The organism is Mesorhizobium sp. M8A.F.Ca.ET.202.01.1.1 (genome assembly GCF_004791595.1).
Classification (GTDB): domain Bacteria; phylum Pseudomonadota; class Alphaproteobacteria; order Rhizobiales; family Rhizobiaceae; genus Mesorhizobium.
The window spans coordinates 218,815-273,949 of record NZ_SRUN01000009.1 but is presented as its reverse complement, the minus strand read 5'-3'; the positions used below and the strand labels follow the sequence as shown (position 1 = coordinate 273,949).

General features: G+C 63.5%; 58 protein-coding genes and 1 riboswitch (1 of these 59 cut by a window edge). Of the genes, 30 read left to right on the top strand and 28 right to left on the bottom strand.

Annotated elements, in window-relative coordinates:
* Positions 1-6 precede the first annotated feature (6 nt).
* The 5 genes from EN845_RS20785 to EN845_RS20765 all read right to left on the bottom strand — a co-directional run bounded on the left by EN845_RS20785 (position 7) and on the right by EN845_RS20765 (position 3,964).
* Positions 7-240, bottom strand: coding sequence for a sulfurtransferase TusA family protein (locus EN845_RS20785; protein ID WP_167531493.1), 234 nt, complete (start codon positions 238-240; stop codon positions 7-9).
* A gap of 5 nt (positions 241-245) precedes the next feature.
* Positions 246-1,574 carry a murein L,D-transpeptidase family protein gene (locus tag EN845_RS20780; protein WP_127872193.1) on the bottom strand — a complete coding sequence of 443 codons (1,329 nt, stop codon included), beginning with the start codon at positions 1,572-1,574 and terminating at the stop codon, positions 246-248.
* Between the two features lie 237 nt (positions 1,575-1,811).
* The gene (locus EN845_RS20775) at positions 1,812-2,762 is read right to left on the bottom strand and encodes an acetyl-CoA carboxylase carboxyltransferase subunit alpha (RefSeq protein ID WP_127872194.1); all 951 of its coding nucleotides are present in this window, start codon (positions 2,760-2,762) and stop codon (positions 1,812-1,814) included.
* A 98-nt stretch (positions 2,763-2,860) separates the two neighbouring features.
* The gene (locus EN845_RS20770) at positions 2,861-3,778 is read right to left on the bottom strand and encodes a site-specific tyrosine recombinase XerD (RefSeq protein ID WP_127872195.1); all 918 of its coding nucleotides are present in this window, start codon (positions 3,776-3,778) and stop codon (positions 2,861-2,863) included.
* Between the two features lie 33 nt (positions 3,779-3,811).
* Positions 3,812-3,964 carry a histidine kinase gene (locus EN845_RS20765; protein WP_127280197.1) on the bottom strand — a complete coding sequence of 51 codons (153 nt, stop codon included), beginning with the start codon at positions 3,962-3,964 and terminating at the stop codon, positions 3,812-3,814.
* 211 nt (positions 3,965-4,175) lie between these two features.
* On the opposite strand from EN845_RS20765, the gene EN845_RS20760 reads away from it, so the two are divergent.
* From EN845_RS20760 to EN845_RS20750, 3 genes are read left to right on the top strand one after another with little or no spacing between them, the layout of a single operon-like run.
* Complete coding sequence (locus EN845_RS20760) at positions 4,176-4,787, top strand: shikimate kinase (RefSeq protein WP_127872196.1); 612 nt, start codon at positions 4,176-4,178, stop codon at positions 4,785-4,787.
* Complete coding sequence (gene aroB, locus EN845_RS20755; protein ID WP_127872197.1) at positions 4,784-5,920, top strand: 3-dehydroquinate synthase; 1,137 nt, start codon at positions 4,784-4,786, stop codon at positions 5,918-5,920. Before EN845_RS20760 ends, aroB begins: the two co-directional genes overlap by 4 nt.
* Position 5,921: 1 nt before the next feature.
* Complete coding sequence (locus EN845_RS20750; RefSeq protein ID WP_127872198.1) at positions 5,922-6,812, top strand: HlyC/CorC family transporter; 891 nt, start codon at positions 5,922-5,924, stop codon at positions 6,810-6,812.
* A gap of 95 nt (positions 6,813-6,907) precedes the next feature.
* On the opposite strand, the gene EN845_RS20745 is transcribed toward EN845_RS20750, so the two are convergent.
* Genes EN845_RS20745 through EN845_RS20735 form a run of 3 tightly spaced genes read right to left on the bottom strand, consistent with a single transcriptional unit; the run spans position 6,908 to position 11,740 of the window.
* A complete protein-coding gene (locus EN845_RS20745; protein WP_127872199.1) occupies positions 6,908-8,449 on the bottom strand; it encodes a SpoVR family protein in 1,542 nt (513 codons plus the stop codon).
* A gap of 8 nt (positions 8,450-8,457) precedes the next feature.
* On the bottom strand, positions 8,458-9,771 hold the full coding sequence (locus EN845_RS20740; RefSeq protein ID WP_127872200.1) for a YeaH/YhbH family protein: 1,314 nt from the start codon (positions 9,769-9,771) through the stop codon (positions 8,458-8,460).
* Positions 9,772-9,790: 19 nt separating this feature from the next.
* Positions 9,791-11,740: a PrkA family serine protein kinase gene (locus tag EN845_RS20735; RefSeq protein WP_127872201.1), complete on the bottom strand. Its 1,950-nt coding sequence runs from the start codon at positions 11,738-11,740 to the stop codon at positions 9,791-9,793.
* A gap of 321 nt (positions 11,741-12,061) precedes the next feature.
* Here EN845_RS20735 and EN845_RS20730 point away from each other — a divergent pair, with 321 nt between their 5' ends.
* Positions 12,062-12,862: an alpha/beta hydrolase gene (locus tag EN845_RS20730; protein WP_127872202.1), complete on the top strand. Its 801-nt coding sequence runs from the start codon at positions 12,062-12,064 to the stop codon at positions 12,860-12,862.
* Between the two features lie 117 nt (positions 12,863-12,979).
* Positions 12,980-14,533, top strand: a complete 1,554-nt coding sequence (locus tag EN845_RS20725) for an acetolactate synthase large subunit (RefSeq protein WP_127872203.1) — start codon at positions 12,980-12,982, stop codon at positions 14,531-14,533.
* A 7-nt stretch (positions 14,534-14,540) separates the two neighbouring features.
* On the opposite strand, the gene EN845_RS20720 is transcribed toward EN845_RS20725, so the two are convergent.
* Positions 14,541-14,843, bottom strand: a complete 303-nt coding sequence (locus EN845_RS20720; protein WP_127276016.1) for a BolA family protein — start codon at positions 14,841-14,843, stop codon at positions 14,541-14,543.
* A gap of 177 nt (positions 14,844-15,020) precedes the next feature.
* Here EN845_RS20720 and EN845_RS20715 point away from each other — a divergent pair, with 177 nt between their 5' ends.
* The 6 genes from EN845_RS20715 (at position 15,021) to EN845_RS20690 (ending at position 20,674) form a co-directional block, all read left to right on the top strand.
* Positions 15,021-15,650, top strand: a complete 630-nt coding sequence (locus EN845_RS20715) for a J domain-containing protein (RefSeq protein ID WP_127276015.1) — start codon at positions 15,021-15,023, stop codon at positions 15,648-15,650.
* 123 nt (positions 15,651-15,773) lie between these two features.
* Positions 15,774-16,760, top strand: a complete 987-nt coding sequence (cobS, locus tag EN845_RS20710) for a cobaltochelatase subunit CobS (protein WP_127872204.1) — start codon at positions 15,774-15,776, stop codon at positions 16,758-16,760.
* An 11-nt stretch (positions 16,761-16,771) separates the two neighbouring features.
* Complete coding sequence (gene cobT / locus EN845_RS20705; RefSeq protein WP_127872205.1) at positions 16,772-18,670, top strand: cobaltochelatase subunit CobT; 1,899 nt, start codon at positions 16,772-16,774, stop codon at positions 18,668-18,670.
* Positions 18,667-19,695 carry an esterase-like activity of phytase family protein gene (locus tag EN845_RS20700; RefSeq protein WP_127872206.1) on the top strand — a complete coding sequence of 343 codons (1,029 nt, stop codon included), beginning with the start codon at positions 18,667-18,669 and terminating at the stop codon, positions 19,693-19,695. Before cobT ends, EN845_RS20700 begins: the two co-directional genes overlap by 4 nt.
* 113 nt (positions 19,696-19,808) lie before the next feature.
* Positions 19,809-20,192: a metalloregulator ArsR/SmtB family transcription factor gene (locus EN845_RS20695; protein ID WP_127872354.1), complete on the top strand. Its 384-nt coding sequence runs from the start codon at positions 19,809-19,811 to the stop codon at positions 20,190-20,192.
* Positions 20,189-20,674, top strand: a complete 486-nt coding sequence (locus tag EN845_RS20690) for an SRPBCC family protein (protein WP_127872207.1) — start codon at positions 20,189-20,191, stop codon at positions 20,672-20,674. Before EN845_RS20695 ends, EN845_RS20690 begins: the two co-directional genes overlap by 4 nt.
* A 25-nt stretch (positions 20,675-20,699) precedes the next feature.
* Here the strand turns inward: EN845_RS20690 and EN845_RS20685 are convergent, their stop codons facing one another.
* From EN845_RS20685 to rpmB, 3 genes are all read right to left on the bottom strand, one after another.
* Positions 20,700-21,380, bottom strand: coding sequence for a hypothetical protein (locus tag EN845_RS20685; protein ID WP_127872208.1), 681 nt, complete (start codon positions 21,378-21,380; stop codon positions 20,700-20,702).
* Between the two features lie 3 nt (positions 21,381-21,383).
* Positions 21,384-22,067 (bottom strand): queuosine precursor transporter, encoded by a 684-nt coding sequence (locus EN845_RS20680; protein ID WP_127872209.1) that lies wholly within the window; start codon positions 22,065-22,067, stop codon positions 21,384-21,386.
* Positions 22,068-22,247: 180 nt separating this feature from the next.
* On the bottom strand, positions 22,248-22,544 hold the full coding sequence (gene rpmB, locus EN845_RS20675) for a 50S ribosomal protein L28 (protein ID WP_010911765.1): 297 nt from the start codon (positions 22,542-22,544) through the stop codon (positions 22,248-22,250).
* A gap of 259 nt (positions 22,545-22,803) precedes the next feature.
* Here rpmB and EN845_RS20670 point away from each other — a divergent pair, with 259 nt between their 5' ends.
* Genes EN845_RS20670 through EN845_RS20660 form a run of 3 tightly spaced genes read left to right on the top strand, consistent with a single transcriptional unit; the run spans position 22,804 to position 25,264 of the window.
* Entirely contained in the window at positions 22,804-23,592 is a 789-nt protein-coding gene (locus EN845_RS20670; protein WP_127276009.1) for a DUF3108 domain-containing protein, read from the top strand.
* Between the two features lie 44 nt (positions 23,593-23,636).
* A complete protein-coding gene (locus tag EN845_RS20665; protein ID WP_127872210.1) occupies positions 23,637-24,593 on the top strand; it encodes an EamA family transporter in 957 nt (318 codons plus the stop codon).
* Positions 24,590-25,264: a lysoplasmalogenase gene (locus EN845_RS20660; protein WP_127872211.1), complete on the top strand. Its 675-nt coding sequence runs from the start codon at positions 24,590-24,592 to the stop codon at positions 25,262-25,264. Before EN845_RS20665 ends, EN845_RS20660 begins: the two co-directional genes overlap by 4 nt.
* Here the strand turns inward: EN845_RS20660 and EN845_RS20655 are convergent.
* Entirely contained in the window at positions 25,261-25,680 is a 420-nt protein-coding gene (locus EN845_RS20655) for a cupin domain-containing protein (RefSeq protein WP_127872212.1), read from the bottom strand. The genes EN845_RS20660 and EN845_RS20655 overlap by 4 nt on opposite strands.
* A gap of 22 nt (positions 25,681-25,702) precedes the next feature.
* Positions 25,703-26,470: a hydroxyacylglutathione hydrolase gene (gene gloB, locus EN845_RS20650; RefSeq protein WP_127872213.1), complete on the bottom strand. Its 768-nt coding sequence runs from the start codon at positions 26,468-26,470 to the stop codon at positions 25,703-25,705.
* 262 nt (positions 26,471-26,732) lie between these two features.
* On the opposite strand from gloB, the gene EN845_RS20645 reads away from it, so the two are divergent.
* The 3 genes from EN845_RS20645 (at position 26,733) to EN845_RS20635 (ending at position 30,377) form a co-directional block, all read left to right on the top strand.
* Positions 26,733-27,521 carry a methyltransferase domain-containing protein gene (locus EN845_RS20645; RefSeq protein WP_127280784.1) on the top strand — a complete coding sequence of 263 codons (789 nt, stop codon included), beginning with the start codon at positions 26,733-26,735 and terminating at the stop codon, positions 27,519-27,521.
* 135 nt (positions 27,522-27,656) lie between these two features.
* Positions 27,657-29,474: an ABC transporter ATP-binding protein/permease gene (locus EN845_RS20640; RefSeq protein ID WP_127872214.1), complete on the top strand. Its 1,818-nt coding sequence runs from the start codon at positions 27,657-27,659 to the stop codon at positions 29,472-29,474.
* A 99-nt stretch (positions 29,475-29,573) separates the two neighbouring features.
* Positions 29,574-30,377 carry a DUF1194 domain-containing protein gene (locus EN845_RS20635; RefSeq protein ID WP_127872215.1) on the top strand — a complete coding sequence of 268 codons (804 nt, stop codon included), beginning with the start codon at positions 29,574-29,576 and terminating at the stop codon, positions 30,375-30,377.
* 64 nt (positions 30,378-30,441) lie between these two features.
* Here the strand turns inward: EN845_RS20635 and EN845_RS20630 are convergent, their stop codons facing one another.
* The 3 genes from EN845_RS20630 to EN845_RS20620 form a co-directional block, all read right to left on the bottom strand.
* A complete protein-coding gene (locus EN845_RS20630; protein WP_127872216.1) occupies positions 30,442-31,365 on the bottom strand; it encodes a glycosyltransferase family A protein in 924 nt (307 codons plus the stop codon).
* Positions 31,366-31,683: 318 nt separating this feature from the next.
* Entirely contained in the window at positions 31,684-32,298 is a 615-nt protein-coding gene (gene metW, locus EN845_RS20625; RefSeq protein WP_027143503.1) for a methionine biosynthesis protein MetW, read from the bottom strand.
* 121 nt (positions 32,299-32,419) lie between these two features.
* Entirely contained in the window at positions 32,420-33,589 is a 1,170-nt protein-coding gene (locus EN845_RS20620) for a homoserine O-acetyltransferase (protein WP_127872217.1), read from the bottom strand.
* Positions 33,590-33,710: 121 nt separating this feature from the next.
* A riboswitch (SAM riboswitch) is annotated at positions 33,711-33,788 on the bottom strand.
* Between the two features lie 137 nt (positions 33,789-33,925).
* Here EN845_RS20620 and hisC point away from each other — a divergent pair.
* Together hisC and EN845_RS20610 are read left to right on the top strand one after the other, a co-directional pair.
* Positions 33,926-35,035 carry a histidinol-phosphate transaminase gene (gene hisC / locus EN845_RS20615; RefSeq protein WP_127278632.1) on the top strand — a complete coding sequence of 370 codons (1,110 nt, stop codon included), beginning with the start codon at positions 33,926-33,928 and terminating at the stop codon, positions 35,033-35,035.
* Positions 35,036-35,057: 22 nt separating this feature from the next.
* The gene (locus EN845_RS20610) at positions 35,058-35,993 is read left to right on the top strand and encodes a prephenate/arogenate dehydrogenase family protein (protein ID WP_189343785.1); all 936 of its coding nucleotides are present in this window, start codon (positions 35,058-35,060) and stop codon (positions 35,991-35,993) included.
* Here EN845_RS20610 and EN845_RS20605 read toward each other — a convergent pair.
* Positions 35,990-36,919 carry a sugar kinase gene (locus EN845_RS20605; RefSeq protein WP_127278634.1) on the bottom strand — a complete coding sequence of 310 codons (930 nt, stop codon included), beginning with the start codon at positions 36,917-36,919 and terminating at the stop codon, positions 35,990-35,992. The genes EN845_RS20610 and EN845_RS20605 overlap by 4 nt on opposite strands.
* Positions 36,920-36,924: 5 nt before the next feature.
* Entirely contained in the window at positions 36,925-37,923 is a 999-nt protein-coding gene (locus tag EN845_RS20600; protein ID WP_127278635.1) for a DUF2125 domain-containing protein, read from the bottom strand.
* A 151-nt stretch (positions 37,924-38,074) separates the two neighbouring features.
* On the opposite strand from EN845_RS20600, the gene EN845_RS20595 reads away from it, so the two are divergent.
* From EN845_RS20595 to EN845_RS20585, 3 genes are all read left to right on the top strand, one after another.
* Positions 38,075-38,596 carry a gamma-glutamylcyclotransferase gene (locus EN845_RS20595; protein WP_127278636.1) on the top strand — a complete coding sequence of 174 codons (522 nt, stop codon included), beginning with the start codon at positions 38,075-38,077 and terminating at the stop codon, positions 38,594-38,596.
* A gap of 123 nt (positions 38,597-38,719) precedes the next feature.
* Positions 38,720-39,667 carry an aldo/keto reductase gene (locus EN845_RS20590; RefSeq protein WP_127872218.1) on the top strand — a complete coding sequence of 316 codons (948 nt, stop codon included), beginning with the start codon at positions 38,720-38,722 and terminating at the stop codon, positions 39,665-39,667.
* A 92-nt stretch (positions 39,668-39,759) separates the two neighbouring features.
* Positions 39,760-40,386, top strand: coding sequence for a LysE family translocator (locus EN845_RS20585; RefSeq protein WP_127280818.1), 627 nt, complete (start codon positions 39,760-39,762; stop codon positions 40,384-40,386).
* A 3-nt stretch (positions 40,387-40,389) separates the two neighbouring features.
* On the opposite strand, the gene EN845_RS20580 is transcribed toward EN845_RS20585, so the two are convergent.
* Positions 40,390-41,193, bottom strand: a complete 804-nt coding sequence (locus tag EN845_RS20580) for a 1-acyl-sn-glycerol-3-phosphate acyltransferase (RefSeq protein ID WP_127280817.1) — start codon at positions 41,191-41,193, stop codon at positions 40,390-40,392.
* 77 nt (positions 41,194-41,270) lie between these two features.
* Positions 41,271-42,176, bottom strand: coding sequence for a LysR family transcriptional regulator (locus EN845_RS20575; RefSeq protein WP_127872219.1), 906 nt, complete (start codon positions 42,174-42,176; stop codon positions 41,271-41,273).
* Between the two features lie 101 nt (positions 42,177-42,277).
* Here EN845_RS20575 and EN845_RS20570 point away from each other — a divergent pair, with 101 nt between their 5' ends.
* From EN845_RS20570 to EN845_RS20560, 3 genes are read left to right on the top strand one after another with little or no spacing between them, the layout of a single operon-like run.
* Positions 42,278-42,829, top strand: coding sequence for a peroxidase-related enzyme (locus EN845_RS20570; protein WP_127279428.1), 552 nt, complete (start codon positions 42,278-42,280; stop codon positions 42,827-42,829).
* Positions 42,830-42,888: 59 nt separating this feature from the next.
* Positions 42,889-43,359, top strand: coding sequence for a DUF1348 family protein (locus tag EN845_RS20565; RefSeq protein ID WP_127279429.1), 471 nt, complete (start codon positions 42,889-42,891; stop codon positions 43,357-43,359).
* A gap of 20 nt (positions 43,360-43,379) precedes the next feature.
* A complete protein-coding gene (locus EN845_RS20560) occupies positions 43,380-44,012 on the top strand; it encodes a pyridoxamine 5'-phosphate oxidase family protein (RefSeq protein WP_127872221.1) in 633 nt (210 codons plus the stop codon).
* A gap of 7 nt (positions 44,013-44,019) precedes the next feature.
* Here EN845_RS20560 and EN845_RS20555 read toward each other — a convergent pair whose 3' ends face one another.
* The 3 genes from EN845_RS20555 to ftsE all read right to left on the bottom strand — a co-directional run bounded on the left by EN845_RS20555 (position 44,020) and on the right by ftsE (position 46,493).
* Complete coding sequence (locus EN845_RS20555; RefSeq protein WP_127872222.1) at positions 44,020-44,745, bottom strand: YdcF family protein; 726 nt, start codon at positions 44,743-44,745, stop codon at positions 44,020-44,022.
* Between the two features lie 109 nt (positions 44,746-44,854).
* Positions 44,855-45,841, bottom strand: a complete 987-nt coding sequence (locus EN845_RS20550) for an ABC transporter permease (protein ID WP_127279432.1) — start codon at positions 45,839-45,841, stop codon at positions 44,855-44,857.
* Complete coding sequence (ftsE, locus tag EN845_RS20545; protein WP_010911739.1) at positions 45,834-46,493, bottom strand: cell division ATP-binding protein FtsE; 660 nt, start codon at positions 46,491-46,493, stop codon at positions 45,834-45,836. The genes EN845_RS20550 and ftsE overlap by 8 nt, the downstream gene beginning before the upstream one ends.
* Positions 46,494-46,683: 190 nt before the next feature.
* On the opposite strand from ftsE, the gene EN845_RS20540 reads away from it, so the two are divergent.
* The 3 genes from EN845_RS20540 to EN845_RS20530 all read left to right on the top strand — a co-directional run bounded on the left by EN845_RS20540 (position 46,684) and on the right by EN845_RS20530 (position 48,341).
* Entirely contained in the window at positions 46,684-47,328 is a 645-nt protein-coding gene (locus tag EN845_RS20540) for a hypothetical protein (RefSeq protein WP_127872223.1), read from the top strand.
* A gap of 22 nt (positions 47,329-47,350) precedes the next feature.
* Positions 47,351-47,893 (top strand): hypoxanthine phosphoribosyltransferase, encoded by a 543-nt coding sequence (gene hpt / locus EN845_RS20535; protein ID WP_127279434.1) that lies wholly within the window; start codon positions 47,351-47,353, stop codon positions 47,891-47,893.
* A gap of 76 nt (positions 47,894-47,969) precedes the next feature.
* On the top strand, positions 47,970-48,341 hold the full coding sequence (locus tag EN845_RS20530; RefSeq protein ID WP_167531492.1) for a response regulator: 372 nt from the start codon (positions 47,970-47,972) through the stop codon (positions 48,339-48,341).
* On the opposite strand, the gene EN845_RS20525 is transcribed toward EN845_RS20530, so the two are convergent.
* Complete coding sequence (locus tag EN845_RS20525; RefSeq protein WP_127872224.1) at positions 48,342-49,289, bottom strand: DMT family transporter; 948 nt, start codon at positions 49,287-49,289, stop codon at positions 48,342-48,344.
* Between the two features lie 222 nt (positions 49,290-49,511).
* Between EN845_RS20525 and EN845_RS20520 the strand changes: the two genes are divergently transcribed.
* A complete protein-coding gene (locus EN845_RS20520) occupies positions 49,512-50,387 on the top strand; it encodes a LysR substrate-binding domain-containing protein (protein ID WP_127280878.1) in 876 nt (291 codons plus the stop codon).
* 25 nt (positions 50,388-50,412) lie between these two features.
* Here the strand turns inward: EN845_RS20520 and EN845_RS20515 are convergent, their stop codons facing one another.
* Together EN845_RS20515 and EN845_RS20510 are read right to left on the bottom strand one after the other, a co-directional pair.
* Positions 50,413-53,007: a TIGR02302 family protein gene (locus EN845_RS20515; protein WP_127872225.1), complete on the bottom strand. Its 2,595-nt coding sequence runs from the start codon at positions 53,005-53,007 to the stop codon at positions 50,413-50,415.
* A 213-nt stretch (positions 53,008-53,220) separates the two neighbouring features.
* The gene (locus EN845_RS20510) at positions 53,221-54,162 is read right to left on the bottom strand and encodes a threonine/serine dehydratase (protein ID WP_127872226.1); all 942 of its coding nucleotides are present in this window, start codon (positions 54,160-54,162) and stop codon (positions 53,221-53,223) included.
* A gap of 51 nt (positions 54,163-54,213) precedes the next feature.
* Between EN845_RS20510 and EN845_RS20505 the strand changes: the two genes are divergently transcribed.
* Positions 54,214-54,516, top strand: coding sequence for a metalloregulator ArsR/SmtB family transcription factor (locus EN845_RS20505; protein WP_127279851.1), 303 nt, complete (start codon positions 54,214-54,216; stop codon positions 54,514-54,516).
* 20 nt (positions 54,517-54,536) lie between these two features.
* On the opposite strand, the gene lysA is transcribed toward EN845_RS20505, so the two are convergent.
* A protein-coding gene (gene lysA, locus EN845_RS20500; RefSeq protein WP_127872227.1) for a diaminopimelate decarboxylase crosses the window boundary here: on the bottom strand, positions 54,537-55,135 show its 3' portion. 670 nt of this gene lie beyond the right edge of the window; only the last 599 of its 1,269 coding nucleotides appear in the window; the start codon falls outside the window, past its right edge; the stop codon is at positions 54,537-54,539.

Genomic DNA, 55,135 nt, shown 5'->3' with positions numbered 1-55,135 from the left:
TTTCGATTATTGCTCGCCGCGCTCGACCAGAAAGCGATGGCCGCCTGAAACCGACGCTGTTTCAATCAGCTGGTGGCCGGCATCCGAGCAGAAGGCGGGGATGTCGATGACGGCCAGCGGGTCGGTGGTTTCCAGCCAGAGCCGGCTGCCCGGCTGCATGCCGGCCAGCCGCTTCTTCGCCTTCAGAACGGGCAGAGGGCAATTCAGCCCCTTCAGATCATAGACGGTGTCGCTGGCCACGGCGATCAGCCGCCGAACATGCCGAGCAGCTTGTTCTTCAGCTTCGTCACCCGGCTCTCGTCCGCGCTGGCGGCCTGCGTTTCGGCCGGCTGGGCTTCCGTCGGAGCAGCAATGGTCGCAGTGGCGACGGGAGCTTCCTTGGCGGCCTTGGCCGCATCCTTTGCAGCCACGGCTTGCGCCTTGGCGGCTTCCTTTTCTGCCAACGCCTGCGCCTTGGCGGCTTCCTTGGCCTGTTTGGCGGCCTCGATGGCTGCCAGCCTCTGCTCCTCGGCCTTCTTCTTGGCCGCTTTTTCCGCGTCGAGCGCCGCCATCTTGCGGCCGGCGGGCGAATCGATGCGGCCCATGCGCGCCGTCTCGGTCACCGAACCGTCGGTGTTGAGCGATGGCGGCTCGATCGGCACGCGTTCGCCGCGCGCCCGGCGCTTCGACCAGTCGGAGACGATGCTGGCTTCCTTGATGCCGGCAATGGTTGGCTTCGGCGGCGGCACGCTAGCCTTGAGCGCGCCGTTGAACGCTGCATCGTAAGTGCTCTGATAGGCGTTGTAGGCGCTCTTCAAGGAATCCGGCTGCGTGGTCGCCGGGCAGGCGCCGGTCGGATCGAAGGTCTGGCCGTCGGCGGCAACCTGGTTGAAGACGTAGCGCTTCTCGCAGACGTCGACCTTCGGCGGCACCTTGGTGACTTCGAAATTGTCGTAGCCGACCTTCAGCATCTTCCAGAACTCATAGTTCGGGTCGTTGCGGTAGCGCGCCATGTTGGCCGCGGTCATGCGGAACGGAAAAGCCTGGATCTGGAACTCGGTCTGGCCACCCTGAAAGGCGTCGCGGCCGAAGGCATAGATCTGCTCGATCTGTGCGTCGGTCATCGAATAGCAGCCCGACGACGAGCAGGCGCCATGCACCATCAGGTTCTGGCCGGTGCGGCCATTGGCGCGGTCATAGGCGTTGGGGAAGCCGATGTTGAAGGACAGATGGTAGTTCGAGCGCGGGTTCATCTGCGATGGCCGAACCGTATAGAAACCTTCCGGCGCCTGGCGGTCGCCCTCGGTGTATTTCGGCCCGAGCTTGCCCGACCATTTGCAGATATCGTAGCTCGCCACCATGTCGTAGCGGCCATTGGTCTTGGCCTTCCAGATTTCGAGCTTGCCTTCTTCCTTGAAGATACGGGCCATCACCGAGGAGGTACGGATCATGCCCTTGGCCTTCATGTCGGCCAGGATCTTGTCGGGCAGCGGCTTGTTGGCTTCCGGGGCAAAATCCTTCATCGACGAATCATTGCAGCCGGCAACGACTATCGAGGCAATGAGGACTCCGGTGCGGGCAAACTTGGCAAACATGGATACGGCTATGTCTTTTTCCTCGGTCCATGGCCTCAAAGCGGCTGGACCCGTATGCTGAACACCGACGGACCGTAAGCCCGTTAACCTTGAAAATTCCTTACCGCAAGCTTCGACAAACCCCTCACGGCAATTTCATTGAACCGAATCCGGCGGCATTTTTGTGGCGAAAGCGCTCATTGCCGCCACATTGCCGTGGGCACGGGGCTTCGATGGTCCCATTGTGCCGTCAGACGGTCAGAGGCTGCGGCCCATCGCCAGGTATTTCTCGCGGCGCTGTTCACGGAAATCGGTGTTGGCGCCGGCGAATTCCTTCATCGTCTTGGCGATGAGGTCGCCGGTCGCGGCTATCACCGTTTCGGGCGCGCGCTGGGCGCCGCCCATCGGCTCGGGGATGATGGCGTCGATGATCTTCAGTTCGAGAAGATCCTGCGCGGTGATCTTCATGTTGGTCGCCGCGTCCTTGGAGCGCGTCGTGTCGCGCCACAGGATGGAGGCGGCACCCTCGGGCGAAATCACCGAATAGATGGCGTGTTCGAGCATGTAGACGCGGTTGGCGGTGGCGATCGCGATGGCGCCGCCCGAACCGCCTTCGCCGATGACGACCGAGATCGACGGCACTTTCAGGCCAAGGCAGGCCGAGGTCGAGCGGGCGATGGCTTCGGCCTGGCCGCGCTCCTCGGCGCCGACACCGGGATAGGCGCCGGCCGTGTCGACCAGCGTCAGCAGTGGAATCTTGAAGCGGTCGGCAAGTTCCATCAGCCGCACCGCCTTGCGATACCCTTCAGGACGCACCGAGCCGAAATTGTGCTTCAGCCGGCTCGCCGTGTCCGAGCCCTTTTCCTGGCCGAGGATGGCGACAGGTTCGCCGCGGAAACGGGCAAAGCCGCCGACGATCGCCTGGTCCTCGCCGAAATTGCGGTCGCCGGCGAGCGGCGTGAAGTCGCTGAACAGACCCTTGATGTAGTCGACGCAGTGCGGCCTGTCGGAATGGCGCGCCACCTGAACCTTCTGCCATGGCGTCAGTGCCTTGTAGAGTTCGCGCAGCGCGTCGCGCGAACGCTTCTCGAGCCTGGTGATCTCGTCGGCGACATCGACCGCCTCGCCGTTCTCGGCAAGCTTCTTGAGCTCGAGGATCTTGAGCTCAAGATCCTGCACCGGCTTTTCGAAATCGAGGTAATTGTACATGCTTGAGCGGACCGATGCGTCGGAAGGCAAGGACTGCGGAACCGTTGAAACCAAGGCTCCGGGCGGTGAAATGTCGTCCTCACATAGCGATATGAGGCCTAGTCGGCAAGCGGATGATGATCGTTGACCAGCCGCACCAGCCGCTCCTCAAGCACGTGGGTGTAAATCTGTGTCGTCGATATGTCGGCGTGGCCAAGCAGTTGCTGCACGGCCCTGAGATCGGCGCCGTTCTGCAGGAGATGGCTGGCGAAAGCATGGCGCAGCACATGCGGCGATATTTTCGCCGAGGCGATGCCGGCCCTTGCTGCCAGCCCTTTCAGGTCACGGGCAAAGACCTGGCGCGAGAGATAGCCGCTGTCCGATGCCGCCGGAAACAGGAACGGGCTGTCGCCGAAGGCAGGCACCTTGGCCCGGGCGTCAAGCCAGCTCCGCATCGCCGAGCGCGCCTTGGCCGACAGCGGCACCATGCGTTCCTTGTCGCCCTTGCCGCGCACCATGAAGAAACGGTCGTCGCGCTGCGCCACCGTCACCGGCAGGCCGACCAGTTCGGAAACGCGCAGACCCGTGGCGTAGAGCACTTCGACCAGCGCATGCAGGCGCAAGGCCGCCAACCTGTCGGCATGACCGAGCCCGGCATCGCCGGCTTCGTGCGCGGCGCGGTCGATCAGCCGGCCGGTTTCGGCCTCGCTCATCGTCTTGGGCAGTGGCCGACCCTTCTTAGGGCTGTCCAGCGTGCCGGTCGGGTCGTCGGCGCGCAGGCCTTCGGCATAAAGGAACTTGAAGAACTGGCGGATTGCCGACAGTTTGCGCGCCTGCGACGTCGGCGCGAAGCCGCGCCCGGCGATGTCGTCGAGATAGGCGCGGATGTCGGCGGCACCTGCGCGGGCAAGTCCGCCGTCGATCCCGTCGGAAGCATCCTCCAGATCGCGGCGATAGGAGGAAAGCGTGTTCTCGGCCGCTCCCCGCTCGGCGCTCATCATTTCCAGGAAGGCCTCGATACGGGCGGCGCTGTTCATTTCCTTGAGGCGGTTCCGAGACAGTTTTGCTGTTCAGTTTTTCTTGGGATTGAGCTTTTCGGGCGGAATACGCACGCTCATTTCCGCTCTTTTCGGCTCGACGAACATCACCAGCGCGAACATCGTACCATAGGCAATGCCGGCCAGAATCGCGAGGGTCACGACAAAGCGAAACAGTGTCGGCATCAATTCTCGCCCGTCTTTTTGTTCTGCGTTTCCAAACCCTGTGCCCTTATGGGACGCCAATCCGACCAATTCAAGGAGGAAGCGGGGGCGTGTTGGCAACTTCTGATGCGAGCGTCCCTCTGTCCATATCGAGCCCACGGCACTCGGCACGCTTGACGCAAACCGGCTTTTCATGTCGATACGCCGGCAAAGAGGGCCCAAGAAACAGCTGATGAACGCGCTACAGGCAAATCCTCCAGGCGAGACCCATGCCGCGCTGCTTGGCAGGCTGGGCGGCCGGTCCATTGTCTTTGTCGGCCTGATGGGCGCCGGCAAGACGGCGATCGGCCGCAAGGTGTCGACGATGCTTTCGCTGCCCTTCATCGACAGCGACCAGGAGATCGAGAGCGTGTCGCGGATGACCGTTCCGGAGCTGTTCGAGCGCTATGGCGAAACCGAGTTCAGGGCCCTGGAGCAGCGTGTCATCCTGCGCGTGCTTGAAAACGGCCCTCAGGTTCTGTCGACCGGCGGCGGCGCCTTCATGAACGCGCAGACGCGCGAGGCCATCGCCGCCCACGGCGTCTCGGTGTGGCTGAAGGCCGAGCTCGACCTTTTGATGGACCGCGTTTCCAAGAAGCAGAACCGGCCACTTTTGAAAAGCGCCGATCCGCGCGCCGTGCTGGAGCGGCTGATGGAGGAACGCTATCCGGTCTATGCCACCTCCGACGTCACCGTGCCGACCCGCGACGACCGCAAGGAGATCATCGCCGCCGAGGTGCTTGAGGCGCTGTGCCGGCATTTCGGCATCGATACGATAGAAGCGACGGGCGAGGTCGAATCATGAGCGCGGATCAGCCTGTCATCGTCGAAGTCGGTCTCGGTGACCGGGCCTACGACATATTGATCGGCGCCGGCCTGCTGTCGCGCGCCGGTGCTGAGATTTCGCGCCGGCTGCCGGGCACACGCGCCGCCGTCGTAACCGACGAGAACGTCGCCGCGGCGCATCTCGATACGCTGAAGGCCGGGCTCGAGAAGGGTGGCATCCAGCCCACCGTCATCACGATGCCGCCCGGCGAGAAGACCAAGAGCTTTGCCCATCTCGAAGAGGTGGTCGATGGCGTCCTGGCCGCCAGGCTGGAGCGCGGCGACGTCGTCATCGCGCTTGGCGGCGGCGTCATCGGCGATCTCACCGGTTTTGCCGCAGGCATCGTGCGGCGCGGCATGAATTTCGTCCAGGTTCCGACCTCGCTGCTGGCGCAGGTCGATTCCTCGGTCGGCGGCAAGACCGGCATCAACAGCCCGCGCGGCAAGAACCTCGTCGGCGTCTTCCTCCAGCCCAGGCTGGTGCTGGCCGACACCGAAGTGCTCGACACGCTGCCGATCCGGGAATTTCGCGCCGGCTATGCCGAGCTCGCCAAATACGGGCTGATCGACCGGCCGGAATTCTTCGCCTGGCTGGAAGCGAACTGGGAAAAGGTGTTCGCCGGCGGACCGGAGCGGGCCGAGGCCATTGCCGAGGCCTGCCGCGCCAAGGCCGACGTCGTTGCCCGCGACGAGTTCGAAACGGGCGACCGCGCCCTGCTCAATCTCGGCCACACCTTCGGACACGCGCTCGAAGCCGCCACGCAGTATGACGGCGCTCGGCTTGTCCATGGCGAGGGGGTCGCCATCGGCATGGCGCTGGCGCACCGGTTCTCGTCGCGGCTCAATCTCGCCAGCCCCGACGATGCGGCCCGCGTCGAGGCGCATCTGCGTGCCGTCGGGCTGCCGTGGCGGATGGCCGATATCCCGGGCCATTTGCCCGATGCGGATACCCTGCTTTCATTCATCACGCAGGACAAGAAGGTGTCGCGCGGCGCGCTGACCTTCATTCTGACGCGCGGCATCGGCCAGGCCTTCATCGCCAAGGATGTACCGGCCTCGGAAGTGCTGTCGTTCCTCAGGGAAAGCCATCCAGCCAGCCGGAAAGCCGGCTGAGATGGACAATGGCTGGATCGTCGTCGCCGTCCTTGCCATCATCGTCCTGCTGGTCGTTGCCGTGCGCAAGCGTCTCCTCGCAATGTTCGGCTATGAACTGTCGCGCATCGAGCCGCAGCGCTCGAGCCAGGACGAATTGCGCGGCGCGGTCGACGATTTCCGCCGTGACGGGCAGGTGGTGCGCGAGGACCGCGACCGCATCGGCGGCCTGTTCGACCTCGAAGAGCTCGAAGTTTCCGACGTCATGGTCCACCGCACGAATATGCGCTCGGTCAACGCCGACAATGCGCCGGAGGCAGTGGTGCGCGAGATCCTGCAGAGCCCGCACACCCGCATGCCGCTCTGGAAAGGCTCGCTCGACAACATCGTCGGCGTGCTGCACGCCAAGGATCTGCTGCGCGCGCTGAACGAAGTCGGCAACGATTTCTCGCAAATCGACGTGATGAAGATCGCCTCAAAACCCTGGTTCGTGCCCGACACCACGACCTTGCAGGAACAGCTCAACGCCTTCCTGCGCCGCAAGGCGCATTTCGCCGTCGTCGTCGACGAATATGGCGAGGTCGAGGGGCTGGTGACGCTGGAGGACATCATCGAGGAGATCGTCGGCGAGATCGCTGACGAGCACGATGTCGACATCCAGGGCGTCAAGCAGGAGGCAGACGGCTCCATCGTGGTCGATGGCACGGTGCCGATCCGCGACCTCAACCGGGCGCTCGACTGGAACCTGCCCGACGAGGAGGCGACCACCCTTGCCGGCCTCGTCATCCACGAGGCGCAATCGATCCCCGAGGAGAAGCAGGCTTTTACGTTCCACGGCAAGCGCTTCGTCGTGATGAAGCGCGACAAGAACCGCATTGCCAGGGTCAGGATCCGGCCGGCCGGCGACGCCTGAAGCCTGTCTTTATGCTAGTTGCCCCAAGGCCGCTGCGCACTTTTTGATCGATATGCGCCGGGCCTGAGCCACGGCATCGGTGCAACAACCAAGCCTCATTCCGCGATCTGGCTCGTCGACCGTTCATTGACCGTCAGGCCCGTCTCAGCGTCGACGGCGGCCAGGCTGACCTCATAGCCCCAAAGCCTCCGGATGTGACGAAGCGTGGCGTCGCGGCTGGTGTCCTCAAGAAGGATGCCCTGTTTCACCTTGTGCTGCAGTCGCAAATGCCGATCGCCGAGCAGATCGACATCCACCACCTGGATGTCCGGTCGGTTCGCGCCGACGTCGTAGTTGTGAGCGAGCGCGGCGCGTATCTTTTCATAGCCGCGCTCGTTGTGGATCGAGGCGACCTCACAATGTGGCTGGTCGGCAGCGTCGCCGAGCACAAAAAACCGCCATTTCCGGATCAAGGCCGGGCTGAGGTACTGGCGGATAAAGGACTCGTCGCGGTGGTCTGCCCAGGCGTCGAGGAGGACCTCGCGCCAGTTGCCGTGGCCGGCGATGTCGGGAAACCAGTCTCGATCCTCGGCCGTCGGCTTGGTCGAAATGCGCCTGATGTCCTGCATCATGTCGAGGCCGAGAGCGTATGGATTGATGCCCGAAAAACGCGGATCATCGAACGCCGGCTGGAAGACCACGTTGGAATGATTGCGCAGGATTTCGAGCATGGCGCCCTCGCTGATCCGGCCGCGGTCGAACAGCGTGTTCATCACGGTGTAGTGCACGAAGGTGGCGCAGCCCTCGTTCATCACCTGTGTTTGCCGTTGCGGATAAAAATATTGCGCTATGACGCGAACGATCCTGATGATCTCGCGCTGCCAGGGCTCCAGGACCAGACTGTTCTTTTCCAGGAAATAAAGGAGGTTTTCTTCGGGCAGGTTGAGCGACTTCTTCCACTCCGGGTCCTGGACCTTGACGTCGGCCCTTTGCTGCGAAGGCGGCAGCGTGCGCCACAAATCATTGTAGGAGCGCTCTTCGTATTCGAGACGCTCGCGAAGCCCTTCGCGCAGTCGTTCCGACGACAGCTTCGGCGGCCGCTGATAGCGGAATACACCCTGTTCCATCAGCGCGTGGGCGGAATCGAGAACGGCCTCGACGGCAGCGAGGCCGTGCCGCTCCTCGCAACGGACAATGTAGCTCTTGGCGAAGTCCAGGTAGCCGAGGATCGCTCCAGCGTCCGTCCACTGCTTGAACAGATGGTTATTCTTGAAGAAATGGTTGTGCCCGAGCGCGGCGTGAGCCGTCACCAAGGCCTGCAGGGCCATGGTGTTCTCCTCCATCAGATAGACGATGCAGGGATTGGAATTGATGACCAGTTCATAGGCAAGTCCGCGCCCGCCTTTGCGATAGAGCAGATCCTGGTGGAGGAAGTGTTTGCCGAAAGACCAATGTCGGTACATCAGCGGCATACCGACTGACGAGTAGGCGTCGAGCATCTGCTGGGAGGAGATGATCTCCATCTGCACGGGATAGATATCGAGATGGAGCTCTTCGACAGCGATCGCCTCGATCGCATCATAGACCCGCGACAATTTCGTAAAATCCCAGTCGGATCCGGAAAAAAGCAGTTCGGAATTAGCGGCTTGTGTGGTCATCAGCTCCCTCACGCTCTCTTGAGGAGAGTCGGCTGTCTGCCGAAGAGCTGGCGAAAGACCGGGTAGATATCGGCGGGCGTGGCGATGCGGCTCATCTGGAAGTTCGGCCATTTCAGGTCGATCGCGCTATAGGCACGCCATAGCGATGTCCCGTTCTCGGTCGTGCCGAATATATGGGCTTCGCGCTCGTCGATGATCTCGACATAGGCAAAATACTGGCACAGCCGCATGAGCTTGCCGTCGAGCAGGGCTATGCAGCGCTCGGAATCGGTGATGGAATTGTCTCCGTCCGAGGCCTGGGCGGCATAGATGTTCCACTGGCTGGCCGGATATCGCTGCCCGATGATGCGATGCATTTCCTCGAGCGCGGTGGAAACGACGGTACCGCCGCTTTGGGTGCAATTGAAGAATGTCTCCTCGTCAACCTCCTGCGCCTCGTGGGTATGGCGAATGAAGACGATTTCGATCCGGTCATAACGCCGTTTCAAAAACAGGTGCAGCAGCACGAAGAAGCGCTTGGCCAAATCCTTTTCGCGCTCACCCATGGACCCGGACACATCCATCAGACAGAACATGACGGCATTGGCGTTCGGCACGGGCTGGGGATCGAAGCGGTTGAATCGAATGTCGACAGGATCGACATAGGCAATTCGCCTGCGCCGCCGCTCCAACCGGTCCAGCTCCTCGCGCAAAGCGGCAATGCGCTGGCGCGTTGCCGCGCTGGATTGCACCAACTCGAGCATGGCGATCTCCTCGAGGATCGCGTCCAACTCGCCCTGCTTGGGGCGCCTCAGCGCAATACGCCGGCCATGACTGTTACGCATCGTGCGCCCAACATTGATGTTGGTCGGTGAGCCGGTAGCGGCGAAGCCGGCCCGGCGCGGCTTGAAGGCAAGGATTTCCTTGAGGTTGAGCTTGACCATATCCGGGAGTTCGAGATCCTCGAAAAAAAGATCGAGCACCTCTTCGCGTGACAGCACAAAACGAAAGTCGTCTTCAGACACGGTGTCTCCCGGGGACGACGCCCCGGCGCCGCCGCGCTGGCCGGGCTTGGGGATCAGATCTCCAGGAGAGAAATGCCTGTTGCCCGGCAGGATGTACTGGCGCCTGCCGCTGTTCCTGGCGTTGTTGAAGGTCGGCTCGCCCGTGCCTCTGTCGGGCATGGGCACTGCGTGCTCGGCATCCACGTCGGCGATCCTGCCGATGCGGATCTGATCGCGTAGGCTTCGCTTGAGTTCTTCCCGAGCGCGCCTGAGGAACCGCTGGCGATTGCCCAGGCTCTTGTCCTTCGGATTCAGGCGGCGGTCGATGAAAATAGGCATGGAACCATTCGGGCCTCTCTTAACCCGCCTTGTTCACCCGCATGTACCAGTCGACAAGCCGGCGCACCTGCCGCTCGGTGTAGCCGCGTTCCACCATGCGCTGCACGAATTCATTGTGCCGCTTTTCCGTGACGCTGTCCTGCTTGGAGCCGAAACTGATCACCGGCAAGAGGTCTTCGACCTGGCCGAACATCCGCTTCTCGATGACCTCGCGAAGTTTCTCATAACCTGTCCAGGACGGGTTGCGGCCGTGGTTTCGCGCCCGGGCACGCAGCGTGAATTTGACCACTTCATTGCGGAAGTCCTTGGGATTGGCGATGCCGGCCGGTTTCTCGACCTGCGACAATTCCTTGTCCAATACCTCGCGATTGAGAATCTGGCCCGTGTCGGGATCCTTGTAGTCCTGGTCCTCAATCCAGGCATCGGCATAGGCGATGTAGCGGTCGAAGAGGTTCTGGCCATATTCGCTGTATGATTCCAGATAGGCTTTCTGAATCTCGTGGCCGATGAACTCGGCATAGCGCGTTGCCAGTTCCGACTTGATGAAGTCGAGATAGGCGCCTTCCGTTTCCTTTGGAAACTGCTCGCGCTTGATCGCCTCTTCCAGGATGTACATCAGGTGCACGGGATCGGCAGCCACCTCCTTGGTGTCGTAGTTGAATGTCTGGGACAAGATCTTGAAGGCGAAGCGTGTGCTTACGCCGGTCATGCCTTCGTCGACGCCGGCGGCATCGCGATATTCCTGGACCGACTTCGCCTTGGGATCGACTTCCTTGAGGTTCTCACCGTCATAGGCGCGCATCTTGGTGTAGAGCGGCGAATTGTCGTGCTCGGCAAGGCGGGTCGAGACCGTGAATCGGCTGAGAATGTCCATCACTTCAGGTGCGCAGGGGCTTGCGGCCAGGTCGCTCTCGCGCAGCAGCTTTTCATAGATCTGCCGCTCTTCGGTGATCCGCAGGCAATACGGTACCTTGACCACGAGGATGCGGTCGAGAAAGGCCTCGTTGTTCTTGTTGTTTTTGAACTGTTGCCATTCCGATTCGTTGGAATGGGCAATGATGATGCCCTGGTATGGAAAGGCGCCGAAATTCTCGGTACCGTTGTAGCTGCCTTCCTGGGTCGCCGTCAGCAACGGGTGCAGGACCTTGATGGGCGCCTTGAACATCTCGACGAATTCGAGCAGGCCCTGCGTGGTCCGGTTCAGTCCGCCGCTGTAGGAATAGGCGTCCGGGTCGGACTGACTGAAATTTTCCAGCTGTCTGATGTCGACCTTGCCGACCAGGGCCGAGACATCCTGATTGTTTTCGTCGCCAGGCTCTGTCTTGGCAATGCCGATCTGGCGCAGCCGGGAAGGCATCAACTTGACCACGCTGAATTTGGAAATATCGCCGGACAGTTCGTCGAGTCGCTTGGCCGCCCATGGTGAGATGAGCCCATTCAGCCGGCGTCGGGCTATGCCGTATTTATCCTCCAGCAGGTCGCCCATGCGATCGGGGTGGAAAAGGCCAAGTGGCGATTCGAAAACCGGGCTGATCTGGTTGCCGACCTTCAGCGTGTAAATCGGGCGCTGTTCCATCAATTTCTTCAGCCGTTCGGCCAGGGAGGATTTGCCGCCGCCGACAGGGCCAAGGAGGTAGAGGATTTGCTTGCGCTCCTCGAGTCCCTGGGAGGCATAGCGAAAATACCCGGCGATACGCTCGATCGTTTCCTCCATGCCGTAGAAGTCGGAGAAGGAGGGATAGATCTTAAGGGTGCGGTTCGAAAAAATGCGGCCGAGCCGTTCGTCCTTGCTGGTGTCGACCAGGTCGGGTTCGCCGATCGCCTCGACCATCCGTTCAGGCGCCGAGGCATACATTGATTTGTCCTCTCGGCAGGCAAGGAGATACTGCTGGAGGCTGGTTTCTTCCTGGGCGGCGTTGGCATAAATCTCCGAAAAAAGGTCGAAGACGTCGGACTGATTGTCGCGCATAGTGCTTTGCCCTCAGAGCCGTGCTGGCTACCTAATGGCTCATCACATATTCAACTGCCGGAACGCATGGTGGTTCCCTTTATTAGGAGCGCGCGTGCATTTGGCATTGAAACCCGAGACGCCAGCCATCTGGCCGAAATGCTTACCCAATACTTAGGTGGTGATGGCCAGACGAGGTCGTCAAGGGGCAGATATTGATTTCGTGATCTGCACGGTATTGAAGCGCGTTGATGCGGCCTGAGGCGGCGAGAGTTGCGACCCGGTTCTGGACGCGCGTAGCGCCCGCGAGCACTGTTGGACCTGCACAGCCGGGAGACTACGATGATCGATCGACGAAACCTCATCCTGACCTCCCTGGCGGCGATGCTGCCCTTGGAAGCATGGACCGTGCCGCGCCAGCCCGCGCCAGAAACGTTTGACTACGGACCGGCTCGACTCGACCTTTATGCACCGGAGGACGCAAGCGGGCTGCCGGTGGTGTTTTTCGTTCATGGCGGCGCCTGGCGGCTCGGCAAACGCAGCCAGGTGGGCGCCAAGCCGGCCTTCCTGCTTGCCAACCGCTTCTGCTTCGTCTCCATCGACTACCGTATGCTGCCGCAGGCCGATGTCGCCACCCAGGCGGGCGACGTCGAGAAGGCCTATGCCTATGTCAGGGCCAACATCGCCCGGCATGGTGGCGACCCCAACCGCATCGTCGGCATGGGCCATTCGGCCGGCTGCCACCTGATTGCTCTGACCGGCATGCGCGGTGGATTGCCCGGCGTCGCCGGGCTGCTTCTCGATGATACCCGGGCCTATGATCTCGCCGCGCTCGCCGAAAATGGCGGCATGGTGCGGGCCTATGCGCGCGTGTTTTCCGATGCTTCGCAATGGGCGGCGCTTTCGCCGGCGAGCTATGTGGACGGCCGCAAGCATCCGCCGACCTTCATCGCCTATTCTCGTGCCGACGGTCGCGGCGAGCAGTCCACGACCTTTGCCGAGCGCCTGCGCGCCACAGGCACCGAGGTGACGCTGTTCGATGGCAGCGCGTATACGCATATGTCGATCAACCGCGATTTCGGCAGGGATGGCGATGCGCTGACCGCCGCCGCGCTGACGTTCCTGAAATCGGTGGTCGGTTGACTCAGCCGATTGTCGCTCGCCCATTCCGTCGCTGGATCATGCCAAAAGCGTCGGCGGAATATTGCGGCGCGGACATGCGCGGGTGCAATTGCTCCTCGTTAACGGGAGAAAATTTGCATGAATGGCGCCGATGTCCTGTGCGACGTGCTGCTGGCCAATGATGTGACGGTGTGCTTCGCCAACCCCGGCACATCCGAAATGCATTTCGTCGCCGCGCTCGACCGCAAGCCGCGGATGCGTTGTGTGCTTGGCCTGTTCGAGGGCGTGGTGACCGGTGCGGCCGACGGCTATGCGCGCATGACCGATCGCCCCGCAGCGACGCTGCTTCACACAGGGCCGGGGCTGGCCAACGGTCTTGCCAACATGCACAACGCAAGGCGCGCCAGGAGTTCGATGATCAACATCGTCGGCGACCATGCCTCATACCATCTGCCGCTCGACGCGCCCCTGACCAGCGATATCGAAGGCCTGGCGGCGCCGATGTCCAACTGGGTGCGCCGCATCGAAGGGCCTGCCGATGTCCAGCCGGCCACGGAGGCGGCCTTTCGCGCCTCGCTGACGCCGCCGGGGGTCACGACGCTGATCCTGCCGGCGGACGCGGCCTGGGGGGAGGCTGACGCGGTTTCGCCCGGCAAGGTTGTCCTTTCACCGCCGCCGGTGCTTGACGTGGATGCGGTGCGTCAGGTTGCCGCGGCGATCCGCTCCGCGCCCGGCCGTGTTGGCATGATCGTTCGCGGGCGGGCGGCGCGCGCCGATGCGCTCGAGATCGCCGGCCAGATTTCGGCGGCCTGCGATGTCAGGCTGTTCAGCGAGGTCCTGATCGCCAGGATGCAGCGCGGGCGCGGACGTGTCGCGCCGACGCGCATCCCCTATCCGGTCGACGCGGCGACGGCAGCGCTCAGGGATATCGATGTCCTGGTGCTGGTCGGCGGAAAGGAGCCGGTCGCCTTCTTTGCCTATCCGGGAAAGCCGGGACGGCTTGTCCGTGACGACTGCCAGGTGCTGACGCTCGCCGGCCACGGCCAGGACCTGCATGCGGCGCTGGAAGCGCTTCGCGGTGAACTTGGCGTCAAGCTGTCGCAACGGACGGTGGTTGCCAGCGCCTTTCCCGACGAGGCGACGCCGAACGGCCCGCTGACGGAAGACGCCATCGCACTGTCTGTCGCGAGAAAGCTGCCGGCCGACGCGATCGTCTGCGACGAGGCCGTCACCTCGGCGCGGCGCTTCTTCGCGCTGTCGGCCTTTGCCGCGCCGCACGATTACATGATGGGCACGGGCGGGTCGATCGGCGGCGGCATCCCGCTGGCGACGGGTGCGGCGATCGCCTGTCCCGGCCGCAAGGTGATCAATCTCGAGGCCGACGGCAGCGGCATGTACACGGTGCAGGGCCTGTGGACGCAGGCGCGGGAACGTCTCGACGTGGTGACGATTGTCTTTTCCAACCGTACCTACGCGATCCTGCATGGCGAGATGAAGAATGTCGGCGTGAATGCGATCGGCGAGAATGCGCGGCGCATGCTCGATCTCGATCATCCGGCGCTGGACTGGGTTTCGCTGGCCAAAGGCATGGGCGTGGAGGCTGCGCGTGCGGATACCTGCGAGCGGTTCGACGCGCTGCTCGCCGCTGCCTTGTCTCGCCCGGGGCCGTTTCTGATCGAAGCGGTAATCTGACCGGTTCTTACCAGCGCGTCTGTTCGCCCGGCGCCGCCGGCTCGATCGCCAGCGCGTGCACGCCGGCCTTCAACTCGTCGGCCAGCAGTTCGTTGACGGCGCGGTGACGGTCGATGCGGCTCATGCCGGCGAAATTCGGCGAGACGATGCGGACACGGAAATGCGTCTCGCCGGTGCCGTCGAACTCGGCGTGGTGGCCGGATTCCACGTGATGATGGCCGGCGTGCAGATGGCTTTCGTTGAGGATGACCAGCCGGTCCGGCGAAAATGCCTTGTTGAGCTTGTCTTCCATGGTCGCCTGTATGGACATCGTTTTCTCCCTTCACCACATATGGTTGGCGCTGCCGTGAAAACCGGAAATCGGTCTCACCAGGCCGCTGGCGCGCAACAAAATCAGTCATTCGCCTGCTTTAAGCCGCGATTCAGCGGTTAGGGCGATGATCGCGAAAATGTCAATTCTTGTTTCGCATCTGCGAACGCCCCATAAATGGGTGAGATGAAGCCGTATCCCAAATATTTCGAGAAGATTCGCGTTCGCCCCGACAAGGACGCGGAGGTGAAGTCGCACGCGCCGATCTGCCAGTGGGATGGCTGCAAGGAGGCGGGCACGCATCGCGCGCCGGTCGGGCGCATGAAGGAGGGCGAGTATTTCCGGTTCTGCTTCGACCACGTGCGCGAGTACAACAAGGGCTTCAACTACTTCTCCGGCGTGCCGGACACCGAGGTCGCGCGCTTCCAGAAGGAAGCCATGACCGGCCACCGGCCGACCTGGAAGATGGGCGTCAACGGCGCCTCGACACGCTCCTCGCCCGATATGGCGCAGATGCGCTCCGGCCGCGCCGGCTACTACAACCGCATGCGCGACCCGTTCGACCTGTTCAAGGGGCCGAAGGATCCGCGCGAGGCGCGGGAGCGCAAGGCCAAGCCGCTTGAGGCCAAGGCGCTGGAAACGCTTGGCCTTGATACAAAGGCGACTGGCAAGGACATCAAGGCGCGCTATAAGGAACTGGTGAAGCGTCACCATCCGGATGCGAATGGCGGCGACAGAGGTTCGGAAGACCGGTTCCGCGATGTGCTTCAGGCCTATCGCGTGCTCAAACAGGCGGGCCTGTGCTGAGCGACCCTACGGTTCGTGTCGTTTTCCAACTTTCATAAGGTTGGAAAAGGCTTTAAGACCGCCCCCGAACAAAATCGATTGCCGGCGAAACGCGACGTTTCGCTTGTGGAGACGTTGAGAGATATGAACAAGGTCGATCGCGATATCGCCAACCTGCCCGACACGACGGTGTCGGTGAAGGAGAAATTCGGCTTCGAGTCCAAGATGGTGGTGCCGGCCTATTCGGTGACATCAGAGCATGTGCCCGACATTGATCCCGACTATCTGTTCGACAAGGCGACGACCTTGGCGATCCTCGCCGGCTTTGCCTACAACCGCCGCGTCATGGTGTCGGGCTATCACGGCACCGGCAAGTCGACCCATATCGAACAGGTTGCCGCCCGCCTCAGCTGGCCTTGCGTGCGCGTCAACCTCGACAGCCATGTCAGCCGTATCGACCTCGTCGGCAAGGACGCGATCGTGGTCAAGGACGGCTTGCAGATCACCGAATTCCGCGACGGCATCCTGCCCTGGGCCTATCAGCACAATGTGGCGCTGTGCTTCGACGAATACGATGCCGGCCGTCCCGACGTGATGTTCGTCATCCAGCGCGTGCTGGAATCGTCCGGCCGCCTGACGCTGCTCGACCAGAGCCGGGTTATCCGCCCGCATCCGGCGTTCCGGCTGTTCTCGACCGCCAACACGGTCGGTCTGGGCGACACCACCGGCCTCTATCACGGCACCCAGCAGATCAACCAGGCGCAGATGGACCGCTGGTCGATCGTCACCACGCTGAACTATCTGCCGCATGACAATGAAGTGAACATCGTGCTGGCCAAGGCCAAGCACTATCGCGACACCAAGGGCAAGGACATCGTCAACAAGATGGTGCGCGTCGCCGACATGACGCGCTCGGCCTTTATCAATGGCGACCTGTCGACGGTGATGAGCCCGCGTACCGTCATCACCTGGGCCGAGAATGCCGAGATCTTCGGCGATGTCGGCATGGCGTTCCGGCTGACCTTCCTCAACAAGTGCGACGAGCTGGAACGCTCGGTGGTTGCCGAGTTCTACCAGCGCGCCTTCGGCCAGGATCTGCCCGAGAGCGCAGCCAACGTGGTGCTGGGCTAAGCAGAGCGTCGATGGCGGGTCCGGGCGACAATACGCGCAACAAGTCGAAGACGGGGTCTGAAGCCGATAGCTTCAAGCGCGCCGTCACCGTCTGCATGCGCGCCATCGCCGGCGATAAGGAGATGGAAGTCGGCTTCGCCAAGGACAGGCCGGCGCTGGCCGGTAGCCGCGCGCGGCTGCCTGAACTGCCCAAGAAGGCATCGAAGACCGACATCGCGATCACCCGCGGGCTCGGCGATTCCATGGCGCTGAAGCGCGCCTGCCACGACGTGCGCATCCACAGCAAGCTGGCGCCCGAAGGCAAGGCAGCCCGCGCCATCTACGACGCGGTCGAACAGGCCCGCGTCGAGGCGATCGGCAGCCGCGCCATGCAAGGCGTCGCCGACAATATCGGCTCGATGCTGGAGGACAAGTACGCCAAGGCCAACCTCGTCGACGTCAAGGACAAGGCCGACGCGCCCATCGAGGAGGCGCTGGCGCTGATGGTGCGCGAAAAGCTGACCGGCCGGCCGGTGCCGAAGAGCGGCGAGCGGCTGGTCGAACTCTGGCGCCCGTGGGTCGAGGAGAAGGCAAAGGCGGACCTCGACGGCCTGTCGGAGAAACTCGAGGACCAGCAGGCCTTCGCCCGCGTCGTGCGCGAGATGCTCGCCTCCATGGAAATGGCCGAGGAACTCGGCGACGACCAGGAGACCGAAGACTCCGAGGACAATGACGACAACCAGCCGCAAGGCGAGGAACAGAGCGAGGAGGGCGGCGAAGACGATTCCGGCTCCGAGCAGTCGCAATCCGAGGACGCCGAGGCATCGGCGGACGACGAGCAGTCGGCCGAGACCGAAGCCTCCGACGCGACGGCCGACGATCTGTCGGATGACGACGATGCCGACGCCGAAACCCCCGGCGAGGCGCGCCGCAACGACAATCCCTTCACCAATCTGCCGAAGGAAATCGACTACAAGGTCTACACGTCAGCATTCGACGAGACGGTCGGCGCCGAGGAGCTCTGCGAAGAGGAAGAGCTCGACCGGCTGCGCGCCTTCCTCGACAAGCAGCTCGCCAACCTGTCGGGCGTCGTCGGACGGCTCGCCAACCGGCTGCAGCGCCGCCTGATGGCGCAGCAGAACCGGTCCTGGGATTTCGACCTGGAAGAGGGCTATCTCGATCCGGCGCGGCTGGTGCGCGTGGTTATCGATCCGATGCAGCCGCTGTCGTTCAAGCAGGAACGCGATACCAAATTCCGTGACACGGTGGTGACGCTGGTGCTCGACAATTCCGGTTCGATGCGCGGCCGGCCGATCACGGTCGCCGCCACCTGCGCCGACATTCTGGCGCGCACGCTGGAGCGCTGCGGCGTGTCGGTCGAGATCCTCGGCTTCACCACGCGGGCCTGGAAGGGTGGGCAGGCGCGCGAGAAATGGCTGAAGGACGGCAAGCCGCCGAACCCCGGTCGGCTCAACGACCTGCGCCATATCATCTACAAGTCGGCCGACCACCCGTGGCGGCGGGCGCGGCGCAATCTCGGCCTGATGATGCGCGAAGGCCTGCTCAAGGAAAACATCGACGGCGAGGCGCTCTTGTGGGCGCACAACCGGCTGATTGCCCGGCCCGAACAGCGCAAGATCCTGATGATGATCTCGGACGGCGCGCCCGTCGACGATTCGACGCTGTCGGTCAATCCCGGCAATTATCTCGAACGCCATCTGCGCGCCGTCATCGAACTGATCGAGACGCGTTCGCCGGTGGAGTTGCTGGCCATCGGCATCGGCCATGACGTCACGCGCTATTACCGGCGCGCCGTCACCATCGTCGATGCCGAGGAACTGGCCGGCGCCATGACCGAGCAACTGGCTTCGCTGTTTGCCGAGGAAAGCGCGAAGGATACGCGTCGCGGCGGCATGCGGCGCGCCGGATGATCTTTTTCCGAGGCGGGTTTCGGCACACGCTTTTCGCCGCCTTCGCCTTGCTTGCCGGCATGGCTTCGGCGCCAGCCGGTTCGGCCGACCCGGCTCCGGTTGAGCCTGTCGCGGTCTCGGCCCGCCCGATCACCGAATTCCATATTGGCCGTACCGACAAGCAGTTTGGCCAGCTCGAATTCGTCGGCGGGCTGGAAACGACCTCGCCATCACGTGATTTCGGGGCGCTGTCGGCCTTCCGGTTTCTGAAAGCCGGCAGTGATTTCATCGGCGTGGCCGACACCGGTTACTGGTTCTTCGGCTCGGTGGCCCGCGACGCTGACAGGCGGCCCGTTGGCATCCAGAATTTTCGCATGCAGCAGATGGTCGACCAGAACGGCCAGCCGATCGACGAAAAATGGGAAGTCGACGCCGAGGGCCTTGCGGTCAAGGACGGCATCGCCACCGTTGGTTTCGAGCGCAACCATCGCGTCGCCCAGTTCAAGATTGACCAAGACAATATGAAGGGGTCGTTCCGGCAGTTGGATTTCCTGGTGCCGGCGCGGGAGCTGCGGCAGAATCGCGGCTTCGAGACCGTCACCCATGCCAATGCCAACGGCCAGCATCAGGGCGGCCTGGTCGTGGTCTCGGAGAAGAGCCTCGACAAGGCCGGCAATATCTACGCCGCCATCATCGAAGGCCCGCACAAGGGCGTCTTCACCGTCAAGCGCAACGACGATTTCGACATCACCGATGGCGCCTTCCTGCCGGATGGCGATCTTTTGCTGCTGGAGCGCAGTTTCACCATGGCGGGCGGCCTCAAGATGCGGCTGCGGCGCATTTATGGAGAGAGCGTCGAGAAGGGCGCCGTCGCCGATGGGCCGGTGCTGCTGCAGGCCGACATGGGCTACCAGATCGACAATATGGAAGGTCTCGACGTCTGGACCCGCGATGACGGCGCGCTGATGGTGTCGCTGATCTCCGACGATAACCACTCGATCCTGCAGCGCAATCTCTACCTGGAATTCATCCTGCACCAGGATTGACTGGCACTCTGCCTGCTTGAAGTAGGGTCGACTGTCCGTCACTCGATCTACGCTGATCAAAACACTTTAGCACAGACTTGACTATTCGTGCGATCGGCGCAATACTCAAGTCCATGCTTAACCATTCCGAGATCGACAGCATCCTTCGCGCTCTCGTCGAACCCACCCGCCGGCAGATCCTGGAACGGTTGAGCAGCGGACCGGCCACCGTCAGCCAGCTGGCGGAGCCGTTCGGCATGACCTTCGCCGCCGTGCTGCAGCATCTCCAGGCGCTGGAGGCCTGCGGGCTGATCCGCAGTGAAAAGATTGGGCGGGTGCGCACCTGCCGGATCGAACCGGGCGGGCTCGCCCCGCTCGCCGACTGGATTGCCGAACGCCGCATACCGGCGGAACGCCATCTCGACCGTCTTGGCCAGATTCTGGCCGAGCCAGAGCCATCCCCAAAAGGCCAATCCTCCGAGAAAAGTCAGGATCAGGAAAAGGACAAACAGCAATGAACCAGATAGCCCCCGTCAAGGACGAGCATTCCGTCATCCATTCCACCTTCACCATCGAGCGCACCTATCCGCAATCGCCGTCGCGGGTCTTCCATGCCTTCGCCGACAAGGCGACGGTGCGGCGCTGGCGCATCGAAGGCGATGGTTTTGCCGTTGCCGAGTTCAGCTTCGACTTTCGTGTCGGCGGCGGCGAGGTGTCGAGGTTCAGCTATGGCGGCGGTCCGGAGGTCAGGCTCGACGCGCAATTCCAGGACATCGTCGCCGACCAGCGCATCGTGTTTTCCTACAGAATGGCGGTCGGATCGCAGCCCATGTCGGCATCCCTCACCACCGTGGGGCTGACGCCGTTGAGCGACGGCACAAGGCTGACCTATACCGAGCAGGGCGTCTTTTTTGATGGTGTCGATTCCGCCCAGGGGCGGGAAGAGGGGACCCGTGGCCTGCTGGAGGCCCTTGGCGCGGAACTTCAGAAGTCAAAGTAAGCGCGGACGCCGCTGGCGGCCTCGGTCAGGACCGTGAGCCGTTGGTGGCGATCCAGATGACATGGCGCGCGCCGCGCTTGCCGTTGGCGCGCGTGTTGACCTCCTCAAAGGCGAAGCCGGCCTGTTTCAGCCGCCGCGTGAAGCCGGCATCCGGGCCTTGCGACCACACCGCCAGCACGCCGCCCGGCTTGAGGGCGCTACGCGCGTCGCCGAGCCCTGCCAGGCTGTAGAGAGCGTCATTGCCCTTGTGGACGATGCCTTCGGGGCCATTGTCGAGGTCGAGCAGGATTGCGTCCCAGGCTGCGGGCTCGGACCGTATCAACTTGCCGACATCGGCCTCGCGGATGGTGACGCGGGAATCGCCGAGCGAGCCGGCGAAAATCTCGGCCATCGGGCCGCGCGCCCAGGCGACGACGGCCGGCACCAGTTCCGCGACAACGATTTCGGCATTTCTGCCCAGTTCGGCGAGAGCAGCGCGCAGCGTAAAACCCATGCCAAGTCCGCCGATCAGCACCCTCGGCTGCCGATGGCCCGCGATCCTCTGGCAGGATAGTTTCGCCAGCGCCTCCTCGGATCCGCTGAGGCGGCTGTTCATCAACTCGTTGGTGCCGAGCATGATCGAGAATTCGGAACCGCGCCGTTTCAGCCGCAGTTCCTGTTGGCCATCAGGCGTTTTCGCGGAGTCCAGCTGGATCCAGGGAATCACGGCTTAGGCCGCGGCAACGGCCGGCTGGCTCCAGCGGGCGGCGAGCAGCCGGTAAGGGATCAGTGCCACGACAGCGATGATCAGTTTCACGCTGAGGTCGCCGAGCGCCCAGGACACCCAACGTATGGCCTCGACATGAAACACGCCCATCAACGGGGCGCTCTCCAGCGCGAAGCTGTCGCTTGGGCCGGCGAAGGCAAAGGCGGCCGAAAAGGCCACGCCGAAGAACACGACGGTGTCGAACACCGATCCGACCAGCGTGCCGACGATCGGCGCCCGCCACCAGCTCTGCCGGCGCAGCCGGTTGAACACGGAGACGTCGAGCAATTGCGCGGTCAGGAAGGCAGCGCCCGAAGCGGCCGCGATACGCACCAGCCGGTCGGCCGACGTCTCGAATTCGATGAAGCCGTGGCGAAACAGGAAGGGTGGGATCAGGATCGAGCACACTACCGCCGTCATGAAGCCGACAAAGACGATGCGGCGCGCCACGGCAGGTCCGTAGCGCCGGTTGGCAAGGTCGGTGACCAGGAAGGAGAAGGGGTAGGTGAACGCGCCCCAGGTCAAAACGTCGGCGAGCGACAGGCCGCCAATCTGGCCCTGCATGGGAAACTGCACGAGGATGTTCGATGCCACGACGACAAGCGCCATGGCGGCCACGAAAGGCAGGTATCGCGAAAAAGAAGACATTTTTTTATCCTGGGTAATGGAACCAGCGGAGCATCATGCCGATCGGGCGGTGCCCGCTTCGCAGTTGGGCATCGGATTGTCGAGCCTTGCGGATCTATCCGATGCTCAGTGGCCAACAAAAGATTGGCCAGAGGCCAACAAGAGGTTGGCCGGGGCGGTCGTCCCCCGCCTTATCTGATGTTACGCAGCGACCTGCTCGGCGAGCTTCTTGGCGATCTGCTTCTTCAGCAGGCGCGCGCGCTGCGACAGTTCCTTGACGTCGGCCTTGGCCAGGAAAGCGTCGAGACCGCCACGATGTTCGACCGAACGCAGCGCGTTGGCTGAGATGCGCAGGCGCACGTTCTGGTTCAGCGCTTCCGAAATCAGCGTCACATTGACGAGGTTCGGCAGGAAGCGACGCTTGGTCTTGTTGTTGGCGTGGCTCACATTGTTGCCGGTCTGGACTGCTTTGGCAGTGAGTTCGCAGGTGCGGGACATGGGTTCTAACCTTCAGTTCTTTCGTGACCTGCCAAACCTTTGTGCCCACGCCGGGTGGCGCGCGGTTCTGGTCAGGCGGCCTTATGGAAAAAGTTGGCGTTCCATAGTTGCATTTCACCGGGGCGTCAAGCTCCGGCTTCGCCACGGAACCGCCCGGCATTTCATATTAAGGCCGGATTTCCCCCTATAAGCGGTCTCATAGGGACATGCCAGACCGGAGTCGCCCGCCTCCGGCCCAAAATCAAGGATCCGATCCGCCATGCCTCGTTTGTCTCACGCGCTCGTCACCGCGCTTGCCATCGCCTTGCCGTCCGCCGCGTCGGCTGCGTCCCCGCAATCCTTCAAGGGCGAATACACGGTGTCGTTCCTGGGGCTCTCGATCGCGAGATCGACTTTCTCCAGCAGCTATCAGAGTGGCGTTTATGCGATCAATGGCACCGTCTCCGCAGCGGGTCTGGCCAAGCTGTTCGACGACACGCGTGGCACAATCTCGTCCAAGGGTACGATCTCCGGGCAGAAAATGGTGCCGCAGGCATTCCGTGCCGATTACACTTCCGGCAAGAAGGCATCCTCGATCGACATTCGCTTTGCCAATGGCAACGTGGCGTCGACGCAGGTCATCCCCGCGCCGGGCAAGCGCGACCCCAAGGCCTGGGTACCGCTCGGTGCCGGCGATCTGGCATCGGTACTCGATCCGATGGCCGCCACCGTCATCCATGCCGACAGCCCCGACCAGGTCTGCGGCCGCAAGGTCAAGTTCTATGATGGTGAGATGCGCGCCGACCTGACGCTGACCTACGCCTCGAAAGGAACGATCTCGGTGCCGGGCTACAAGGGCGACACAGTCACCTGCCAGATGGGTTTCGAGCCGGTGGCAGGCTACCGCAAGGGCCGCAAGGCGCTCAATTATCTCAAGAGCAAGAGCCGCATGATGGTGACGTTTGCACCGCTTGGCCAAACCGGCGTATATGCGCCGATCCACGCTACGGTCGGAACGCAGATCGGCACCTTGACCATCAGCGCCGGACGTTTCGAAGCGGTACAATAAGGCAGGCCACCGGGGACAGAATGGGGCGCGCCACTGGAGACAAAATGGGGCGCGCAACACTGATCGGCTTTTCGGCGGTCGCCATGTGGGCGTTGCTGGCGTTGCTGACGGACGCATCCGGCAAGGTGCCGCCATTCCTGTTGTCGGCGATCACCTTCTCGATCGGCACCGGTGTCGGGCTAGTCGCACGGCTGTTCATGCCGGCTGCCGACAGGGGCCAGAAAATCCCACCCCAGGTGTGGGTGATCGGCATTGCCGGCCTGTTCGGCTACCACTTCTTCTACTTCACCGCGCTGCGCAACGCGCCGGCGGTGGAGGCGAGCCTGATTGCTTATCTCTGGCCACTGCTGATCGTGCTCGGCTCGGCGCTGATGCCGGGCGAAAAACTGGCGTGGCACCATGTCGTCGGCGCGCTGCTCGGCCTTGCCGGCACCGTGCTGATCGTCACCAAGGGTGGCGGCCTGGCCTTCGATGCTCGCTATACCTTCGGCTATGCCATGGCCGCCGTCTGCGCCTTGCTATGGTCGTCCTATTCACTGCTGTCGCGACGTTTCCCGTCGGTGCCGACCAGCATCGTCACCTGGTTCTGCGCGGCAACCGCCGTGCTGTCGCTCGCCTGCCACCTGGCGCTCGAGGAAACAGTGCTGCCGGTCGGCGCCGGCCAGTGGCTGGCCGTGCTCGGCCTTGGCCTGATGCCGGTGGGCGCGGCCTTCTATGCCTGGGACATCGGCGTCAAGCGCGGCAACATCCAGGTGTTGGGTGCGGTAAGCTACGCGGCGCCGCTTTTGTCGACGCTGGTGCTGATCGCGGCTGGCGTCGCCGAGCCTTCGTTGCGCATTCTGGCCGCCTGCGTGCTCATCACCGGCGGCGCGGCGCTGGCGGCAAAGTCGCTGTTTCTGCGCATGTCCATTGCTATCGAGAGCGGAGCCGGGGCATCCGAAGACGGAGCCAGGGTATCCGAAGGTGGAGCCCGGGCATCCGAAGACGGAGCCAGGGCGTGACGATGCCGTTTGCCGGCGGCATCGACGCCAACGCCAATGCAACGCTGATCTTTTCGATGGTGGCGGCGGTGATCTATGCCTTCACATCAGGCATGCCGCCGACGCTGGCCCGCTCGGCGGGAAAGACGCTCTCTGTGGCCATGCTCGCCGCACTCGCCGCAATGCAGGGCGGCCCGCTGCTGCTGGTTGCCGCCCTTGCGCTGAGCGCGATCGGCGACGCCTTCCTGTCGCGCGACGGGGAAAGGGCATTTCTCGGCGGGCTGGCGAGCTTTCTCGTCGCCCACATCGTCTATGTCGCGCTGTTCCTGCGTAGCGGTGGCGGATTGGAGCTGCTTTCCGCCGAATCCTGGCGAGGCGCGATTGCACTGGCCATGGCGGTGTTCGCGATCGTGATGCTGGCAGCGCTCTGGCGCCGTGTCGGCCCCGGCCTGCGTATCCCGATCGCCGTCTATGTCCTTGCGATCCTGGCGATGGGCATGTCGGCGCTGACGACAAACAGTATCTGGGTGATCGGCGGCGCCGTGCTGTTCATGGCATCGGACGGGCTGCTTGCCACGGAGAAATTCCTGGTACCCGCCATCTCGCCGCATCGCGCCTGGATGCGCCTCGCCGTCTGGGTGCTGTACTACGCCGCCCAGCTCGCCATTACCCTGGGTTTCCTGCTGGGTTAGGGCTGCCAGCCCGGCTCGGCCAGTTCGAAGGCGGCGAAATCGAAACCCGGCGCGACGGTACAGCCGACCAGCGTCCACTCGCCCAGGCTGCGCGCCGATTGCCACCAGCCTGCCGGCACGACGATTTGCGGCCGTTCGCCCGCCGCGAGGTCGATGCCGAGAACCTGCTCGATAACGGCGCCGCCTTCTTCCCACATCGACAATGCCAACGGGGCGCCGGCATGGAAATGCCAGACCTCTGCGGCATCCTTGACCCGATGCCAGGCTGAAAGCTGGTGCCGTTCCAGCAGGAAATAGATTGCGGTCGAATGGCCGCGCGCACCGCCGGCTTCGTCGCGAAAGGTTTCCGCATACCAGCCGCCTTCCGGATGCGGCTTCAGTGCGAGCGTTGCTATGATTTGCGCGGAACTGGTCATTGGCAGGAAGCTCGCATGGCGCTCAGAAATTGTCCTTGCGCTTGCGGATCTCGGCGAAGACCTCGGCATCCCCGGCCCTTTCCATGCCCAGATGCTTGCGGATTGCCGGATCGTGCCAGCGCAGGAAGGGATTGGTCGACAGTTCCTCGCCGATCGTCGTCGGCAGTGTCGGCTTGTTGTCGACCCGCAGCGCCTCGATCCGCGCGGCGCGTTCCTTCAATGCCGAATTGGTGGGGTCGACGCTCAGCGCGAAACGGGCATTGGCGAGCGTGTATTCGTGGCCGCAATAGATTGTCGTCTCGGCCGGAAGGGCTGCGAGCTTCTTCAGCGATTCGTACATGACCGGCGGCTTGCATTCGAACAGCCGCCCGCAACCCAGCGCGAACAGCGTATCCGCGGTGAACGCGACTTTCGATGCCGGCAGATGGTAGGAGACATGGCCGGCGGTATGCCCGGGCGTGGCGATCACCTCGATGCGCTCATCGCCGAGATGAAGGACGGAGCCTTCTTCGACCGTTTCGTCGATGCCAGGGATTTTCGCCTTCTCCACCTCCGGGCCGACGATGCGCAGCTTGAAGCGCTCCTTCAGCGCCAGGTTGGCCTCGACGTGATCCATATGATGATGCGTGGTCAGGATGACAGTCGGCGTCCAGCCGGTGCGCTTGATGGCGGCCAGGATCGGCGCTTCCTCGGGCGCGTCGATGATCGCGGTCTGGCCGCTATTGGGATCATGCACTAAGACGCCGAAATTGTCGGTGCGGCACATGAACTGTTCGATTTCGACCGGCATCGCGTCTCTCCATTAGAGCGCCGTGCGTCCAGCTGGACGCACAAGGACGCTCTAACATTTTTTTGCTGCTGCATCGTGCTTTCCGAAATCGAAACCGATTTCGGGCCGATGCAGTACCGCCGCAGACATAGGGCGCCGCTTCGTGAATGTCATCCCGGGTGACAAAGCGAATAGTCATCCCGGGATGTCAAAATGACGTCCGCCGCGCCGACCACTTGGGCCTTTTGTTGAATCCGGCTGATATCACGGCTACATCCCTGACATGCATTCCGACATCGTCGACCTTCGCTCCTTCTATTCGACAACGCTCGGTCGGTTCGCCGAGCGCTCGATCACCATGGCGCTGTCGTCGATATGGGCCGCGGTGCCCAATGAGCGGCTGGTCGGCCTCGGCTATACCTTGCCCTGGCTGGAGCGCTTCGGCTCCGATGCCGAGCGGGTCTTCGCCTTCATGCCGGCGACACAGGGCGCCGTGGTCTGGCCGGCGACCGGGCCGACGGCAACGGCACTGGTCTTCGACGAGGAGCTGCCGCTGGTCGATTCCTGCATCGACCGCATGCTGCTCGTCCATTCGCTCGAACATGTCGAGAACCCGCGCGAAACGCTGAACGAGATCTGGCGGGTCCTGTCGCCGGCGGGGCGCGTCGTCATCGTGGTACCCAACCGGCGCGGTGTCTGGGCGCGCTTCGAGCATACGCCGTTCGGCAACGGGCGGCCGTTCTCACGCGGGCAGCTCACCGAACTGCTGCGCGAGGCGAATTTCACGCCGGCCGCCTGGTCCGATGCCCTGTTCTTCCCGCCATCGCGGCGGCACTTCATGATGCGCTTCCACAATGTGCTGGAGCGTGCCGGCCGGCGGCTGTGGCCGATCTTCTCCGGCGTCATCGTGGTGGAAGCGCAGAAGCGGCTTTATCAAGGCGTTCCGGTGGCCCAGCGCGCATCTCGCCGCGTCTTCATGCCGGTGCTGTCGCCGCATGGCGCGACGCGGCTCGGCCGCCGGGCCGAGGGAAGGGGTGCAGCATCGTCGGCTCGGCAAGTGACACCTTCGTGATCGCGATGGAAACTTGCATCGCGCGGCATCTTTCCGACCTATCTGTCGTGCTGGGCTCGCGGAGTGCTGAGGGCTGCCGCCGTCGGCTCTCTTCATCCGGTTTCAGCTTCGCTACTGAATGCAAGGATCTCGGCCATGGCTGATCAACTGGACAATCAGGCCACCGTTCAACCGGTCGCCGTGGCCAGCAGCCTGCGCGATCAGGTGGCGACGATCAAACGGGCGCTCATCGGATCGCCGGTTCGCAAATGGTTGCTGTGGACGTCGGCCGGCATCATGGCCGTCATCGTCGCGACGTCGATCGGCCAGGTTCTGCTCAATCGCTGGAACCAACCCTTTTACGATGCGCTCGCGCGCCGCGACATGGCCGCCTTCCTGCATCAGCTTCTCGTCTTTGCCATGATCGCCGGCGGGCTGCTGGTGCTCAACATCGGCCAGACATGGCTCAACCAGATGATCCGGCTGAAGCTGCGCGAGGTGCTGACGCTGGATTTGATCGACCAGTGGATGCGGCCGGCGCGTGCTTTCCGGCTGGCCAATGCCGGCGCCATCGGCGTCAATCCCGATCAGCGCATGCAGCAGGATGCCGCGCATCTGTCGGACCTGTCGACCGATCTTGGTGTCGGCCTGCTGCAGTCGTTCATCCTGCTCGTGTCTTTCGTCGGCGTGCTGTGGGAGCTGTCCTCGGGCTTTGTGTTCCACATTGGTGGCTTGTCGCTGGCGATACCGGGCTACATGGTCTGGGCGGCGTTCCTCTATGCCGGCACCGCCTCCTGGCTGAGCTGGCTGGTCGGCCGGCCGCTCATCCGTCTCAACAGCGACCGCTATACGCGCGAAGCGGAGCTGCGCTCCTCGATGGTGCGCGTCAACGAGAACGTCGATGCCATCGCGCTGTACCGGGGCGAGGATGACGCCAGGCGACGGCTCGAACTCGACCTTGGCACGGTGCTGGGTGCCATGCGGCGCATCTACACCGCCCAGATCAACCTGTCCTGGGTAACCGACACCTATGGCTGGATCACCGTCGTGGCCCCGATCCTGGTTGCCTCGCCGGTCTATTTCTCGGGCGATATCAGCTTTGGCGGGCTGATGATGGCGGTCGGCGCCTTCAACCAGGTGCATTCATCGTTGCGCTGGTTCATCAACAACATCGGCAGCATCGCCGACTGGCGTGCCACGCTGATGCGTGTCGCCGACTTCCGCATCGCGCTCGATGAAACCGATGTGCTGCACGACAAGGAGAAGCGTATCTCCTTCGATGAAAACGCCAATGGCAGCCTGACGTTCGAGAAACTCCAGGTGGCCTCGCCGGAGGGTTGTACGAAGCTCTCCGACCAGCATGTCGAAATCCATGTCGGCGAGCGCGTGATGATCACCGGCGAGCCCGGCGCCGGCAAGACGCTGTTCTTCCGCGCCATTGCCGGCCTGTGGCCATGGGGGGGCGGAAAGATCGGCATGCCGGCGGGAGAAGCCCCCATCTTCGTGCCTCGTGTCCCTTACTTCCCCGCCGGTACGCTGCGCGAGGTGCTCGACCATCCCTATGGTGTCGCTCCGGCAAGCGATGCCGATATTTCGGCGGTGCTTGCCGAAGTCGGCCTCGATCGGCTGTCATCCTCGCTCGACCGGTCGGCCCGCTGGGAGCGTGAGTTGGGCGATGACGAACAGCGATCGCTCGCCTTCGCCAGGCTTGCCTTGCGGAAGCCGAAATGGGTGATCATCGATGAAGCGATGGATGCGTTCGACGGCCCGTCGCTGAGGCGTGTGCTGTCGCTCATGGATAAGCATCTGAAAGGTGCCGCGATCATCAATATCGGGCGCGGCCTGCACAACAATCAGTTCTTCCCGCGTTCCCTGACGATCGTGAAGGATACCGGCGTGCCCCCGCTGAAACCCGCCCGTGTCAGGGCGGGCGCCATCGAACCGCCGCCAGTCGCCGCTCGGCGCAAGACATAGAACGGCCGGCATTCGGACCGGGCGGCCACGCCTGCCACAAGCTTTATTTCGCCGTGATCGCGAGCGAATGTCGCGATCGAAACATCGCTCGTGCTGGCCATGCTTGAGATAATGAGCCTGCTTGCCTGCCTGGCTTGCGCCGAGGCCGCCCCGGTTCCTTCGGCGCCAAATACGCTGGCTGTCGACGTCGAACTGGTGCTGGCGGTCGATATCTCGCTGTCGATGGACGAGACCGAGTTCGCCCTTCAACGCGCCGGCTATGTCGAGGCGCTGCGGCACGCCGATTTCATCCAGGCGGTCCGTTCCGGCCATACTGGGCGCATTGCGCTCGCCTATTTCGAGTGGGCCGGCACGGTGCGCGATGACGCGGTCATCGGCTGGCAGATCATCGACAGTGCGCAGAGCGCCAACGATTTTGCCGACAAGCTTGCGGCCCGCCCTTTCCGGAGTTTCCGCGGCACCTCGATTTCAAGCGCGCTTGCTTTCGGCGCCGAGCTTTTCGACGGCACCAATTTCGCGAGCGAACGCAGCGTCATCGACATATCTGGCGACGGCCCCAACAATATCGGGCCGCCGGTCACTGTGACGCGCGATGCGGCCATTGCCAAGGGCATCGTCATCAACGGCCTGCCGATCCTGATCAAGCCATCACCGACCTTCAGCCATCTCGATCAGTATTATGCGCAGTGCGTGACCGGCGGACCTGGTTCCTTCGTGCTGCCGATCCATGCGGCCGCCGAATTCTCAACGGCGATCCGGCGCAAGCTGATTCTCGAAGTCAGCGGCATTCAGGACAAGCCCAAAATCGTGCCCGCCGAGATGGACGCGCCGATCGACTGCCTTCTGGGAGAACGGGACAGGCGGTTCCTGTCGGATCCCTATTTCCCGGAACTGGACCGATAGGCCTGGCCGTGGGCCAGGCAGGCCCCTGCAACGCGCCGTACTCGATCGCTGAGCTGCCGCCAGGTCAGGCCGGTGGAATTCCAAACTTCCCGCGAACCTCGTCGTAGAGGCCGCGCCGCCAGCGGCGGCCGTAGAGATAACCGGCGATCAGTTCCGGCAATGAATAACCAAGCGCGTCGGACGAGCGGTTGGCCATGTATCCAGCAAATGCCTGTGGTATCCGCCCCCGGAGAATATCGGCGATGATCTGCCGCGTGATCATAAAGGGTGGGACATGGGGGTAAGAGCGAGCGATGTGCGGGTGCTTACTCATCAGGATCGCATAGGCTTCGACATAGCCGTCCCGGCGGCCCGAAATCGAGTTCTGCGAATTGTGCTTCGTCCAGTCGATATCTTCCGATAATTGCGCGCCGAAGCGCTGTGCGAAGCGCAGCAGAAGCTCCCGGTCCTGCATCCGGGGAATGTCGCTGTCATAGCCGCCGATGGCCAGCAAGGCTTCCCGCCTCGCCGTTATCGCCGACCCGGCGATGAAGGCCGTCTGCGCAACCACCGCCCGCTCCAGCATCGCCGGATTGAGGAAAGCACGGCGGTTGACGCAGGCGGTGCCACGGCCAGCCTTCACCGAGACATACGAGGAGAGCAGGACTTCGAGCGCCGGATTGTCGTCGAACCATGCCAGCGTCCGTTCGAGCCGGTGTGGCAGGAAGAGATCGTCCGAATCAAGAAAAGTCACCACGGGCGCCCTCGCCAGCTCGATGCCGGCATTCCTGGCGGCATTGGCGCCGCGCCATTTCGCGCCGACATAGATCAGCCGAGGGTCGCGAATGCGCGCAAGCGCCGCTTCCGTCCCGTCGGTCGAGCCATCGTCGACGACGATATGCTCAAACCGCGCCATGCTCTGAGAAAGCACGCTTTCCACCGCGCGGAGCACCGTTTGGCGCCGGTTGTGAGTCGGGGTGATGACCGTGATGAGGGGCAAATGCTCCACGTCAGCTGTTTCCAGCGCGAAAATGCACTTTCCGATAGCTCTTCAGGATGGTTGAATGGATCGGACTTCCCCCTGGCTGGCCCTCATCGGGATTAAGTGCGACGCTACAAAAAACAACCTGTTATGTCACCCATTGTGCCGTCGTTCTGACGACAAGGGAATGGTGAATTCCGGCGCCTAGCGCTTCAACCGCAACACTTTTGCCACCGCTGAAATTGGCGGAAGCTCTTCGCGGTTGCGTCCATGTGGTGTTGGCCGACGGCGTGGAACATCCGCACAAGCCCACGGATGTCCTCGCATAGGAGGCCGACGGCAGCCTTATCGCTTCAACAAAAACACCGCCTGCTGGCCAAAGAAATTCCAGAACCACCAGGGCATCGACAGGCCGATCTTCTGGCCGTTGGCGTCGAGCGCGGTCGCCTTTTCCACCGTCGCGCCAAGCTCCTCGCACAGATTGACGAAGTCGCGGATGGTGCAGAAGTGGATGTTGGGCGTGTCGTACCAGGAGTAGGGCAGATCCTTGGTCACCGGCATGCGGCCCTTGACGAACAGCGACAGGCGCACCCGCCAATGGCCGAAATTGGGGAAGGACACGATCGCCCGATTGCCGATCCGGAGCAGTTCGTCGAGCACCAGCTTCGGGTTGCGGGTGGCCTGCAGGGTCTGCGACAGGACGACGAAGTCAAAACCCTTGTCGGGATAGAATTCGAGATCCTTGTCGGCATCGCCCTGGATGACCGAGAGGCCGCGCGCCACGCATTCGTTGACGCCGCGCTGCGAAAGCTCAAGGCCGCGACCGTCGACCTGCTTGGTTTCCTGCAGCAATTCGAGCAGCGAGCCGTCGCCGGAGCCTACGTCAAGCACGCGCGATTGCGGCGGGATGAGGTTGGCGACGACCTCAAGGTCGACACGCTGGCTGCCATTGACGCTCATGGCTTCGCCTCCTGAGTGGCGCATGACGATGGTCCGAAAAGTCCGCAATTTTTCTGGGTCATGGCTTCGCCTTTCCGTCTGACGCATGACCGTGGTCCGAAAAGTCTGCAACGTTTCGGGGTCATGCACCGAGCCCCCTGGCGCGCGCGGCCGAACCGATAAAGCCGTTGATGGCGGCAAACAGTTCCGGTTCGTCGAGCAGGAAGGCGTCGTGGCCGCGGTCGGTCTCGATCTCGACGAAGGAAACCGAGGCACCGGCGGCGTTGAGCGCGTGCACGATCGAGCGGCTCTCTTCGGTCGGGAACAGCCAATCCGACGTGAAGGACACCAGGCAGAAGCGGGTCTTGGTGCCGGCAAAGGCGTCCGCCAGCCGGCCGCCATGGTCGGCGGCAAGGTCGAAATAATCCATCGACCGTGTCATGTAGAGGTAGGAGTTGGCGTCGAAGCGGTCGACGAAGGTCATGCCCTGGTGGCGCAGATAGCTCTCGATCTGGAAATCGGCATCGAAGCCGAAGGTCAGCGCTTCGCGGTCCTGCAGGTTGCGGCCGAATTTGCGGTGCAGGGCGGCTTCCGACAGATAGGTGATGTGGGCGGCCATGCGCGCCACCGCCAGCCCCTTTTCCGGGCGCTTGCCGTGCTCGAAATATTTGCCGCCATGCCAGTCCGGATCGGCCATCACGGCCTGCCGCCCGACCTCGTGGAAGGCGATGTTCTGTGACGAATGGCGCGCGCCGGTGGCGATCGGCAGTGCCGAGAACACCCGCTCGGGATAGCTCGACGCCCATTGCAGCACCTGCATGCCGCCCATCGAGCCGCCCAGCACGCAGAACAGCTTCTCGATGCCGAAATGGTCGACCAGCATCTGCTGCGCACGCACCATGTCGCGGATGGTGATGACAGGAAGGTCGAGCCCATAGGGCTTTCCCGTGGCGGGGTTGGTCGAAGCCGGCCCGGTGGAACCAAGGCAGCCGCCGATGACGTTGGAACAGATGACGAAGAAACGGTTGGTGTCGATGATCTTGCCGGGGCCGATCAGCACTTCCCACCAGCCTGGCTTGCCGGTCACCGGATTGGTGTTGGCGACATGCTGGTCGCCGGTCAGTGCATGGCAGACGAGGATGGCATTGGAACGGGCATCGTTCAGAACGCCATAGGTCTGATAGGCGATCTGGAACGGCGACAGCACCGTGCCGGCATCGAGCTTGAGCGGCTTGTCGGGTCCGAAACGCAACACCAGGCTCGACGGATTGTCGACCTCGTTGTTGGTCCTTGCTGCGCGCAGAGCGGCCATTCCTAATCTCTCTTGCTGCATCGTTTCTTGCGAAAATCTCCGCTGATTTTCGCGGCGCCGATGCGGTCGTCCGGGCCGGTAGCGGACAATAAAAAACCGGCATTGCCTTCGCAAAGCCGGTTACGTCACGCAAACGGCCCTTTAGCGAATTGTTTAACGTGGCTGCAAGCCGACCGGCCAAATCACCACGGAACTGTCACCGCCCTTCTAGAACCCGCCCGCCTCGCCGTCAATGGCGGCGGCTGGCACTAGTGCCGCCTCTCGACATTGCCGGCCATGGCTTGTATTTCCGCAGCGGCTTCCGGATGGAGGCATTTTCGACGGATTTTGCAAGACATGAACCAGACACCGGATCAGGCACGTCCAACCCCCCGCGCGGGCATCATGGACATAGACGCCTATGTGCCCGGCAAGAGCACGGCGCCGGCCGGGGTCGCCAAGGTCTACAAGTTGTCGTCGAACGAGAACCCGCTTGGGCCGTCGCCGAAGGCGATCGAGGCCGCGCGTGAGGTCGCCGGCAAACTCGACATCTATCCCGACGGCACCGCCAGGCGGTTGCGCGAGGCGATCGCCGAGGTGCATGGCCTCAACGCGCAGAACATCATCTGCTCCAACGGTTCCGACGAGATCCTTGGCCTGTTGGCACAGACCTATCTCGCGCCCGGCGACGAGGCCATGTTCACCGAACACGCCTTCATGGTCTACAAGATCTACATCCAGTCGGCCGGCGCCACCCCGGTCGTGGTCAAGGAGACCGACGAGCGCGCCGACATCGATGCGATGCTGGCGGCTGTGACGCCGCGCACGAAAATCGTGTTCCTGGCCAATCCCAACAATCCGACCGGCACCTATGTGCCGTTCCAGGAGGTGCGTCGCCTGCATGCCGGACTGCCGAAAAACGTGCTGCTGGTGCTGGACGCGGCCTATGCCGAATATGTCCGCCGCAACGATTACGAAGCCGGCATCGAGCTGGCCGGCAGCGCCGAGAACGTGGTGATGACCCGCACCTTCTCCAAGATCGGTCTCGGCGGAGCGCGTATCGGCTGGATGTATGGTCCGATGCACATTGTCGATGCGATCAACCGCGTGCGCGGCCCCTTCAACGTCAATGCGACCGCGATCGAGGCCGGCATCGCCGCGATCCGCGACCGCGCCCATGTCGAGCGCAGCGTGGCGCATAACGAGACCTGGCTCGCCTGGCTGAGCGAGGAGATGACTGGACTCGGACTGCGCGTGACGCCCAGCGTCGGCAATTTCCTGCTCATTCATTTTCCCGACGACCAGAGGCATTCGGCGGCTGCGGCGGATGATTATCTGAGCGCGCGCGGCTATATTCTGCGGCGCGTTTCAGGCTACGGCTTTCCCAACGCGCTGCGAATGACCGTCGGTACCGAAGAGGCCAATCGCGGCGTTGTCGCCGCGCTCAAGACATTCCTGAAAAGCTAGAACGCCTGAAAAGTTACACACCATGGCATCACCGATGTTCGAAAAAATCGCGCTGGTCGGCATCGGCCTGATCGGCTCGTCGCTGGCCCGCGTCATTCGCCGCGAAGGCCTGGCTCGCCATGTCGCGATCTCGACGCGCAGTGTGGCAACGCTCAAGCGAGCCGAGGAACTGGGACTAGGCGATTCCTACACCACCGATTCCAGGGAAGCTGTGCGTGATGCCGATCTGGTCATCGTCTCGGTGCCGGTGGGCTCATCCGGTGCGGTGGCGCAGGAGATTGCGCCGGCGCTAAAAAAAGGTGCGATCCTCACCGATGTCGGCTCAACCAAGGCCTCAGTCATCGCGCAGATGCAGCCGCATGTGCCTGAGGGCGTCCATTTCATTCCCGGCCATCCGCTGGCGGGTACCGAAAAATCCGGCCCGGATGCCGGATTTGCCGACCTGTTCGACAATCGCTGGTGCATCTTCACGCCGGTGCCGGGCACCGATCCGGAGGCGCTGGAACGGCTGTCGGAATTCTGGCGCCGCTGCGGCGCCAACATCGACACGATGGATCCGCAGCATCACGACATGACGCTGGCCATCGTCTCGCATCTGCCGCACATCATCGCCTACAACATCGTCGGCACCGCCGACGACCTGGAATCGGTGACCAAGACGGAAGTGATCAAATATTCCGCCTCCGGCTTTCGCGATTTCACGCGTCTGGCCGCCTCCGATCCGACCATGTGGCGGGACGTGTGCCTGCACAACAAGGATGCCATCCTGGAAATGCTGGCGCGCTTCTCGGAAGATCTGGCGTTCCTGCAGCGCGCGATCCGCTGGGGCGATGGCGACAAACTCTTCGACCTGTTCACCCGCACCCGCGCCGTGCGCCGCTCGATCATCGAGGCGGGCCAGGATATCGACGCGCCGGACTTTGGCCGCCAGGCGGTCGAGCATCCGGCAAAGAGCTAAGCTGTTTCAGGCCAGGTCGCTGCCATCATGGCGAGCGTTTCCGCCCGATCCGGCGCGCCCAGCCTGCCGCCGAAGCGCAGGCATTTGAGCGCGGCGGCGGCACTCGCAAAGCGCAGTGCGTGCTCGATCGCCATGGCTTCCGCCAGCCCAACGGCAAAGGCGCCATGAAAGACATCGCCGGCGGCCAGCGTGTCGACCGCCTTGATCCTCGGCGCCTCGACATGGCGGGATGATCCGGCGCTTCGATCGAACCACCAGGTACCCGCCGCGCCGCCGGTGACCGCGACGAAGGCGTCGGTGCTGGAGGCGAGATCCTCGCAAGCGGTCTCCAGATCCAACGCGTGGCCGCAGATGATACGCACTGCCGGTTCGGAGGCGACGATGTGCGAGGCCAGCGGCAACAGTTGCTCCAGCACCGCCAGCGGCGCGGTATCGGCATCGAGGATAGCCGGCCTGCCCGCGGCGCGCGCCGCGTTCAGGGCAAGTGCCGCTGCACCCGGCCAGCGCACGTCGGCCAGCACGGCATCGAACGCCGTGATGTCGGGAAACGGCAAGGCTTCGGGATCAGCCTGCGCGCGCGTGTCGTAGAACGGCACGATGATACGCTCGCCATGCGCATCGACCAGGATCGAGGCCAGCGCCGAGCGTGCGCCGCTGACGCGGCGCACATGGCTGCAATCGACGCCCTCGGCCTCGATTCCAGCGATCAGCTGATCGCCGACAGGATCGTCGCCAGCACTCGCCCATAGCGATATCTCGGCGCCGAGACGACGTGCGGCGCAGGCCGCGCTCGTGGCCATGCCCGAGGCGATCTGGACGCCGTCCGAGGCGATGAATTTTCCCTGATGCGTCGGAAGCGACTCGACGCGCAGGATGGTGTCCAGCGTCAGCGCTCCAACACTCAAGAGCCTCACGGGTCTTGCCATGGGTGCTATTGCACCGGCTTGATCTTGCCCAGCGGGATAAAGCCGAGCGAGGCCTTGCCCTTGACCACCTTCAGCGGCATCGACGGCTCGCTGCCGAGTAGAGCCAGGGCGCCAAAACCTTGCTCGATCGCATTCTTCTGCTCGGGCACGGCGCCGGCAAGGATAGATGCCACGGCCTTCGGATCCTTGATCCTGATCATCAGATCGGCATCGACCAGGCCTTCTGCATCGACCGACAGCGGTCCGGAAACGGTGACACGCGCCGTCCCCGACGACAGATCGAGATTACGGATTTCGATCCTCTGGCCGCGCAGGCTTTTCACCTGCGTGCCGACCAGCGCCACGCCGTTCTTCAGTGTCACGTCGCCGCTGGCATCGAGCGCCGGCAGCACGCGCCCGCCGATCGTGTCGGGATCGATTTCAAGATCGCCAAAGCTGCCGACATAGTCGATATCCGCGCCATTCGGCTGCAACTGGCCTGATGCCTTGCCGGCACTGAACAGCTCGACTGGATCGGTATCGTCGGCCGGATCGGTCTGGCCCGACAGGCCCTCGGCCTGCAGCGCTATACGTCGCGGCAGCGGATACCACAGTTTGACGTTGGCCTGCAGATTGTCCCAGTCGATCCAGAGCGGCATCATGCCCGGGACGGAGGTTCGGAGCGGACCGCGCAGATTGGCAACCGGCGACAAGGGCTGGGCGATCTGGGCGGTGGCATTGAAGGAGCCGGCCGAGGCGGCAATGTTCTTGGCATCGTCCTCGTAGGCGAGATTGTCGCAAGAGACGGCAAAGCTCAGCGGATAGCCACTGACCTCGAGGTTGGCGCAGCCAGCCTGGATGCCGCTCTTATTGAGCGTGGCAACCGCCTTGTCGGCCTCCGACCTGACCCTGTTGGCCAGATAGAACCATCCGGCGCTGTATATGGCGAACAGCACCAGGATGAACGCGGCAAGCCACCATAGGCGGCGACGGTTACCCGGTCGGCGTTCGTCACTTGACGTCATGCTTTGGCTCTCATTAACGCATGGATGGTGTGAACGGATTCTCGATTCCGGGAACACCAGTGGACAGAGACGATAGGTAGACGGACACGGGCGGAAAAAACACCGGTTTCCGGTGCGGTGTTGCCATTCTTTTGCAATCAGGCGCGGTGATATGGGCGATTTTTGGGTGTTCGGCTACGGTTCGCTGATCTGGCGGCCCGGTTTCGCGCATGTCGAGACACGGCGTGCGCGCCTGCATGGCTACCGCCGCTCGCTTTGCGTCTATTCCTTCGTGCACCGCGGCACGCGCCAGCGGCCGGGACTGGTGCTTGGCCTCGACCATGGCGGGTCCTGCGTCGGCCTCGCCTTCCGCGTGCCCGGCGAACTGCGCGACGAGGTCATTGCCTATCTGCGTGAGCGCGAGCTTGTCACCAGCGTCTATCTCGAGCGGACGCTCAAGGTTCGTCTCGACGGCGGCGGCGCGGTCGAGGCCGTGGCCTACATCGTCGACCGCAAGCATGAGCAATATGCCGGGGCGATGGACGCGGCGGATGCAGCGGCCGTGGTGCGTGGCGCGGTCGGCCGATCGGGCAACAACGAGGACTATGTGCTGAGTACGCTGAAGCATCTGGAAGCACTGGGCATCCGCGACCACTGGCTGGAGGAGGTGAAACGGGGGATAGCGTCTTTGTGAAGCGCTGGCTCTGCGGAAAACGGTGGCCAGGGCCTTTGACCTCGATGCGGCAAGACCTAGGTTAGGCTCCGAACCCAGCCAGCGGGCGGCATCGCCCGGCCCCAATCATCACGGAGATCCGTCTTGCAGAAACGCCGTCTCGGTCGCACCGACCTTTCCATCGCGCCGCTGGTTCTGGGCGGCAATGTCTTCGGCTGGACCGCTGACGAGAAGACCTCCTTCGATCTGCTCGACCGCTTCGTCGGCGCGGGCCTCAATGCCATCGATACGGCCGACGCCTATTCGCGTTGGGTTCCCGGCAACAAGGGCGGTGAATCGGAAACCATCATCGGCAAATGGATGAAGGACCGCGGCAATCGCGACAAGGTCGTGGTGGTCACCAAGGTCGGCTCGGATATGGGGCAGGGCCACAAGGATCTGTCCGCCGCCTATATTGAAAAGGCCGTCGATGCATCGCTGAAGCGGCTGCAGACCGAATTCATCGATCTTTATCTGTCGCACTGGCCGGATCCGACGACGCCCTATGAGGAAACGCTCGGCGCCTATGAGAAACTGCTCGCCAAGGGCAAGATCCGCTATGCCGGCTGTTCCAACCTCGATGCCGGCCAGTTGCGTGCTGCACTTGACGTGGCAAGCCTGCGCGGCCTGCCGCGCTACGAGGTGCTGCAGCCGGAATACAATCTCTACGACCGCTCCTCCTTCGATGGCCCGCTGCGCGACCTCTGCGTGGCCGAGGATGTCGGCGTCATCACCTATTTCAGCCTGGCCAAAGGTTTCTTGAGCGGCAAGTACCGCACGGAAGCCGATCTTGGCCAGAGCGAGCGCGGGGAGGATGTCGGCGGCTATCTCAATCCACGCGGCACGCGCATTCTGGCGGCGCTCGACGCCGTATCCGCCAGGCATTCGGCCAAGCAGGCGGAAGTGGCGCTTGCCTGGGCCATGGCGCGGCCGGGCGTCACCGCGCCGATCGCCAGTGCCACCAAGCCAAGCCAGATGGACAGCCTGATCAGGGCGGTGTCGTTGAAGTTGAGCGCCGACGATATGGCCGAGCTCGACAAAGCCAGCGCCTGAGGGCTGCCGGCAAGACGGGACGCACGAACGTCCAAGACGATCCTCATGCCTTGCCATACCGTCCTTCGCACGGGCTCAGGGCGGAGGACCAGATGGACGGATCGCTTCTTTCGCAGCCGGAGCCTTGGCGCCAATTGCTTGCGCTGTTGCTGGCCGCCACCGTCGTCATGGGCAGCCCTGGGCCGGCGACGATAAGCGTTACCGCCGTCGGCGCCGCCTTCGGCCTGCGCGATTCGCTTCGCTACACCGGCGGCATCGTCCTAGGCACGATCGCCGTGCTGCTGGTTGTGGCGACCGGGGTTATGGCGGTGCTTGGGTCGATGCCGAAGCTGGCGCCGTTGCTGGTTGTCGCGTCGGCGGCCTACATTCTCTATCTCGCCTTCAAGATCGCCACCGCGCCGGCGCTGGCCGCACGTGCCGCCGAGGCTTCGCGCCCAACCTGGCTGGCTGGATTTCTCCTGGCGGTCGCCAACCCCAAGGCCTATGTGGCGATCGCTGCCGTGTTCGCCGGCACCTCGTCGAGAAAGGGCGATGTCGAGCTCGGCCTGTGGACGAAACTGACTGTTCTGGCGGTGATGATCGTCGTCATCCACGCCGTGTGGCTTGTTGCCGGCGCGGCGTTCGCACGCTTCCTGCGCAGGCCTGTCGCCTCGCGGATCATCAATCTGGTCTTTGCCGCGACGCTGCTGTTGACCACGGTGCTGGCTGTGTACGGTTGACGATCAGGCCGCGGAGCCGTCAAGCTTCGCGCCGAGTTCCCGCAACCGCTTTGCCGCCGTTGTCGGCAGGGCCGGCGGGTTGGGCGCGCGTGATGCCTCGACAAGAAGCTGGTCACAGGCGGCTTCCGTCTCGCCGATCAGCCGCGCCATGAACTCTTCCTTGCCAAGACCCGGCGGTATGGGCGGCAGGAAGCGTGCCTTGATGGTTCCGGGATAGCGGAGGAACTTGCGGCGCGGCCAGTAGAGGCCGGCGACATGGGCGACCGGCACCACCGGAACGCCAAGCTGCGAATAGATTTCAACGATACCGTATTTGTAGGCCGGCTCGTCGCCCGGAGCCCGGCGGGTGCCCTCGGGATAGATGATCAACTGGCGCGGGTTGCGTGCCATTTCTTCCTTGGTCGCGGCGACCACCGCCTTCAAGGCCTTGGAGCGGCTGCCGCGATGCACCGGGATCATGCGCATCTTCAAGATGTACCAGCCGAAAAACGGGATCCAGGTCAGCTCGCGCTTCAGGATGTAGAGCGGGTCCTGGAGGTAAGGGAAGAAGGCGATAGCGTCCCAGAACGACTGGTGCTTGGGCGCCAGGATGAACGAACCCTCGGGCAGGTTTTCCTGCCCGGTGATGTCATTCTTCGTTCCGGCGATCTTGTCATAGAGCCACATCGAGGTGCGCGACCAGAATTTCGGCACGAACCAGGCACGGTGACGCGGCGACAGGAAATAGTAGGGGGTCCAGAGGATCATCTGGACGATCAGATTGACGTAGAAGACGAAATTGAACGCCAGCGATCTGACATAGAGCATGGGGGAGGTCCGGTGAGGAAGTGTGCGTTGGTTACACCAAGCGCGGGGAAAAAGGAAACGGTGCGATGCTGCCCGTCCTACCAGGTTGCCTGCGCCAGGCGTTCCCTCAGGCGTGGGGCGGCAAAGTCCAGGAAGGCGCGCAGTTTCACCGGCAGCCGGCCCTGGCCCGCATGCACCAGGTTTACCGGCCAAGGCTCGGGTTCGAAATCCCCGAGCACGGGGCGCAGTGTTCCTGATCGTGCGGCGGCAACGATCTGGTAGGAAAGCACCCGCGTCAATCCGACACCGGCGATCGCCGCATCGATCGCCGCCTCGGCGGTGTTGACCCGGAGCCTCGAGCGGACCGGTACGATAAAATCAGCCTTGTCCACGCTGAAGGTCCAGGTGGCAAGCGAGCCAAGGCCCTCGAAGGTGATGCAGCTGTGCGTCTCGAGCTCTCCCGGGGTCCGTGGAATGCCGTGCGCGGCCAGATAGGCCGGGCTTGCGCAGACAACATGACCGATCGAGCCGACCCTGATGGCGACCAAGCGCGAATCCGGCAGCCTGCCGATGCGGATGGCGAGGTCGATATGGTCCTCGGCCAACTGGCTTATCCTGTCGCCGAGCGTGAGGCGGATATCCACCAGGGGATAGGCGGCCAGGAAGTCGGTGACGACGGGCAGAACGTGAAGGCGGCCGAAGACAATCGGCGCGGTGATGATCAATTCCCCTGTCGGGGCGCTGTATTCGCCGCCGGCGGTGCGTTCGGCATCGCCGACCTCGTCCAAAATGCGGCGGCAGGCCGCGAGATAGGCATGGCCCGCATCGGTCAGTGTGAGCCGCCGCGTCGAGCGGTTCAACAGCCGTGTCTTCAGGTGCCGCTCCAGCTCGGAGACCTTGCGGCTGACCGTTGCTAGCGGAACGTCCGAACGGCGCGCGGCGGCGGAAAGGCTGCCGCCTTCCGCCGCCGCGACGAAAAGGGACATGGCTTCAAGACGATCCATCATTTCTTCCAGAAAATGGAAGGGTTGATTGCAAATATGGCATCTACATCCGCAACATGGAAGGCTGCATATAAGCGAGGCATCTCAACAAGGAAATCTTCATGCCCCGCATTGCCACGCCTTCGTCGATCGCAACCGCTCCCGCCGCCGCGCAGCCGATGCTGCAGGCCGTGGAAAAACAGCTCGGTGTCGTGCCGAACCTGTTTCGGATGGTCGCCAACAGTCCGGCCGCGCTGGAAGGTTATCTCGGCATGATGGGAGCTTTGGCCAAGGGCCGGCTTGCGGCGCCGACGCGCGAGCGCATCGCGCTGGCGATCGCCGAGATCAATGGCTGCAACTATTGTCTGTCCGCGCACAGCTATCTCGGCAAGACGCTCGCCAGGCTCGACGATGCCGAGATGATCGCCAACCGCCACGGCGGCTCCTCGGACCCCAAGGCAGCTGCGGCGGTGCGTTTTGCCGCCAGCGTTGCGCAAAGCCGAGGACAGGTCGGCCAGGAGGATCTCGCCGCTGTCAGGCTCGCAGGCTATGACGATGGGGAGATCATCGAGATCGTCCAGCATGTCGCCCTGAACGTCTGGACCAACTATATCAATGAGGTTGCCCAGACCGACATTGATTTTCCGGTTGTTTGCGCCCGAGATGCTGCCTGAATCCGGATAGGAGTGGCGGTGCCCGTCGGTCCCCACCCTTCATGCCGCAGAGGAATCCCATGTCTGAGAGCCGCCCGCCGCTTCCACCCTTCACCGCCGAGACGTCAGCCCAGAAGGCGCACATGGCGGAGGATGCCTGGAACTCGCGCGACCCGGCGCGGGTGGCGCTTGCCTATACGGCGGACAGCCGCTGGCGCAACCGCGCCGAATTCCTGCAAGGGCGCGATGCTATCCAGGCCTTCCTGACCCGCAAATGGAGCCGCGAACTCGACTACCGGCTGATCAAGGAGGTGTGGGCCTTCCACGGCAACCGCATCGCCGTGCGCTTCGCCTATGAATGGCACGACGACAACGGTTCATGGTTCCGCAGTTATGGCAACGAGAACTGGGAATTCGATGAGCACGGGCTGATGCGCCTGCGCATCGCCAGCATCAACGACCTGCCGATTGCCGAGGCCGAGCGCAAATATCACTGGCCGCTCGGCCGGCGGCCGGACGACCACCCGACGCTGTCGGAGCTCGGGCTCTAGAAACATGCAAGGAGGTCTCGATGAACGCACACGCTTTTACGAGCGATGTCGCCTTCACGCCAACAGTCAAGGCGATCCAGGCGCGCAAGGGTTCGCGCCAGTCCTATGCCCGCGTCGAGGAGCGCGGCGGCTGGCAATCGGCGATCACACCGGACCTTGCCGCTTTCATCAGAATGCAGACCAGCGTCTTCCTGTCGACTGCCAATGGCGATGGCCAGCCCTATATCCAACACCGCGGCGGCCCTGCCGGCTTTCTCAAGGTGCTCGAGGAGAAGACGATCGGCTTCGCGGATTTTCTGGGCAATAAGCAGTTCATCACGCAGGGCAATCTGGCCGACAATCCGAGGGCCTTCCTGTTCCTGATCGACTACATGATGCGCCAGCGCATCAAGATCTGGGGTACGGCACGCATTGTCGAAGACGATGCCGAGTTGACAGCGAGGCTGATGCCGCCGGACTACAAGGCGCGTCCCGAGCAGGTCATCCTGTTCACCGTCTCGGCGTGGGACGCCAATTGCCCGCAACATATACCGCAGCGCTTCGAGGCGGCTGATGTGGCGGCGGCGCTTGCCGAGCGCGACCGGCGCATCCAGAACCTTGAACAGGAGATCGCGCGCCTCAAGGGCGTTTCAGGGGCTGGCGCCAAGGAATGACGCGGGCTCAGCCGCCGGCGGCGGTTTCGGCCAGCGCGATGCCTTCGGGCGTCGGCTTCACCGGGATAATACCACGTGCCAGCGCCAGCAGATATTTGGTGTATTCGGTGAACAGCACCCGCAACGCCCGCGGCTTGGTCAGCCAGCCGCCATTGTCGAGATTGGAATTGACCACCGGATAGGGCTCAAGCTTGGCGCCATGCAACAGCCGTCCCATCTCCAGCAGGCTGCGTGGCATGTGATAGTTGTTGGTGACCAGGATGACCGTGCCATAGGCATGGTTTTCCACCCATTTGGCGCTCTCCTCGGCATTGCCGATCGTGTCGAGCGCGGCCCGATCGATGTCGACGCAGCAGGAAAACAGTTTCTTGTCGCCGCCGGTCGCCGCCTGAAGCTGGCGACGGCTGGCCGAGGGATGGACGCCGCTGATCAAGAGCCGCTCGCCCTTACCGGACGCGAGCAGTTCCATCGCGGCGTCGAGCCGCGATTGGCCGCCGGTCAACACGATGATGGCATCGGCCTTGGCTGGGTTGGCGGGCGTGGTCAGGTGACTGACCTTGCTGGCAAACCAGCCGAAGCCGCCAGCGAACACCATTGCGAGCATAAGCAGCGAGAGAGCGGAGAGACGCAGGGCGGTCCTTAAACGGCTAACCTTGCTATGGCCGCGCCAACGGGCAACCACCACTGGCAGCTGTCCAGCCGTCCCGGTCGAATCCCGCACGTCCATAGCCATATGGTTAATCCCGAAATGCGGCGTTTGGTAGGTAAAAGACGCACTTTGCGTTACGCAAATTCTCCATCCGTGATCGCGCTCGTTCCATCCACGCCAAGACGAACTCCTTTCATGCGTCGGGTTGGCGAACGTCGATGTCGCTGAGATAGGCGACGACGGTGGCGTGTGAGGTCGCCGCCGTCAGCGCGCCAATCACCAGCACCATCAGGACGACACCCAGGTAACCCGCCGAGCCGATGGCGAAGTTGCCGAACAAAGCGGTTGCCTGATCGGCCTGTGGTGTTGCCATGTTGCGCGACGACCACCAGGAGAAAACGATGAAGACGAGCACCGCCGCCGCTCCGCCGGCAGCCGCGCCCTTCATGCCTGTGACCAGGAAATGCCGGCGGAATTCGCGCGCGATGAATTGCGCCTCGGCGCCGACGAAATGTAGCACCTCGATGATGTGGCCGTTGCCGGCCATGGCGCCGCGGGTGGCAAAGACCACCGTCAGCACGGTTGCCGACAGCATCAGGGCCAGAACGGCGATGCCGATGGTCACCGTGGTGCGGGCCATGGCTACCAGCCGGTCGACCCAGGTGCGGTGGTCGTCGAGCGATGCGCTCGGCAGTTTCGGCGCGATCGCGGCGCGCATGGCGGCGAAGTCTGGCGGGCTGTTCTCGTCGATGGTGACGATGATCAGGCGCGGCACCGGCAGGTCGTCGATATTGAGGCCCGAACCTAGCCAGGGCTCCAGCAGCCTGGCGGTCGCTTCGCGGTCGATGATCCGGGTCGACTTCACGCCGGGGAATTCGCTGGCGATCTGCGAAGCCTGGGTAAGCGCTGCCTCCATGTCGAGGCCTTCGGCCGGTTTGATCTGGATGGTCGCCTCGCGCGAAATCTGGTTTTCCCATACCGAGGCCGTATCGCGCACCAGCGTCACCGCGCCGAAGGTCAGGCAGGACAGGAAGGTCATGATGGCGATGACCAGCACCAAGGCGCGGCCGGCAATGTTCTGCGCCGGCACGATCGGCGCCATCTTGCGCTGGGCGCGCGGTCTTGCGACGGCTGCCTCGGCGTCCTGCTCTTCGAAATGCTCGGCGGACAGATCAGTCATAGATATCCAGCCTTCCGCCGGCCAGGATCATGCGGCGCGCGTCGACCTGTTCCATCAAGCCGAGATCGTGGGTAGCGATCACCACCGCGGTGCCGAGGCGATTGAGCTCGATGAACAGCCGCAGCAGGCGCCGCGCCAGCGGCGGATCGACATTGCCGGTCGGCTCGTCGGCGAGCAGGATTTCCGGCTGTTCGATCAGGGCGCGCGCGATCGCGGCGCGCTGCTTCTCGCCGCCTGACAGGACCGGCGGCAGCACATGCATGCGCTCGCCGAGCCCCACCCATTTCAAGAGCTCGGTGACGTCGGTGCGGTAGCTCGCCTCCTCGCGCCCGCGCACGCGCAATGGCAAAGCGACGTTTTCGTAAGTGGTCATGTGGTCGAGCAGGCGAAAATCCTGGAACACCACGCCGATGCGCCGGCGCAGGTGCGGCAGCTCGGTGCGTGAGATGCGGGAGCGGTCCTTGCCGAAGATGGTGATCAGCCCACGCGTCGGCTTCAGCGACATGAACAAAAGGCGCAGCAACGTCGTCTTGCCGGCGCCCGAAGGCCCGCTCAGGAATTGGAAGGAGCGCTCCGGTATATGCAGGGAGATGTCGCGGAGGATTTCCGGACCCATGCCATAGCGGAGGCCGACATTTTCGAAGCGAATCAATTTCGACGACCTGAGGTTCCTGGCCGCGGCGAGCCAGCCTGTTCTGTGAAAAGACCATCGGCCGGCATGGTTAACCGGCGGTTAATTCCTGGCTTGTTTCGGCTCTTCAAGAGGGCTCCGGTGGGGAAGCGTTAACCATTTGTGTTTACGCAAAAGAAACGAAAAGCGAACGTGCCGCAATGCTGGGGCCATGATGGCTGAGGAACGAACCGCGCGCCCGGTTTCCGGCGAAATCATGACCGAACCGCCGGCAATTGCCATGGCGGACCGGATCGTGCGCGGTCCGGCGGCAGATATCGTCGATGCGGACTATGTTGTGGTGTCGCGGCCCGTCTCACCGGTCGAAAACGTTTCGCCGCTGCCGCGCCTGATTGTCACCCCGCCCATCGAGGGCATGGACATGCTGCGCAAGCCGGAAGCGCCGGCGGAGCGGCGGCCGGCCTCGCGCGGCGGTCCGATCTTCTGGATCGCCGGCATCGGTGCAGCCCTTGCCGCGTTCTGGGTTTCCGGCGGCCACGCACTGGTGCGCCAGGCGCCGTTCCTGGCCGGCGCGCAAGCGTCGGCGCTGACCATTTCAGGCGTCACCTCACGCGTCGACGTCTCGGGCGCCAATCCGGTGCTGTTCGTCGATGGGGAGGCGGCCAATGACGGAACAAGCCCCGCGACCCTGCCGCCGCTCGAAATCCGGGTGACGGGCAATGACGGGCGCACGACCCGCTATACGTTGGGGACATCCGGCCATTCGCTGGCATCGGGCGAAAGATTCGGCTTTGCCAGCCGGCTCGACGTGCCTAAGAACGGCGTAAGAACCGTTTTGGTTACTTTCGCCGAGTAGGCGACACCGGGGAAGATCAACAATGCCCATCGTACGCGGCAAGGACATCGAAGTCCTGTTTTCGGCATCGGCGATCGCGCGGCGCAATCTCGAACTCGCCAAGGAGATCGCCGGGCACGACTATCACGATCTCTTGGTGATTTCGGTGCTGAAAGGCTCGTTCATCTTCGCCGCCGACCTGATCCGGGCCATGCACGATGTCGGCCTGTCGCCGGAAGTCGAGTTCATCTTCATCTCCAGCTATGGCGCCGGCACCAGCAGCGGCGAGGTGAGGGTGCTGCGCGACATCGACAACGAGGTTGCCGGCCGCGACGTGCTGTTGATCGACGACATTCTGGAATCGGGCAAGACGCTGAGCTTCACCCGCGACCTGATGCTGTCGCGTGGCGCGAAAAGCTGTTCCATCGCCGTGCTGCTCGACAAGCGCATGCGCCGCCAGACCGCGCTCAATGCCGACTATGTCGGCTTCGACTGCCCCGACTATTTCGTCGTCGGCTATGGCATGGACGTTGCGCACGCCTTTCGTGAATTGCCGTTCGTGGGTGTCGTCAAAGGCGACGTTTGAGCCACTCCCCAAAAAGACTTGCTGACCCGTCCCGCCTTCAGGAAAAGTCAACTTTTCACCGCCAAATATGCCGGCCATGGCAAAGCTTCTGATCGTCGAGGACGATGAGTCCGTCCGCACCCTGGCAGCCCGCGCGCTCGAACGCGCCGGCCACGCAATCGATATCGCCGCCGATGGCGCGCAGGGGCTTTCGCTGATCCGCGCCGCAAACGGCGGCTACGATCTCGTCGTCTCCGACATCCGCATGCCGGAGATGGACGGCATCGAGATGGCGGTTGCGGCCGCGGCGCTTTTCCCGGCGATGAAGATCATGCTGATGACCGGCTATGCCGACCAGCGCGAGCGCGCCGAGGAATTGAACGGCATCATCCTCGATGTCGTGCAAAAGCCCTTTACGCTGGCCGAGATCCGTTCGCGCGTCGAACGGGCGCTGATCTGCTTCGCCTGATCAGGCTGGATCCCTGGCGACAAGCGCCGGTGCCGGAGCGGTCCGCCGCTCGGTGTTGAGCGCCAGCAGGCCGGCGCCGATGATGAGCGCCGCGCCGATCACGGTTGTCGAGCGTGGTACCTCGGCGAAGAACAGGAAACCCCACAGCGGCGACCACAGGATGCCGGTATATTCGAAGGTGGCGACGCGGTTGGCCGGTGCCAGCCGATAGCCTTGCGAGAGCAGGATCATGCCGGCCGAGGCGACGAACCCGCACGCCGCCATTTTCAGGAAATCCGGCAGTGTCGGCCAGGTCCACGGCCGCACCAGGAATTCGAGGCTCGGATGGACGGCGTGGGTTATGCCGGCGAGGTGGAACGTGCCGGCGACCACGGCGGCGCCGACGAGATAGGCGCCGTTCTGGTAGAAGGCCATGACGGTAGACGATTCGGTGTCGCCGATCTTGCGGGCCATCAATTGCGAGAAGCCGTAGAGCGCCGCCGAGCCCAGCGACAGCAAGGCCGCCCAATCGAACAGCCCAGCGCCTGGACGCACCATCACGACCACGCCGAGCAATCCGATCAGCACGGTCGCCAGCGTCCGCCAGGAAACGCGTTCGCCAAGATACGGCCCGGCCAGTGCCATGATGAACAGCGGCGCCATGAAATAGAGCGCCACGGCGTCGGCCAGCGGCAGGGCGGCGATGGCCAGGTAATAGACCGTGTAGGAGGTGAACTGGATGAAGGCGCGTATGGTCAGCAGGCCGAAGCGCCGCGACAGGATGGCCCGCAAGCCAACATCGGCGTGGACGAGAACGATCAGGATCGGCAAGGCGACGATCGAGCGGATCGCCATCACCTCGGTCACCGGATAGCCGCTCGACACGGCTTTGACGAGCGGGTCCTGCAGCGAGAACACCAGCACGCCCAGGCACAGGCTCAGGATGCCGCGCACCATCCTATTGTGCATCCGTGTTCAGGCTCCCGCGCATACGATCCGGCCCCCCTGTCCAGATCAAAAAGAACCCGCCACCGTTTTCGGGCAGCGGGCACGAGTGAGGACTCTTCGATTGGTCCGCAGCCGATTTCGCGGCTGCATATCCAATGGGTGAGGCGACTATCGGTCGACGTTTGACATGTTGCAAACGAATTGGAATGATGCCAGCAATCAAATTTACTTATGATGGATGCCATGCGGCCAACCCTCGACAGCGATCTCCTGCGTACCTTCGTGGCCATCGCCGAGGCCGGCAATTTCACGAGGGCCGCCGAACAGGCCGGCCGCACCCAGTCGGCCGTGTCGATGCAGATGAAGAAGCTCGAGGAGTTGGTCGGCGACACCTTGTTCGAGCGCGGTTCACGTGGCGTCGCACTGACGCGGCGTGGCGGCGAACTCATCGTCAATGCCCGCCGCATCGTCTCGCTGCTCGACGAGACGGCTGCGTCGATGGCGGCGGCGCCGCTGGGCGGGCCGGTGCGCATCGGCATTCCGGAGGAATATGGCCACGCCATCCTGTCGCGCGCGCTCGGCGCATTCTCGAAGCGCCATCCAAAGGTCGAAGTCACGGTGCGCTACGCCCATTCGTGGGCGCAGGTCGCGGCGCTCGCCGCGGGCGAGCTCGATCTCGCCGTGGTCTTCGAGTGGCAGGACCTTTCCGGCGGCGAGGTGCTGATGCACGACCCGACCGTGTGGGTGACGTCGAACCTGCACCACATGCATGAGGAACAGCCGCTGCCGATCGCGCTCTACAACCGCGCCGGCTGGTGCAAGGACTTCGCCATCAAATCGCTGGAGCAGCGCGGCCTTGCCTATCGCGTCGCCTATACCAGTGACACCAATGGCGGCCTGAAGCTTGCCGTCACCTCAGGGTTGGCGATCGCGCCGATTTCGCGCAGCAACATTCCGGCGGACTGCCGCGAACTGACGTCCGCGGATGGGTTCGGCGACATCGATTCCTCCAATGTGGTGATGCACCGCAACCCGAACGCTTCCGGTGAAGCGATCGACGGCATGCAGGAGGCGATCCGCGAGGCGTTCGTCAACAGGCAGGTCCAACCGGCGTCATAGACGTCTTCGGTTGCTCCGCCGTTTACTATTTCAGTTCCAGCAACCGTTCCAGATAGCTGCGCTCGATATCGGGGCTGAGCGCGTTGCCGAGCCGCTTGCGGATCGCTTCCAGGATCTGGCGCGCGCGCTGCACGTCGATCTCATCGGGCACTTTCACCGAATCGCCGAAATCGGGACCCTGGCTGGCGCGCGGCCGGCCGAGCGGGTCACGGTCGGCGTCCTGCTGACGGCCACCTTCCTGGCTGCCGCCCTGGTCGCCCTGCATGGCCTGCATCTGCTTCATCATGTCCTTGGCGCCCTTGCGCAGCGCCTCGAGCGCCCGGCCCTGGTGGCCGACGGCCTCGTCGCCCTGACCCTCGCCAAGCGCCTGCTCGGCGCTGCCCATGGACTTGCCGGCTTCGCCAAATCCTTCATTGGGCTCCATGCCCATGCCTTCGAGGCCCTTCTTCAGCTGTTCGAGATCGCTTTTCAGCTGCCCCTGGCCTTCTTGCAACTGCTTCAGCGCATCGGCGAATTCCTGCGGCGTCATCGGCTTTTGCCTGGCGAGCGGATCGCGGTCCTCGCCAACCCCTGGCTTGTCCTGGTTCTCGCCGCTGCCTTCGCCGAGCTGCTCGTCGCGATTCTTGCCACGCTGTCGCTCGCCGCGCTGCATCTGGTCCATGCGGAACGTGTCGTTCATCATCTCCTGCTGGCGCCGCAAAATCTCGCCGAGCTTGTCCATCTGCTGGCGCATCTGGCTGTCCTGCTCACCGCCCTGCTGCTGGCGGCCGGCCTGGAGGTTGTTCATCATGTCCTGCAGTTGCGACAGCAATTGCTGCGCCTTGTCGCGGTCGCCCGACTTCGCCAGGTTCTCGATCTGGTCCATCATGCGGTCGATGTCGCTCTGGCGCAGTTCCTGGCCGTTCTGCTGCATCTGCGGCGCATTCGGGTTCTGCTTGGCGCGTTCGGCGAATTCCTGCAGGAACTGGTTCATCGCCTCGCGCAGTTCCTTCATCGCCTTCTCGATCTCGGCGTCGCTGGCGCCGTTCTTGATGGCGTCCTGGAGCGCCTGCTGCGCCTGGCGCAGCCGCTTTTCGGCGGCCGATAGATTGCCCTCCTCGATGCCGAGCGCGATTTCCCAGAGATAGGCGACCTCGCCGCGCAGCTGATCATCGTTCCCGGCCAGTTTCAGCCGGCTCATCGCGCTCATGATGGCGAGGTAGTGGGACATGTTGTCGAACGTGTCTTCAGGCCGCAGCGTGATGGCGTCCATCAGGTCGAGCACGCGCGGCTTGGCATTGGCGTCGAGCGCGAGCAGGCGGCGCTGTTCGATCACGGCGCGCGCCAGCGGGTTGGCGAATGGCCGCTCGGGCATCACGAGCGTCTTGGTCTCGCTGGACGCGGTGTGTCCGGCGTCGTCGGTGGCGACCAGCGTCAGCTTGATGCTGCCGCCGGCCCAGACATGCTCGGTCAGGTCCTTCGTGGTCCGGGCGGCATTCGACTTGCCGCCGCGGCGCGGCAGCGTCAGCGGCATGTCGGGCGGACCATAGAGCGGATGCGCACCCGGCGCCTGCGGATCGGCCAGCGCGAAGACCGCCTTGGCGGTGGCGGCGCCATAGTCATCGTCGATCTGGTAGTTGAGCTCGAAGGCGCCGTTGGCGGCGCGCTTGGGCTCGCCGACGAAGCGGATCTGCGGCGGCTTGTCAGGGATCACGGCGAAGGCCCAGCGGCCAAGCTGGTCGTCGCCCGATTTCAGCGTCAGCGTGCCATCGCCAGTCAGCTTGCCGGTGAATTGGCGCACCTTGGACGGTGCCGGGCTTGCGGCCGGTTTGGCCGTGGCGGCGGCTTGCGGGCTGGCCGGGTCGATGGCGCGGGCGTTGCCGTCCTGGTCAGCATAGGCAAGCGTTTCCTCGCCCGAGCCTCCGGTGACGCGCAAGGAGACGTCGCTACCCTCGGGGACGTGGAAAGTTGGCGTCGCCTGGTTGGCGTCGGCGGTCAGGAAGATCGGCGGCTTGCCGGTATAGGCTGGCGGCGTCACCCAGGCGTCGATGCGCGGCGGCACGGCGTCGAGCGTGCCATGTGCGCTGAAACCGTCTGCTATCCTGCCGCCGGTCGGCCCGAAGGAGAAGGCAAAGGCGGTGACGAGCAGCAGCGCCGCCACGGCGCGAAGTCCCCAGGGGTCGCGCTCCGGCACGCGCGTGCGCGGCAGGTCGGCGCCGAGACTGTCGAGCTTTCCAGCCATGCGCTTCTGGTGCTCTCGCCAGAGCGCCTGCGAAAAGCTGCTTTCCTGGCCGCTGGGCCGGTCGCTCTGCACCTGTACGGGGCTGTGCAGCAGTTTGTTGGCGGCCTCGATGCGGCGATCGACCTCGGCGGCGCCAGGCATGCGGAAAAAGCGCAGCGGATAGAGCGCGGCCAGCCCTGCCAGGCCGAACAGGGCGACAAGGCCGACGCGCACCACATCCGGCAGCCGGGGGAAAATGCCGAACCAGGAGGCGCTGAGGAAGAGAGCGACGACAATGATGAGCGGGAGCAGCAGCGGCCAGCCACGCTCGACCATTATCGCGATCCGCGTCGCCAGCCGGCTCAAGGCAAGGCGTCCGGCCAGGCCGCGATCGTTGCTGAAGATGGGTCGTTGCGTCATCGGCCCTTCCTAGAGCTCTGTTCCGTCCTGAAAGGACCGGTATGGGCTCTATCTCCTTGAGCATGATCTGTTCCGAAAACCGGATTCGAGTTTTCGGGACCATGCCATCGGGCGGGGCAGGATAGCCCAAGCCTCACGACTCGAAGAATACCAGCAAACACGGCAAAGGCGAGGCGGTTTGAGAAAACGTGAAGCCGGCCGAATTGGTTGCGATCAGAAATTGGCGGGGTTTGCGTTGGCGCCACAGACCAGCACGGCCACCCGTTCGCCCGGCGTCGGCGCGTAGCGGCCGGACAGGATCGCGGCGAAGGCGGCGGCCCCACCTGGTTCCGAGATGATGCGCACGCGGTTCCAGAGCGCTTTCTGGGCGGCGATGATGTCGTCATCGCTGACCAGGATGGAGCGTTCCACGAAGGCTTCGGCGATCGGGAACATCATTTCGCCGACGCGCTTTGGCGCAAGCGAATCGGCGGCGATGCCTTCGGCCGGCGCGTCGACCGGACGGCCGGCCTCGAAGGCGCGATGAAGCGTCGGCGCGCCCTCGGGCTCGACGGCGACGATGCGGATGCGGCCGGCATACCAGGCGGCGATACCGCCGATCAGGCCGCCGCCGCCGACGGCGACCAGCAGCGTGTCGATCTCAGGCAGATCGTTTTCGATCTCGAGCCCGAGCGTGCCCTGGCCGATCAACGTTTCCTCCTGGTTGAAGGCGTGGATCTGCAGGGCGCCGGTTTCCTCGGCGAAACGTTCGCTGGCGGCCAGCGCTTCGGCATAGCGGGCACCGCCGACGACGAGGTCGGCGCCATAGCCGCGAATGCGGTCCAGCTTGGCCTGCGGGCTCACTTCGGGAACGAAGATGGTCGCCTTGTGCCCAAGCCGCATGGCGGCGTAGGCGACAGCGGCGCCATGGTTGCCGCCCGACGCGGCAACGACGCCGGCGTTGGGAACCGGCCGCTCCAGAAGGTTGGTGAAGGCGCCACGCGCCTTGAACGAGCCGGAATGCTGCAGGCATTCGAGCTTGAGGTCGACCGCCAGTGGCGGCCGGTCGAAGTCGGCCATGTCGATGCGCAGCACCGGCGTGTGCCTGACATAAGGGCGGATACGCGGTTCCATCGCGGCAATGCGTTCGCGTGTGACGATGTTGCCCTGCGACATCCAAAATCTCCTCGGGATTGACAGTGATTAGTAACTTGGCAAAATGGCTAAATGCAAGAGGTTGATGTCTTCAAGGCGATCGCCAACGAACGCAGGCTGCAGATTCTCGACTGGCTGAAGGATCCGCGTGCGCATTTCCGGGCACAGGCGGATGGCGATCTGGTCGAGGACGGCGTCTGCGCGCTGCTGATCGCCGAGAAGCTCGGCATCACGCAGGCGACGCTTTCAGAGCATATGCGTGTGCTTACCCAGGCCGGCCTGCTCAGAACCAAGCGCATCAAGCAATGGACCTTCTACCGCCGCGACGAGGACAGGATCGCCGACACAAGGGCGCTCATCCAGAACCGGCTATAGCGTCGCGGCCAGGGCGGCTTCTATGCAAGCCAGTCCGGCACCGAATCCAGCCCTATCAGCGCGTCATAGGTCAGGCGCGGACGAACGACATGGAAACGGTCGCCGTCGACCAGCACCTCCGGCACCAGCAGGCGGGTGTTGTAGGTGCCGGCCTGGACCGCGCCATAGGCGCCGGCAGTGGAAACGGCGACGAGATCGCCCGCCTTCAGCCTCGGCAGGTCGCGGTCGAGGCCGAGATAGTCACCGGTCTCGCAGACCTGGCCGACCACATCGACCATCATGCGCGGCGTGTCGGCCGGCGGCTGCACGACCGGCCTGATCTCGTGAAAAGCATCGTAGAGCGTCGGCCTGATCAGGTCATTCATGGCGGCGTCGACGACGAGGAAGTTCTTGGCGGCGCCTTCCTTCACGAAAATCACTTCCGAGACCAGGATGCCGGCATTGCCAACGATCAGCCGGCCCGGCTCGAACATCACCTTCATGCCCAACTTGGTGACATGCTTGCGGACGATCTGGGCATAGGCGTCGGGCAAGGGGGGAGGGTTGTTGTCGACGCGATAGGGAATGCCGAGGCCGCCGCCGAGATCGACATGCTCTATCGCATGTCCGTCGGCGCGCA

Coding starts and splice junctions, on each gene's coding strand:
- EN845_RS20735 (WP_127872201.1), bottom strand. CDS start 11,740: ATGCGCGACAATCAGTCCGACGTCTTCGACCTTTTTTCGGAGATTTAT.
- EN845_RS20605 (WP_127278634.1), bottom strand. CDS start 36,919: ATGGCAAGACCCGTGAGGCTCTTGAGTGTTGGAGCGCTGACGCTGGAC.
- EN845_RS20600 (WP_127278635.1), bottom strand. CDS start 37,923: ATGACGTCAAGTGACGAACGCCGACCGGGTAACCGTCGCCGCCTATGG.
- EN845_RS20765 (WP_127280197.1), bottom strand. CDS start 3,964: ATGCCGACACTGTTTCGCTTTGTCGTGACCCTCGCGATTCTGGCCGGC.
- EN845_RS20580 (WP_127280817.1), bottom strand. CDS start 41,193: ATGCTCTATGTCAGATCGCTGGCGTTCAATTTCGTCTTCTACGTCAAT.
- EN845_RS20725 (WP_127872203.1), top strand. CDS start 12,980: ATGAATGGCGCCGATGTCCTGTGCGACGTGCTGCTGGCCAATGATGTG.
- EN845_RS20510 (WP_127872226.1), bottom strand. CDS start 54,162: ATGTCGCAGGGCAACATCGTCACACGCGAACGCATTGCCGCGATGGAA.
- EN845_RS20700 (WP_127872206.1), top strand. CDS start 18,667: ATGATCTTTTTCCGAGGCGGGTTTCGGCACACGCTTTTCGCCGCCTTC.
- EN845_RS20680 (WP_127872209.1), bottom strand. CDS start 22,067: ATGTCTTCTTTTTCGCGATACCTGCCTTTCGTGGCCGCCATGGCGCTT.
- EN845_RS20610 (WP_189343785.1), top strand. CDS start 35,058: ATGGCATCACCGATGTTCGAAAAAATCGCGCTGGTCGGCATCGGCCTG.
- EN845_RS20665 (WP_127872210.1), top strand. CDS start 23,637: ATGGGGCGCGCAACACTGATCGGCTTTTCGGCGGTCGCCATGTGGGCG.
- EN845_RS20540 (WP_127872223.1), top strand. CDS start 46,684: ATGATGGCTGAGGAACGAACCGCGCGCCCGGTTTCCGGCGAAATCATG.
- EN845_RS20640 (WP_127872214.1), top strand. CDS start 27,657: ATGGCTGATCAACTGGACAATCAGGCCACCGTTCAACCGGTCGCCGTG.
- EN845_RS20595 (WP_127278636.1), top strand. CDS start 38,075: ATGGGCGATTTTTGGGTGTTCGGCTACGGTTCGCTGATCTGGCGGCCC.
- EN845_RS20620 (WP_127872217.1), bottom strand. CDS start 33,589: ATGGCCGCTCTGCGCGCAGCAAGGACCAACAACGAGGTCGACAATCCG.
- hisC (WP_127278632.1), top strand. CDS start 33,926: ATGAACCAGACACCGGATCAGGCACGTCCAACCCCCCGCGCGGGCATC.
- EN845_RS20520 (WP_127280878.1), top strand. CDS start 49,512: ATGCGGCCAACCCTCGACAGCGATCTCCTGCGTACCTTCGTGGCCATC.
- cobT (WP_127872205.1), top strand. CDS start 16,772: ATGGCGGGTCCGGGCGACAATACGCGCAACAAGTCGAAGACGGGGTCT.
- EN845_RS20740 (WP_127872200.1), bottom strand. CDS start 9,771: ATGCCTATTTTCATCGACCGCCGCCTGAATCCGAAGGACAAGAGCCTG.
- EN845_RS20530 (WP_167531492.1), top strand. CDS start 47,970: ATGGCAAAGCTTCTGATCGTCGAGGACGATGAGTCCGTCCGCACCCTG.
- EN845_RS20780 (WP_127872193.1), bottom strand. CDS start 1,574: ATGTTTGCCAAGTTTGCCCGCACCGGAGTCCTCATTGCCTCGATAGTC.
- EN845_RS20760 (WP_127872196.1), top strand. CDS start 4,176: ATGAACGCGCTACAGGCAAATCCTCCAGGCGAGACCCATGCCGCGCTG.
- cobS (WP_127872204.1), top strand. CDS start 15,774: ATGAACAAGGTCGATCGCGATATCGCCAACCTGCCCGACACGACGGTG.
- EN845_RS20635 (WP_127872215.1), top strand. CDS start 29,574: ATGCTTGAGATAATGAGCCTGCTTGCCTGCCTGGCTTGCGCCGAGGCC.
- EN845_RS20555 (WP_127872222.1), bottom strand. CDS start 44,745: ATGGCTATGGACGTGCGGGATTCGACCGGGACGGCTGGACAGCTGCCA.
- EN845_RS20715 (WP_127276015.1), top strand. CDS start 15,021: ATGGGTGAGATGAAGCCGTATCCCAAATATTTCGAGAAGATTCGCGTT.
- EN845_RS20750 (WP_127872198.1), top strand. CDS start 5,922: ATGGACAATGGCTGGATCGTCGTCGCCGTCCTTGCCATCATCGTCCTG.
- EN845_RS20525 (WP_127872224.1), bottom strand. CDS start 49,289: ATGCACAATAGGATGGTGCGCGGCATCCTGAGCCTGTGCCTGGGCGTG.
- EN845_RS20690 (WP_127872207.1), top strand. CDS start 20,189: ATGAACCAGATAGCCCCCGTCAAGGACGAGCATTCCGTCATCCATTCC.
- EN845_RS20695 (WP_127872354.1), top strand. CDS start 19,809: ATGCTTAACCATTCCGAGATCGACAGCATCCTTCGCGCTCTCGTCGAA.
- EN845_RS20720 (WP_127276016.1), bottom strand. CDS start 14,843: ATGTCCATACAGGCGACCATGGAAGACAAGCTCAACAAGGCATTTTCG.
- rpmB (WP_010911765.1), bottom strand. CDS start 22,544: ATGTCCCGCACCTGCGAACTCACTGCCAAAGCAGTCCAGACCGGCAAC.
- EN845_RS20775 (WP_127872194.1), bottom strand. CDS start 2,762: ATGTACAATTACCTCGATTTCGAAAAGCCGGTGCAGGATCTTGAGCTC.
- EN845_RS20570 (WP_127279428.1), top strand. CDS start 42,278: ATGCCCCGCATTGCCACGCCTTCGTCGATCGCAACCGCTCCCGCCGCC.
- EN845_RS20505 (WP_127279851.1), top strand. CDS start 54,214: ATGCAAGAGGTTGATGTCTTCAAGGCGATCGCCAACGAACGCAGGCTG.
- EN845_RS20645 (WP_127280784.1), top strand. CDS start 26,733: ATGCATTCCGACATCGTCGACCTTCGCTCCTTCTATTCGACAACGCTC.
- EN845_RS20565 (WP_127279429.1), top strand. CDS start 42,889: ATGTCTGAGAGCCGCCCGCCGCTTCCACCCTTCACCGCCGAGACGTCA.
- EN845_RS20585 (WP_127280818.1), top strand. CDS start 39,760: ATGGACGGATCGCTTCTTTCGCAGCCGGAGCCTTGGCGCCAATTGCTT.
- EN845_RS20770 (WP_127872195.1), bottom strand. CDS start 3,778: ATGAACAGCGCCGCCCGTATCGAGGCCTTCCTGGAAATGATGAGCGCC.
- gloB (WP_127872213.1), bottom strand. CDS start 26,470: ATGCCGGTCGAAATCGAACAGTTCATGTGCCGCACCGACAATTTCGGC.
- EN845_RS20575 (WP_127872219.1), bottom strand. CDS start 42,176: ATGGATCGTCTTGAAGCCATGTCCCTTTTCGTCGCGGCGGCGGAAGGC.
- hpt (WP_127279434.1), top strand. CDS start 47,351: ATGCCCATCGTACGCGGCAAGGACATCGAAGTCCTGTTTTCGGCATCG.
- EN845_RS20655 (WP_127872212.1), bottom strand. CDS start 25,680: ATGACCAGTTCCGCGCAAATCATAGCAACGCTCGCACTGAAGCCGCAT.
- aroB (WP_127872197.1), top strand. CDS start 4,784: ATGAGCGCGGATCAGCCTGTCATCGTCGAAGTCGGTCTCGGTGACCGG.
- EN845_RS20730 (WP_127872202.1), top strand. CDS start 12,062: ATGATCGATCGACGAAACCTCATCCTGACCTCCCTGGCGGCGATGCTG.
- EN845_RS20515 (WP_127872225.1), bottom strand. CDS start 53,007: ATGACGCAACGACCCATCTTCAGCAACGATCGCGGCCTGGCCGGACGC.
- EN845_RS20745 (WP_127872199.1), bottom strand. CDS start 8,449: ATGACCACACAAGCCGCTAATTCCGAACTGCTTTTTTCCGGATCCGAC.
- EN845_RS20670 (WP_127276009.1), top strand. CDS start 22,804: ATGCCTCGTTTGTCTCACGCGCTCGTCACCGCGCTTGCCATCGCCTTG.
- EN845_RS20560 (WP_127872221.1), top strand. CDS start 43,380: ATGAACGCACACGCTTTTACGAGCGATGTCGCCTTCACGCCAACAGTC.
- EN845_RS20550 (WP_127279432.1), bottom strand. CDS start 45,841: ATGACTGATCTGTCCGCCGAGCATTTCGAAGAGCAGGACGCCGAGGCA.
- metW (WP_027143503.1), bottom strand. CDS start 32,298: ATGAGCGTCAATGGCAGCCAGCGTGTCGACCTTGAGGTCGTCGCCAAC.